Consider the following 55245-nt stretch of genomic DNA (forward strand, 5'->3'; position numbering starts at 1 on the left):
AGGGTGCAACCGCGCGCTGGGCTAGCTGCACCCGCTATGGCCACTATTGGGGCTTGGTATCGGATACTGCCGTCAAAGCCTCTGCAACAGCCTGCATGTAGTCGCCTTCCTCAACGCCATGCGCGAGGGTTGGAAAGACGATGTTCGCAAGGCCCAAATCCGCCGCGATAGCAAACGCCTCTGGGGGTGGTGCTGCTTCCCATATCAGCACCTTGGCACCTGTCTGCGCGACAAGCGCTACAAGCTCTGCCCGTTCTTCATCGGTCGGCATGGCGCCGGCTTCCCATTCCAGTGACGACAGCGACAGGTCATAGCGCCGTGCAAGGTATTGATAGCGTGGGTGTGTTGCGATCATCGCGATGCTCTGCATGCCATCAAATGCGCCGGTAGCCTGCCTGTCCAACTCCTCAAGGTCGGCCCGCAATGCGTCGAGCCGCGTTGCAACCGCATCATCAGGTGCGATCCCGCGTGCAGTGATGGCCGCAGCGACGGCTTCGGCCTGCGCGATCGCCAGCATCGGGTCAAGCCAGGTGTAGGAGGCGAGCCCTTCATGCGAATGTTCATCACCGTCACCATGGCTATGTGTGATGCTCTCGGTGCGAATAAACTGGTCTTCGATTGCGGTGGTCGTATTCACGACCTTGGCGCGCGGCAACGAAACCCGATCAACCCAGGTGGCAAATCCCGCACCGTTCAACAGGATCAGATCGGCAGACTGGATCGTGCTGATATCGGCAATGGACGGACGCCAGAAAGAAGGGTCAACCTCCGCCGGAACCGGAAAAATAACCTCTGCAGCGTCCTCTACAAGGCGTTCGGCAAAATACTGCAAAGGATAATTCACAGCAACAATGCGCGCACGATCCTGTGCCGCGACAGGGTTGGCGGCAAGAAGTGTCATCATAACGGCGAGGAACGGTCTTAGCAGGGGCATGGTCATCAACTCTGGCAGCTGCGTGCAATGTCGTCGGGTGTCACGATCCAGTAATTGTCGTGGCTGCCGGTGTCGACTTCGATCACAAGACCGCCGGAATGGTCCACGCTTTCAAGCGGTATGGCGGCAGTTCCATCCTCATTGATCGGCAAAGTCAGCAGCAAGGTGTTGTTTCCGTCAAGCACGCGTACATCGGCAAGCATGACGGGATTTCCGTTCGAAAACTTGGCTTCGACGGTCACCATTTCGCAATCGGTTGCGGCGAATACCGTCAACTGATGCGCCGCCGCCCCCATGGGGGCGACAGCACAAATGCTAGCCAAGGCAATAGCCCGGATCATTGTCCGGTCCATTCTTCGAAGTGAACCCAGATCACGGCGCCAAGTTCGACGGCCTTCTCTTCGCCCGACGTTTCTTCGACCAAAGTATAATCAGCGGTGTTCAGAGCGGCGAAACCCCACCAGCCATCAGATGGCGGCGCATAGGTGAAGACACCATTCGCATCGGCCTTGACCGTCTGCGTGATCATCAACTCGTCCGGGACGGTCGCGCCTGCGCCATCATTGAAGAATTCGACTTCAACCTCTGCATAGGGCACGGCTTCGCCATCCATCTTGACGATACCCTGAAAGACATTGTGCTCCCATAGGCCGAAGGGCTTGGACAGCGGGACAATCTCGGTTTTCAGGCCCAGTTCGCTATCCCAGCCCTCGTCGTCGCCATAGGCGGTCACATAGGTCTTGGTGTAGTGAATGATAAAGGCATCTTCCGCAGGTTCCCAATAGGGCTGCGGTTCCATCGCGAAGATGTAGGTGCCAGGACGGTCCAGCGGATAATCAAGCGTGTAGCCCTGATCATCCATCACGGTCGCACTTTCTAGATCGCCGAGCAGGTCCGTGGTGGTACCCTCGTGCGTGACCGAGAATGCCACAGGTGTATCGAGCATCATGCCGTCCATTTCGAACGGATGCGAGAACGACATCGTCAGCGCAACACTGCGCCCGTCTTCCTGACTGATCATCGGATCATTGGGAATAATCATGCCGTAATGGGCCAGCGCAGGCGTCGCAGCGATAATGCTGGCGAGTGATGCAGTGATAAAATGACGTTTCATGGAGCCTCCTAATGATCATGAACCGAGCGCGAGTAGCCAACCCACCCAAGCTTCTGAATTGCGCGACACGATGGCTGCGCCTGTTGCAGCAATAAGTGCTGAAAGCGATAGTAATGTGATTGTTTCGGCCGACAAGAGACGCAAAACCATGCCGCGTCGCGCCCCCAGTTTGACGGCCGTTGCGATTTCGCGGGCCCGCAGGCGGTAGCTGAGGAACACGGCAAGCCCGATTGCCGCCAACGCCGCAATGGCAATGATCAGCGTGACCGCGTCCAGCAGCGATTTGATCCTGAAAATACGGTCCACAAGGCTCTGGATTACGCCAGCCGGTTCGATCAGTTGGGCGGGGTTTTCACTATCCAGATAACGGCCTTTCAGGATTGTGCCGGACCGCGCGTCATTGGGCACCACGATCACGGCAGAGGTCGGGAAACCGTCCTGACTGCCATGAAAATGAAAGCTGTCGATATTCTCGTCGGTGATCCGCTGATACTGCACAACGGCCGCATTCGACAGTGCCGCGGTGCCTGCCGCGACCTCGGCCGCCGTCACCACATCTTCATGGCCGTGCCCGATACCCTGAATGACCCAAGCGGTTTTGATATCCACAAAAATTGCCTGATCATCGGGTGAGTTGGTGGGAGCCAGAACGCCCACAATTGGCATCTCGAGCGGATAGACACCATCCAGATCAAACAGGTTTTCAGGCGAGGACACCAGCGTGTCACCAACGCCTTTGCCAAGTGTTTGCGCAACATCCGCGCCAATCACCGCATCACCAAGAATGGAAAGGCCACGGCCGTCCGACACGGTCAGGCCGCGAAAGTCGAAATAGTCCAGCGTCGTCCCCACAATGCGGAACCCTGCGGACGAAAAGGCGGAATGCACAGGGATCGGCACCGCCAGCCCGCTGTCCCAGACCGCTTCAACCTCGCGCATTGTGACAGGATCGGGCCGTTCGTCCGAAAAATAGAGTGCGGCCATTGTCAGGTCCAATTGCGATCCCCGACTGCCCAACAACAGCGGTGTCGCATCGCCCCGCGCGACCAGCGCACGTTCGCTGGTGGACAATAGGATCTGCGTTGCAATCGGAACAAACATGATCAGTGCGGCCACCAGTGTCAGCACAAGGCTGCGCCCCCAGTGATACCGCAGATAGGCAAAAGCAAGGTAAAGCGCGTTCATGCGTCAGCCCCCTGTCTGAACTGCGCGAAATCCAGCACACGCTCGAACCGGGGCAACAGTTCATGGTCATGGGTCACGGCCAGAACGGCGGCACCCGCTTCGCTGGCCTGTTCAAACAGCAGATCAAGGATGCGGGCTTTGCTTTCAGGGTCAAGATTGCCTGTGGCCTCATCCGAAAGGATCAGCTTGGGCTGGGTCACCAAGGCGCGACAAATGGCGACGCGCTGTTGTTCACCCTGGCTCAGTGCGGTCGGATGACGGTCCAGTTTGTCGCCGATCCCGCAGGCTGCCGCCAAGGCTTCGGCCCTTTCGCGGGCGGCAGCGTTCAACGTCAGTGCGGGCGTGATCCGGTAAGGGTAGAGGATGTTCTGCCGCGCCGACAGATAATCCAGCAGCGCAAAATCCTGAAACACAAACCCGATCGTGCTGGCGCGAAAGCGGCGGCGTTCCACCTCTGAGAGGGTGGCAACATCGGTGCCTGCAACGTCGATCCGGCCCGCCTCTGGTGTCAGGATGCCCGCGATCAGGTTCAGGAGCGTGGTCTTGCCGCTGCCGCTTGGGCCCACGATGGCCACGCGTTCGCGGTCTTGTAGATGAAACGCAGGGACGCGCAGACCAAAGCTGGTCGCGCTATAGCGGAAAGAAAGGTTTTCGACGGTAATCATCAGTTGATCTGCGGGGCCAGAAAGGTTTCTCCGGCCGCATCCCGATTGACTTCCAACAGTTCGAAATCGGTGATCCGCCAGGCGCCCTCGACAGGGGATACCAGAAGATCGGCACTATAGGTGTTGCCGCGCACATGCAGGTGTTCGGCATGTCCGACCGTGCCGATGACCTGCCATGAGGCGTCAATGGCTAATGCGGCACCATCGCGCGAGACGCGTGTGTTCAGCAGCTTGATTTCATGGATTGTCTGATCAGCCTCTTCAAGGCCACCGCCAGCCATCGCGCCCACGCGCTCCAGATAAAGGTATTCGAGGGCGTCGCCATGTGTGACACTGGCAAGGGTGTCATAGATCGCATCTTCTTGGGTCTGGCCGAATGCATCATAAACCACCAACAACAAGGCAGGCGTCAGGCGCCAGAACTCTGTGCGTGCTTCTTCGATGGTCATCGGGTCAAGGCCGGGTGCGGTAAATGCATCGGTTTCCGACACCGCATCACGCATCGGCATCATGAGGAACGCACCAACAGCTGCGGCACCAAGGACTGCAAGACCTGAAAAAAGAGGAATTCGGTTCATCGTCCGCGCGTGTCCATGTGAAAATTCAGCGTTGCCAATAAATTGTCGCATCGTGCCAAGGACTGCAAGCAGGCAACATCACAATGTCGGTATTCGTCGTGCGGCAAGAACGCCTCTCATCCTTCAAATGCCTTTGCGCAGGTCCGTGCGGGTCCATTGGATGCTTAGCTCAATCACGAAATGGCGCTGCATGTCACACGATGCGCCGCGCAAGTTGCGGATATAGGTGGCTTTGACCTTTCCGCCTTCGTTGATGCAGCCTTTGTCATTCACCCAGTCAATCAAAGCGGCTTTCAATGTGCGCCAATCAAGATCCTTCTGGCCGATCCAGTGTCTTTTCGCACAACTTATTCACAGCAGTGTGCAGCAGGATCGTCAGGACAGCGAGCACAATTAGGGCGGCAAACATCAGATCGGTTTTTGCGCGCCCATTGGCCAAAAGCATGAGATATCCAAGGCCTTTTGACGCCCCAACCCATTCGCCGATGATCGCACCGATGGGCGCATAAACCGCGGCCAAGCGCAGCCCGGAAGCAAAGCCCGGCAGGGCAGCGGGCACCCGGATATGCCACATAATGCGGGCGGGACTTGCGCCCATCACCTTGGCCAAGCCGATCCAGTCGCGGTTTGTACGCATCAGGGCGTCAAAAAACGATGATGTCACAGGGAAATAGATGATGATCAGAGCCATCGTGATCTTGGACCAGAGGCCGAAGCCCAGCCACAGGGTCAGGATAGGTGCCAGTGCAAACACCGGCACCGCTTGGCTGAACAGCAGAATGGGTCGCACCAGTGTACGCGCGGTCGGCGATGCGACCAGCCCGATGGCCGACACGAACCCGAGTGCGGCGCCCAGCACGAGGCCGATAAGCACTTCGGCGATCGTGATCAACGCATGCTCTGCCAAAAGTGCGCGGCTTTCCCAAATTGTTTGCCCCACCAGTGCAGGGGGCGGCAGGATGAACCGGGCGACACCTGTGGTCCAGATCACTGTTTGCCAGAGCAGCAATATAAGACATGTCGCTGCCATGCCTGCCCGCCAACCGGTCATCGTAAGACCGCAAAGCCAACCCAGGAGGCGTCAAAGAAAGCGCGTTCCAACCGTACCGCTTGCGTGAAGGTCGCAGTAACGTCTTTGCGGGCGTCTTCGTCCAGCCTGTCCCAAACCGTATCCAGTTGATCGCGCAAATAGGCGACGACCTGTGCAAATCCATCGCCTGCGTGCAGGGTTATCCACTCACCCAGCCAAAACGGCAGATCGTTAGCTTTGTCTTCAAACGGAGTGGCCCAATCGAGGTAAACCCATTCGGCAACCACGAGAACCGAGAGCATGATTTCGTAGCGCCCTGAGCGGCGGGCTTGGTCCATCAGCTGTTGGAGCGCGAGTGTCTCGGGCGCTGCTGGCGCGGTTGGTGGCACCTCAAGCGCGTGGAGCGCACGCAGGAAATAAGTATTTTCGGGGCCGCAGACCGAACCCAGAAATCGCGCGCCTGGCACGGCATCAGCCAATGTTGGGGCATGGGCCAAGGCGGATGCTAAAAGCCGTACAAACCCGTCAATGAACTGGTAGTCCTGTTGCAAGTATCCCGCCATCTTGTCCCGGCTTAAGGTCCCATCGGCTAAGGCATTGGTGAACGCGTGATGTGTCGCGGCGTGCCAGTCATCAGCGACAAGCGATTGCAAGTGTTGTGTGGCGCTCATGTCGGTCTCCGCAGTCGCTCAAACAGGTCTTTTTGCGTGCGCAACACATCTGGTGCGTTGATGTCGCGCGGAATGGGGGTGCGCGGGGCGGCAACCTCGACAAGCCCTGACGGGGTCATGATCACGATGGTCTGGCCCAGTCTCGCAGCCTCGTTCGGATCATGGGTGACCAGCAGCACCGTGCGCCCGGTCAGCAGTTTTGTCGTCAGGTCCTGCATTTGTGCGCGGGTCAGCGCATCGAGCGCTGAGAACGGTTCATCCAGCAACACAACGGCGCGGTCTTCCATCAAAGTGCGCGCCAAGGCGACGCGTTGGCGTTGGCCACCCGACAGGGCGCGGGGCAATTTGTCTGCGTGCTCGGCCAAGCCCACTTGCGCCAGCCTGTCGCGGGCAAGTCCCCGGTCGCGGCGTTCGCCGCGCAGCCGCGCGCCAAGCATGACATTGTCCAAAACGCTGAGCCACGGCATCAACAAGTCTTGCTGCGCCATCATGGCAACACGACCGGGATCGCTGAGGGTCCCGTCGAAGGTAACGCCTTCGGCGAGACCCGCAAAGAGGCGCAGTACCGTGGACTTGCCGACGCCACTTGCCCCCAACAGACATGTCCAGCTGTGCGGTGTCAGAACCAAATCGAGCTGCGAAAAGATCGGTGTCCCGTTGATTGCTGCCGATCCTGTCATGCGCAGGGGCTGGTTCACGGATCGAGCCCCATATCCCAAAACCCGACCTCAAGCTGTGTCGCCACCCTGAACCGCGCCAGAAGACTGATCCAGCGGGGGCTGGCCGATGCGTTATCGCCCATGCGTCGCGCCACTGCCTCATCAATCAGCAAGCCCACATCGCGGCAGACCTGCTGGTACTCGGTGCTGGCATAGGTGTTGATCCATTCGGCGTAGGTGTCCGAAGTCTTGGTGGCTGCCAGCGTGTTGCCGATTTCACCGTATCCCATGACACAGGGGGCCAAAGCGGCCAGCAAATCCAACAGGTCACCGGAATGGCCAGCATCCAAGACATAGCGGGTGTAGGCCAGGTTTTCTTGCCGTTCCTGCGTCGCAAATAGCGTTGCCTCATCAATCCCGGCCTCAGCGCAGGTTTTGATATGCAGGGCGATCTCCTCATTGATCAGCCCGTTCACCGTCCCAGCGGCCAGGCGCATTTCCGCGACCGTATCCGCCTTGGTGATGGCCAAAGCCCAAGCGCGGGAAAAGTGGATCAGAAAGACGTAATCCTGTTTCAGATAGTGCAGGAAGGCGGCGCGCGGCAGCGTGCCGTCGCCCAAACCCGCTACAAACTTATGACGGGTATAGGCGCGCCAGGCGGGGGTGTTATCCCGCCAAGCCGCGAAAGTTTTGCCGTAGGTCATTCCGCCCCCAGATCGACCGCAAGAGCCGAGACAGGGCGGGTGCCCTCGACCAAGCCGCTCTCGGCCAGAAAGGCTTCGAACCGTGTGTAGCGACCTTCATCCAGCGCTTCGGGGCGCAGGGCAAAACGGGGCAGGGTATCAACCCAGGCCTTTGCGTTCAGTTCGTCGTCCAGCTCGGGCGCGTAGCCCTTGAACAACTCCCATGAGGCTTCTGGATTGTTGACAATGTACTGCGTCGCCAGTTCTGTTGCGCGCAAGAACCGGCGAACCTGACCCACATCCATCCGGTCGGGGTTCGCCACATAGATCAATTCGTCGTAGGTCGGCACGCCCTCTTCCTCGACATAAAAACAGCGGCCCTCAACGCCTTCGATCTCCATCTGGTTCAGCTCAAAATTCCGGTAGGCCCCGATGACTGCGTCCACCTGACCCGACATCAACGCGGGGCTGAGCGAGAAATTCACATTCACCATCTCGACATCATCCAGCCTGACGCCGTGGCGTCCGAGCATCGCGCTTAATACCGCCTCTTCCACACCCGCAACAGAGAAACCGATCGTGCCACCCTTGAGCTGGCTGATCTCCTGAATGGGGCCGTCTTTCAGGACCAGAAGGCAGTTGAGCGGTGTTGCCACCAATGTGCCCACACGCAACAGCGGCAAACCTTCGGCCACATGCAAATGCTGGCTTGGTTGATAGCTGACGGCAATGTCGCCTTGGCCAGCCGCTACGAGTTTCGGCGGGGCGGACGGATCGGCGGGCGGGATGATCTCGACCTCCAGTCCCTGATCGGCGAAATAGCCCAGCTCTTCGGCCACAATGATCGGCCCGTGATCGGGGTTGATGAACCAGTCCAAAAGCAAGGTCATCTTGTCTTGCGCCAAGGCTGGTGTCGCGAACAGTAGTGCCGCAGCAGTGATGAGGTGTTTCATGTGGGTCTCCTTACCCTCCGAGCGCGAGAAGTTTGATCTCGCCCTGCCAGTGTCGTGAAAGCCGATCCGCCGCCTGCCAGGCGCGCAGGCCTGATCGACAGGCCAGAACGGCGCGTTGGTTTTCGTGTGGTGTGGGGCCATCTGGTCCAAAATCGGAAACGGCATGGCGTCTTGCGTGTGGCAGGTCTGGTCCCGGCTCATCGCGCGCGCGCAGGTCAATCAGAAAATCGGATCCGTCGATATCACGCGGCGCGATAAAAGCGGGGTTGGGCACCGGATCGGTCGCCGTGTCAAATCGGAACCCGCCGAACCGTAGCGTCGCGGTATCATAGGTCACAAGCTGGCCGAGGCCTTGTGCATCGCCCGTCAGGATCGCCATCGCCATTTGTGCCTGAAGGCTGCCAATGACGCCGACACTGGGCCCCAACACACCATCTGTGTCACATGACCCCAGCTGATCCGGCAGATCCGGGAAAACCGCACGCAGCCCCGGTTTGCCGCCACAAAAGCCACCAACATAGCCGTCGCGACCCACCACGCTGGCGCTGACAAGCGATTGGCCTGTGGCAAGGCAATGATCGGACGCGATATAGCTGAGCGCGAAACTGTCAGCACAATCGAGGATCAAAGCCATGCCCGCGCAAAGCGCTGCAATATTGGCCGGATCGACGCGCTGGCGAACAGGTTCAATCGTGGTGCCGGTGTTCAATGCAGTCATCGCGCGCGCGATCACATCGACCTTCGGCAAGCCGATGTCGGCCTCGCGAAACAGCGTTTGGCGGTGCAGGTTGGACAGACTTATGACATCTTCATCCGCAATTCGGATATGGCCCACACCTGCGCCGACGAGGTATTGCATCACAGGGGCGGCCAACCCTCCGGCACCGATCACAAGGACAGATGCCCCCGCCAAGTGATCCTGCGCGGCTGTTCCCAGCACCGCAGTTTGACGCGCATAGCGGCTCATCCGCAAACCTCGAGCCATTCTCTGGCGCGACCCTCTGGATCGTCGTGCAGCGTGATGTCCGTAACGGCCGAGACAACGTCCGCCCCGGCCTCAAATGCCCCCTGTGCACGGTCCGTCCTCATCCCGCCAATGGCGACAAGAGGGATATTACCTACACGGTCTTTCCACACGCGCAGCTTTTCAACGCCCTGCTGATGCCATTTCATCTTTTTCAGGATGGTCGGATAGATTGGACCGAGGGCGACATAGTCAGGTTTCAACGCCAACGCGCGCGCCAGTTCCGCCTGGTCATGGGTCGAGACACCAAGCTTGAGACCGGCAGAACGGATCGCGGCCACATCCGCCTCATCAAGGTCCTCTTGGCCCAGATGGACCCAGTCGCAACCCAGCTCGATTGCAAGTTGCCAGTGATCATTGACCACCAGCAATGCACCGTGGGCACGACACAAATCACGGCCTGCGCTCAGTTGAGCGCGCAGCACCTCTTGTGGCTGGTCCTTGATGCGCAGTTGCACCAGCTTTACCCCTAACGGCAGCATGCGGGGCAGCCATGCCACATCGTCAAAAATGGGGTAAAAACGCGGGAGCGTCATAGCATGGCCTTTCCAAAGACGGGCGTGGAGGGGGTCGCCATATCGCGGGGGTCCATAGGATCGGCGCCGGCGGCCAACGCGCCCGCCTCTACCGCTAGAGCAAACGCATGGGCCATCGCGGCAGGGTCGCCCGCCTTTGCAACGGCGGTGTTCAATAAGACCGCGTCATAGCCCAGCTCCATCGCCTGGGACGCATGCGACGGCAGCCCCAGCCCCGCATCAACGACCAGAGGAATGTCCGGAAAATGCGCACGCAGGCTGCGCAAACCGTAGATATTGTTCAGCCCCAGTCCTGTGCCGATGGGTGCCCCCCATGGCATCAGAACCTTGCAGCCAACTTCAACCAGCCGCTCGCACAGCACCAGATCTTCGGTGCAATAGGGAAAAACCTCGAACCCGTCCTCAGTCAGTTGCGCCGCCGCTTCGACCAGACCGAAAGGATCAGGTTGCAGCGTATCGGCGTGGCCAATGACCTCAAGCTTGATCCAGTTGGTGTCAAACAGCTCGCGGGCCATCTGGGCCGTGGTCACGGCTTCGCGCACCGAATAACAGCTTGCCGTGTTGGGAAGCACGGCGACCCCGAGGTCGCGGATCAACGTCCAGAAATCCTGCCCTGCTTCATCGCCGCCTGCCTCGCGCCGCACAGAGACCGTGGCAATCCCCGCGCCCGAACGGCGAAACGCCTCCGCCAGAATCGCAGGCGAAGGGTATTGTGCGGTGCCCAACATCAGCCGGGATAGGACTTCGGTTCCGTAAAACGTAGGCATTCTATCCTCCTTGTCGGGGAGCAACGACTTCGACGCGATCCCCTTCATGCAAGACGTGGTCTGCGCGCTGATGTTTTGGGACAAACACCTCGTTGACCGAAGTGGCCACTTTCGCCTCGCTTTTTCCAAGCTCACCAAGCAGCGCCGCTAGCGTGGGCGCACGGGTCTCTTGCGCCTCACCGTTCACGATGATCTTCATACCAAACCTCCGGTATCTTGCCGTCCAGCACCAGATCCGCCGTCATTTGCGCCAATGCAGGTGCGAGCAGAAAACCGTGCCGAAACAAGCCATTTACGTAAATTGTATCCCCGATCCGCCGAATGCGCGGTTGGTTGTCTGGAAAGGCCGGGCGTGCATCAACGCCAATTTCCAGCAATTCCGCCTCGCCAAAAGCGGGGTGCAGGGCATAGGCGGCATTCATCAATTCCATGACAGACCGCAGCGTCGCGCGCCCGCGTTCGCCTGCTTCGATCTGGGTGGCACCCAGCATGAAAATACCATCACCGCGCGGCACGATATACAGTGGGAACCGCGGATGAAGCAGCCGGACGGGGCGTGAAAGTGTCACGTCAGGGCAGCGCACCACAAGCATCTCGCCTTTCACGCCGCGCAAATCCGTGAGCGTGTCGCGCGCAGCAAGGCCCCGACAATCAATCACCTGACCATTGATATCCGCGTCAAAACGCACGCCCCTTTCTCTGAGCCGGGCATGCAGAGAGGTCAGCGTCGCGCGCGGATCAAGATGCCCCTCATCTGCCAAAAACAGTGCCTTGGAATAGCGGTCTGCCAGATGCGGCTCGTGGTCAGCGATCTGCGTTCTGGACAGCGGTGTTGCCCTCGGCGCACGGCGTGCAAAGGTTGCCAGATCGCTTTGATCGCGATGCAGCGCGACAACAAGTGTGCCTTCGTGATGCACTGCCCCGCCTTGGTGTTCCCACCACTTTGCAGCTTTGCGGCCTTGGCGTACGATCTCGGGCTCTGCACTTACCCCTTCGCAATCGGGCGCAAGCATGCCGCCGGCCCACCAAGAGCAGGCATGATCGCCAGGCGCGCCTTTGGGATCAATAACCGTGACCTGCGCTGCGCGTGACGACAGTTCTGCCGCCATGGCAAGGCCGCACACGCCGCCGCCCAGAATGGTAAAGGGGCCGCTCATGTCCAAAGCGCGTGAAAGTGATGAATTGGCCCATGACCATGCCCGACGTGCAATTCATCGGCATGCAAAATCGCTTTATGTAGCCAAGCGTGCGCACGCGAGACCGCATCGCTCAACCCCATACCCTGCGCCAAGCCCGCGGCGATGGCCGAGGAATAGGAACATCCTGTGCCGTGGGTGTTGCGGGTGTTGACACGAGGGGCCGAAAACGCCTGCGTGCCTGTTTGTGAGACGAGATGGTCGGTGCAGGTCTCTCCGTCTGCATGCCCGCCCTTCATCAAAACTGCACCGACACCAAGGTCCAGAAGGGCGTTCGCCTGCGCCTGCGTGCTGTCCTCGCCGACCAGCTTTACTGCTTCAGGCAGGTTGGGTGTCAGCAGGGTCGCGCGTGCGAAAAGTGAGGATTTCAACGCATCTATCGCGCTATCTGCCAGCAGCGTATCACCTGATTTGGCAACCATTACGGGATCAAGCACAACCGGCCCGTCATAGCCCGCCAGCGCATCCGCCACCGCAGCAATCAACGATGGTGTCCCCAGCATCCCGATCTTGACCACGTCAATATGGATATCATCCAGAACGGTTTTGATTTGTGCGACAACGACGTCATCGGGGATCGGATGAATGGCGGTCACAGCTTTGGTGTTTTGTGCGGTGACCGCAGTCACAACAGAGGCGCCATAAACACCCATTGCCGAAAAGGCCTTGAGATCAGCCTGAATACCAGCCCCGCCACCAGAGTCGGATCCGGCAATCGTTAACGCCCTCGCTGCCATGTCGTCGTCCCTTGGCTCAGGGGTCAGGATGGCAGAGAGCGTAGCCCAAAACGGATGCATCGTTCGCAAGCTGTTCCCTCCGCCGGTCCTAACCGGTTCAGGTTCAATGGGTTTGCAGCATGTGCATCTCAGCCCGGATAGGGGCACCCCAACAGATATGGCTTTGACGGTACCTTGATCGCTCAGACGCGTCAAATGGATAAATGATCTCAGGAAGCCTGTTTGGAAGGTTCACGACCATGGGATTCGAAAAGGTAACAGGGCGCGACTATGTGTTTTCTACAACGCGACACCAAACGGCGGCTGATTGCTGATATGAATGACCGCTTGTCGTGCTCTCCCGCAACGCAGATCTGCTGGCTCATGCCGTAATTCTCAGGGCTGCGCGCGCGCAGACCTAAGCGAGTACCTCCAACACTGCGCCAAGCGCGTACCGTCGTAATCGCAAACGGAGACTGCGGGCCAGAATGAGCCAGTTTTGTGCTCACGTTCGCGTTTCTGCCGGAAATCGCTCGCAGGAAGGGCCCAGAAGCACGCCAAAAAACGGCTGCAAGCACGCGGGACTACAAATCAGAGGAAAGGCTGGCTGGGATGGTAGGATTCGAACCTACGGTACACTGTACCAAAAACAGTTGCCTTACCACTTGGCTACATCCCATCAGCGTGGGGCTAGATACTGCGAAGGCGGGATTGGTTCAAGCCCCGTTTGCAAAGAAATGTGCTATTCTTTCAGGCTGTCCTGACGCAGCAAATCTTCGGTGATTTCTTCTTGCCTTTCAGCGTCCACAATCCGGTCCAATGCGGCGTCTTCGCTGGCCTCGACAGTTTCCACTTGCGTGCTTTCCTGAAGCTCTTGTGGGAGCGCTTTGGTCTCTCTCGTCAGTTGAATGGCTTGCGTCGCATCGGGAATCACAATGCCGGCGGCTTGTATGGCAAGCTTTACCTGCCGCAGCGCTTCACCTTTGGCACGCACGATGGATGTCTCGTTCTGGTCAACCCAGCCAGTCACCACGAGCTCGACACCTGACGCGTGCAACGCCTCGATCCAGGTTTGTGCGGCGGGCTCGGCCAGAATGAATGGAAGATCCTGCACCGTCTGTTCCACCATCGCACGCGCCGCTTGCAGGTCGGTATCGCGTTCAACGATGATCGAGAACATGAACCGACGCTCGGCGTTCTGGGTATAATTGATGATCCGGCTTTTGAAGACAGACGAATTCGGAATGCGGATGTGGTTGCCGTCAAAGGACAAAAGAATCGTCGCGCGGCTGGTCAGGCGGATGACCTTGCCGGTATCGCCATTGATCTCGACCGTGTCATTGGGGCGGAAGGGTTGGCGGAATGACAACATAACCGAGGCGATAAAGTTTTCCACCGTGTCACGCACCGCAAAGCCCAATGCCAGACCGATGATCCCAGCAGCCCCCAGAATCGTACTTAGCAGTGCTGTGGCATTGAGGATATCGAGTGCGATGACGATGCCGAAGATCACAAAAGCGATCCGCAAAAGCTGGCGGTAAATCTCGGCGATAAAGGTATTCGGCGCGAGCCGTTCCCACGGTTGGCGCATCCGCGCCAGTGCAAAGCCAAAAAACACCACAAGCGCAAAGACCGCGGCAGCGATCAGCGCGAGCGGCATAAAGGTAATAAACTGGTCCAGACGCGCCCTGAACCGGTCGATTGCGGGGTTCAGCCTGTCGCCGATATCGGTTGTTTCGGTCACTTGGTTACGTACCGCAACGACACCCGCAACACGCGCGGCCAGCGGATCAAGAGCAACCGCCTCAACGGTCGAGGTGGTTGTGCCGCGCAGTGTCACCACACCTTCGCTGACCGTGACGGTCACGTCTTCATAGTTTCCCAATTCGCCAAGGATTTCGCGGATGCGCTGGGCGATGGCCGCGTCCTGCTGGGCAGAGGTCTCGGTGGCAATCGTACCGCTGGCCTCTTGCGCCGCAGCAGGGAGCGCCACAGCAAAAAACAGGACGAAAAGGAGGAAGAGGCGCATGTGATTATTCCGACTAACAATGTGCTCTTATAGCAAGGAAAATCGCCCTGTCACACGCGCAGAGGGTCCGCCTTGGCCAGCGCGTCAAACGCCATCAGGCTTTTGATCACGCTGTCCATTTGATCCAGCGGGATCATGTTTGGTCCATCCGACGGGGCATTGTCAGGGTCCTCGTGCGTTTCGATAAAGACCGCGGCGATCCCCAGAGACACTGCGGCCCGCGCCATCACAGGGGCAAATTCACGTTGGCCGCCGGATGATCCGCCCATGCCACCAGGCTGTTGGACCGAATGGGTCGCATCCATCACAACCGGATAGCCGGTGCGCGCCATGATCGGCAAAGACCGCATATCCGCCACCAGCGTGTTGTAACCAAACGAAGACCCGCGCTCGGTCAACAGGATGCGTTTGTTGCCTGTGCTTTCGATCTTCGAGACGACATTGGGCATATCCCAAGGTGCGAGGAACTGACCCTTCTTGATGTTGATCACCGCACCGGTTTCGCCTGCAGCCAGCAAGAGATCAGTCTGGCGGCACAGGAATGCCGGTATCTGCATCACGTCGCATACCGCGGCAACCGTCGCGCATTGCTCGGGGCTGTGGATGTCGGTCAGAACAGGGCAGCCGATGCTGTCCTTGACAGACTGCATGACCTTCAGGCCTTCATCCATGCCAAGGCCGCGCTTGCCGCTCAGCGAGGTGCGGTTGGCTTTGTCGTAGGAGCCTTTGAAGATAAATTGCGCACCATGGGCGGCACAGATTTCGGCCATCTTTCCTGCGATCATCTGCGCGTGGTCGGTGTTTTCCAGCTGACAGGGGCCGGCAATCACCAATAGCGGGTTATCATTGCTGACCGAAAGGTCACCGATAGTTACGTTATGCATCAAGAACTGACCTGTTCGCGGAGGATCGAAGCGGTAATCGAGATCATCAGGTAGATGCCTGAAAAGATCAAAAACGCCAGGATCGTGTTTTCAAAAGCACGTGGATAGCTGGCCTGATCGGGAATGACCGGCCGCACGCTTTGCGACAGATATCGGACCTGACGGTTCGCTTCAATGCGGGCCGTTTCCATTTGTGTGAGTGCCTGCTGCACCATGGCCGTCTGGAACGCATAGTTTTCTTCAGCGGTGCGCAATTCTGTATTCCGTGCCGCCAAGGAGACCTCTTCGCCAGAGCCGCCGACAAGCTGGTCGCGCAAATCAGCGATCAGATTATCAATATTGGCGATCTGGTCACGCAAGGACTGTACTTGCACTTCACTTGGCCGGTCCACGTTCAGGCGCGATTGCAGGACGAGTTCAAGACGCTGTTTTTCGCTCTCAAGTGAGCTGATTTGCCCCATACGGGCCGTACTCTCGCTTTGCGGGTCGATCTGGCGCACGTCCTCTTGGATCGCGAGCCATGTGGCAAGCGCTTCCGCGCGGCGCTGTTCGGCCTCTTCATAGCTTTGCAGCGCACCGCGCATCTGGTCTTCGCGCAGTCGCCCGGTCAGCTGATCGACCTGTTCTTCGGCGTAACCGATCAGCGCTTGCGAAAACTCATAGCTTTTGACCGGATCAGCGGCGATCACTTCCATGCGGATCAAACCCTCGGTGGGGTCGTAGCTGATCTTCACATGGTTGCTGTAAAGACCAAACGCCTCTTCATTGGTGGCGTTCTCTTCTAGCCGTTGGATGGAATCGATCGACGGGTCCGAAAAGTGTTCCTTGAACCCGAAATCGGCATCCAGCCGCAGCATCGCTTCGCGCGATGCCAAATAGGATTGCACCGCAATACTGTCCTGTTGCGTGGCCATCGACGTGCCCTGAAACAACGTCGCAAGTCCCGTCGGTCCGCCGTTCTGTGGTTGTGCCTGCTGGATGACGATCTCTGAATTCGTGGCATACATGGGAGTCGCGATATTGTAGAAATACCAACCGACAAGGAATGTCGGCAGAAACACAAAGAACGAAAGCCGCGTGAACAAAAGCGCAAGCTTGCGCTTGCGGCGGCGCGCAATATCGCGCTGGATTTGCAGGATTTCGGACGCGTTGCGGTTCATGGCGGCAGCGCTCGCGGTGGAAGGCAGGGAAACGCCGTCCTGTTGGGCAGTGTCCGGCAACTGGATGCGTCCGCTGCGGCCCGGCACCTTGGCGCCATCGGGCTTCACCAGTTCAAGTATGGAACTGCGCTGAAACGGGTCGATCCCGGCCGCACGCAGTTGCCGGACCGCATCATAATCAGACGAGGCCTGAAATCCGTTTTTCACGGCAACGCGCCGCGCCATCCTTAACTGCCGCCCGGTCAGACCTTCTTTGCTGATCGCGGCAATCTGTTCGGCTTGCGAAGGGGTCTTCGCTTCTTCGGCTGCTGTGACGCCCGGCTCTTCGCCTTGTGCATCATCCGTCTTGCGCCGGATCCGGAATTTTTTAACCCTGGGTTTGGTAGTCATAAAGCACGCGCGCCTCTTCCAAGGAGTCAAACATATGCAGTTGCCCGTTTTTGAGCACAGCTGCGGATTTACAAAGCCGTTCCAATGTGGCCGGCTGGTGCGAAACAATAATCACTGTCGCTTTTTCCAATCTTTGCCGCAGGATTTCACCTGCTTTGCGGTTGAATTCCGCATCGGTCGCACCGGGCATCCCTTCGTCGATCAGGTAGATATCAAAGTCCAGCGCCAAAAGCAGCGCAAAAGAGAAACGTTGCTTCATACCTGATGAATAAGTGCCGAGCGGCATGTCAAAATACTCTTCCAGACCGCAAAGCCAACGACAGAATGCTTCGACATAATCCGGATCCAGACCGTAGAGGCGGGCAATGAAGCGGCTGTTTTCCACAGCCGACAGGGTGCTGTCCGTGCCCCCCATAAAACCCAAGGGAAACGAGATCCGGCAACCGCGGCGGATTGTGCCTTCGTCGGGTTTTTCAAGGCCGGACATCATGTTGATCAGGGTTGTCTTGCCGGTTCCGTTGGGCGCGAGAATCCCCAAAGAATTGCCCAGCTCCACGCGGAAAGAGGCGCGATCAAGGATGACCTTGCGCTGCGTCCCTGTCCAAAAGGATTTGCTCACTTCTGCAAATTCAAGCATGTCGTTCCCGCTCTTGCCCGCTGACCGGTGCATATTTTTCATACAGGCAAGATATTAACATGCCTATGCCATTTTCCATACAGCGACTTTATGGCATCAATACAGCGACAATTGCGTGAGCGGTATGCGCACCGCATGATTAGGCCGAGAGCGTACCTTGAGAAGTCTCCAGCACGAAATTTCTGCATGCCGCCTTTGCGCGGATCGTTTTGCGCAAACGAAGACGCGGCACAGCCCGCGCCCCGTCGTCTGGTTTCAGAGCAGCCCCCGTATTCTGATTGCAGGGCAGGCACCCGGATTGCGTGTGCATGAAGCGGGCCGACCGTTTGCCGATCGTTCGGGTGACCGTTTGCGCGATTGGTTGGGCGTGGACAGTGCAAGTTTCTATGACCGTGAAAGGGTTGCGATCGTCCCGATGGCCTTTTGCTTTCCCGGATATGACGCAAAAGGCGCAGATCTGCCGCCACCTGCCATCTGCGGAGCCACATGGCACGATCGTGTGATGGCAGCCCTCGGCAATGTGCCGCTGACGATCCTTGTGGGTGGCTACGCGCATCGCTGGCACCTTGGCCCGCAGAAATCGGTCACTGCGACGGTGGCAGGATGGCGCGGCCTTGCGCCGCGTGTCTTCCCCTTGCCACATCCGTCGTGGCGCAATACCGCTTGGCTCAAGAAAAACGCGTGGTTTGAAACGGACCTGCTGCCGTCATTACGCAAAGCTGTGAAAGATGAATTGCAATGACCGACCTTGATCTGGCCCATGCCGCAATGGAAGCGGCCCCCGACGATGACACCGTGCGCCTGCGGTTTTACGAACGCCTAGCCGATACCGAACTGTTCATGCTGCTGGGGGCCGAGGCGGAAGGTGACCAGATCACGCCCGAGCTTTTCGACATCGAAGACCAGCGTTTCGCGCTTGTTTTCGACCGCGAAGAGCGGCTGTCGCAATTTGTGGGGCGTGCCGCACCCTATGCGGGCATCCCGGGCCGTGCCTTGGCGCAGATGTTGGCAGGGCAGGGGATCGGGCTGGCGCTCAACCTCGAAGTTGCGCCTTCTGCCATGCTGATCCCCGCCGAGGCCATTGATTGGCTGGTGCAAACCCTGTCACACGGGCCCGACGAGACCGAGGCCCGCCTGACCGAAGTGTCGGCCCCCAAAGGCCTGCCCGAGGCGGTCGTTACCGGGCTTGATCGCAAGCTGGCCATTGCCGCAGGGCTGGCGCGTTTCGCCTATCTTGCCGCGGCCACCTACGAAGACGGTGCGCGCGGCCATGTTCTGGCCTTCGTCGATGCGCTGGAAGGGGCGGAAAAGGCGCTGGCCTCCGCCGCAAGCGAGGCGCTGACCTTCTCGGGCATTGAGGCAGGCATGATGGATGTCCTCTTTGTGCGCGCCGCCGATCCGCTGGCCGCACATCTGGCACGCGTCGGATTGCGCTTTGATTTGCCCGTGCTGGAAGCACCGCAAACTCCGGGCAGCGCACCGGGGATGGACCCCGCGAAACCGCCGAAACTGCGCTAGTAGCCGCGCGCGCGATCCACCAGATAGTGAAACGGCTGGCCCGCTTCGCCGCGCACGATGTTGTCTACGATCACTTGGGCTGCGGTCTCGGGGCGTGTGGTGGATGCGATATGCGGCGTCACCGTCACCTGCGGGTGCGCCCAAAACGCATGCTCCGCCGGCAGCGGTTCAATGCGGAACACATCCAGCGTTGCATGGGCAACCTGGCCCGCATCCAAAGCGGCCAGAAGTGCTGCATCATCAATCAGCGGCCCACGGCCCGGGTTGATGACGAAACCGCCCTTCGCCATCAGCGCCAGGGTCTCGGCGTTCAGAATATTCGTCGTTTCCGGCGTTTGCGGCAGCAAAAGCACGACAATCTGCGCGTCGGTCAGCGCCTCGCGCAGCCCGTCATCGCCGTGCAAGCAGCGCAGACCGGTAACATTCTTGGGATTGCGGCTCCACCCTGTCACCGGAAAGCCCAAAGCCGCAAGCGCCTGACCACAGGCCGCCCCCAAGGCACCGATCCCGAGGATCGTCACAGGGCGTTTGGCGGCCACAGGCGGAAAGCTGTCATCGCGCCACACACTGTCCTGCCCAAAGATATGGGTATCCATCCCCAGATGATGGCGCAGCGTATGCCCTGTCACCCATTCCACCATCCCCGCTGTCAGGCTCTCATCCACCAAACGGCAGAGCGGTTGGGTCAGGGTTTCGTTGTTCACGATGGTCTCGACCCCCGCCCAAAGGCCCATCACCGCTTTGGTTTTTGCATAGGGGCGAAAGTCTGTCACGGGGCCGTTTGGGGCAAAGATAATATAGTCCACGTCCTGCGGTGCGTGCGTGCGCGACAGGTTTGCGGATAGGCCAGCCTCGGTCAGGGCCACATTCAGGGGCGCCTCATATTCGTCCCAAGCGGCAGGTTTGGCAGAGAAAAGGATATTCAGCATTAGCGTGGCCTATGGATATGGGCGCTCTGAACAAGGCCGAAAGCCACCAGCAAGACCAGCATGGCGGACCCGCCATAGCTGACCAGCGGCAAAGGCACGCCGACGACAGGAGCAAGGCCCATCACCATCGCCATGTTCACAGCAAAGAAGAGAAAGAAAGTCATTGCGACACCAAGTGTCAGCAAAGAGGCAAAGCGGTCACGGTTGCCCATCGCCGAAATGATGCAGAAAACGACAATCAGCAGATAGAGCACCAGCAAGGTGAAAGCACCGACAAAGCCGAATTCCTCGGCCAAGGTCGTGAAGATAAAATCGGTATGTTTTTCGGGCAGGAAATTCAGCCGCGATTGTGTGCCTTGCATGAAACCCCGTCCGGTCCACCCACCAGAGCCAAGCGCAATCTTGGCCTGCGTGATGTGATAGCCTGCGCCCAAGGGGTCATTTGCAGGGTCCAGAAAGGTATCAATCCGGCGATACTGGTAATCCTGCAAAAGCTGCCACGGCGTGCCGCGGCTTTGCAGGGCGGCGACAACGGCGGCGATCCCGCCGCCGCCCACGGTTGCAAAATAGGCCCAATGCACCCCTGCAAGAAACATGACGGTGGCACCACCTATGAGCAGCAAAAGCGCTGTCCCCAAATCCGGCTGACGCAGAACCAGCAGTGTCGGCACGACAATGATGACCACCGGCACGACCACCCAAAGCGGATGCGAGGTTTTCTTGTTGGGTAGCCAGTCATAATAGGCGGCGAGAAACATCACCAAGGTGATCTTCATCAACTCCGAAGGCTGCAAACGCATGAAACCCAGATCAATCCAGCGTTGGGCGCCCATACGGACCTCGCCGAAAAACTCAACGCCCAGGAGCAAAACCAACGATCCGCCATAGGCGACAAAGGCCATGTTGCGCCAGAACCAGATCGGCACCATCGCCACGATCAGCATCAGGACCATGCCTAGCGCAAAACGCTGCATCTGTGGTTCGACCCAAGGCGTCATCGACCCGCCTGCGACCGAATAAAGCATGAGAAAACCGGCACTTGCGACCGCAATAAGCAACAGAATGATCGCCCAGTTCAGGTGCAGCACCTTGCGAAATCCGGTCGGGACATACTTGGTGTTATACTCAAGATAGCTCATACGCGGCTGCGCCCCGTTGCACCCTGCGGAACACGGGCTTCAATCCGGCGTTGTTGCTCTGCGATGCGGTCACGTGCTGCGGCGGGATAGGCCTCGAGCGGGGGCGGGCCGCCATATTGGGCCTGCAACAGAATATCACGCGCAATTGGTGCCGCAGCCGCCGATCCGCCACCGCCATGTTCCACGACGACCGATACGGCATAGCGCGGGTTGTCATAAGGCGCATAGCCCACAAAAAGCGCGTGGTCGCGGCGTTCCCACGGCAGATCTTCGTTGCGGGTCACACCGGCGGCGCGTTCTTCGGGCGTGATGCGGCGCACCTGACTTGTGCCAGTCTTGCCAGCCATCTTGTGCGCTTCGTCAATAATCCGCGATCCGTAGGCAGTCCCGCGCCGGTGGTTGCACACATCCTCCATCGACGCGCGAATACGGCGCAGGGTGTTTTCATTCAGCCCCAGACTTTCGCCCAAACCAGAGGGTTGCTCGACCCCGTCAATCAGCCGGATCAGGCGCGGTGTCACAACGCGGCCCGTGGCCAGCCGTGCTGTCATCACGGCAAGCTGCAACGGCGAGGACAGCACATAGCCCTGTCCGATCGAGGCGTTCACAGTATCGCCGATCCGCCATTCTTCGCCGCGCACGCGCGCTTTCCATTCCTTATCGGGTGCCAGCCCTTCGGCCACCGCCGAGAGGGGCAGATCATGGCGCACGCCCAAGCCCAGCTTGCGGGCCATTTCCGCCATCTTGTCGATGCCCACGCGCTGGGCGATCTCGTAATAGTAACAGTCGCAGCTTTGCTTGAGGCTTTCGTGCAGGTTGATATTGCCGTGCCCGCCACGTTTCCAGCAGTGGAACCGTATGTTGAAAACATCCGTATAGCCCGGGCAATAAACCGTCTCATCCGGGGTGACGACACCCGCCTCCATCGCGGCCAGAACCGTCACCATCTTGAAGGTTGACCCTGGCGGATAGGTGCCTTGCACCGCTTTTGCGGCCAGCGGGCGGTATTTGTCTTCGTTCAGCGCAGTCCAGTCCGCCACAGAAATACCGCGCACAAAAAGGTTGGGATCAAAGGCAGGCGCCGAGGCGATGGCGCGCAAATCACCATTCTCAAGGTCGATCACCACGGCACCGGCGCTTTCATTGTCCAGCCGCGCCTGCACATAGCTTTGCAGCCGGCTATCCAGCGTCAGTTGCACGTCCTTGCCCGGATCACCCTCTTGGCGGTCAAGTTCGCGCATGATGCGGCCCGCGGCATTCACCTCAATCCGGCGCGTGCCCGCAGTGCCGCGCAGCGTGCGTTCCAGCCGGTTTTCCGCGCCGGTCTTGCCGATCTGGAACTTCGGAATTTGCAGAAGAGGGTCGGGATCATCAATCCGGCTGAGATCATAATCGCTCACAGGGCCCACGTATCCGACAACATGGGCCAGATCAGCCCCCCAGGGGTAAACGCGGCTCAGGCCAACTTCGGCCTGAATGCCGGGCAGGGCAGGGGTATTAAGGTTGATCTGTGCCACATCTTCCCACGACAGACGGTCTGCAATCGTGACCGGCACAAAAGGCGATCGACGGCGCATTTCTTCCATCGCCCGCGCAAGATCACGCGGGTCGATTTCGACAATCTCGGTCAGCTTGGCCAAGACCTCGCCCACGTCGCCCGCATCTTCGCGGACCATGACGACGCGGTAATTCTGCTCATTGGCGGCGATCGGAATACCGTTACGATCAAAGATCAGACCGCGCGACGGGGGAAGCAGGCGAATGTTGATCCGGTTTTCCTCGGCCAAGAGGCGGAACTGGTCGGCCTGTTCGACCTGCAAGGACTGCATCCGCCAGCCCAAGGCCCCCACGATCCCAAGTTGGACGCCGCCCACAACCAGCGCGCGCCGACTGACGGTGCGTGCACCCGCGATCACATCTTTGGGCGCGCGTTTCATAGAACCTGTCCTTTTCTGCCAACTTCGCCGGGTGACGTACGCGACACACCAAACATGAAATGCGCTGCGACAAGGACAAAAGGATAAACCAGAATTGTGGCGACCATTTCAACCAATGTCGGGGCCAGCGGTGCCTGCGGTGCCATGACCACGGCCAGTACGATACGGTTGATGACAGTAATGGCAACTATCCCGAAGGCAATCGTGCCCCATTCGACCAGGAAAGGCATCGTGCGGAATTCGCGATGCTGGCGGCGAATGGTTTCGGTGAGTACGACAACCAAAGCCGCCCAAAGCCCCGGCGGGCGCAGGAACAGAAAGTCTGTCAAAAGCATGATCATCGCAATGATGAAAACAGGCACATAGCTTGGCTTGCGCGCGACCCAGGCAAGGGTTGCCGCCAAGAGCACATCCGGTGCCGCCCAAAGCGAAGGGCGCATGTCCAGTGGCACCAGATCAATGACAACCAGCACAAAGGCCAACGCGATAAAAACAAGCCTGTTGGTCCAGGTTTTGCTATCTGCCCACTCAGCCATCGCCAAACTCCGACGCGCTCAATGCGGCAGGGTTGATCGCTGCGGGTCCAAAGAACTCGGCCTCGGGTGCAAGCAGATTTCCTGGATCATCGATGCGTTCGTGAGGTTGCGAGCGCAGAACACGCAAAAATTCCAGTCTTTGGTAATCGGCCGCCAGACGGACCCGCAGCCGGTTGTCCGTGCCCAAAGCAACCTGACCCACAAGCAGATCAGCCGGAAACACCCCACCATCACCGGACGATACAACCCGATCACCGGGGCGGACGAGGGCTGCATCCTCCAGAAATTCCAGCGGCGGGTTCAGGGAATTGTCTCCGGCAAGAATAGCGCGTTGACCAGAGGGTTGGATGGTGACGGGAATCCGGCTCGAGGTATCTGTCAGCAGCATGACACGGCTGCTGTTTTGCCCGACGCCCGCAATCCGCCCCACCAACCCGATGGCATCCATCGTCGGCCAGCCATCAAGGATGCCGTCGCGCGCGCCAACATTCACCAGAACCGATTGGCGGAACGGCGATCCGCTGTCTGTAATCACAACACCTGTGACAACAGTGAGTTTCGGATCAAGGCTCACGTTATTCAGGTCAAGCAGCTTCGCGTTTTCCTGCTCCAGTTGGAGGGCGGCTTCGCGCCACGCGCGCATCTGCTGCAATTCGCGGCGCAAATCCTGATTTTGGGCGCGGAGTTGTTGATAGCTCTGGAAATCACTGACCAGATTGGCGGCCCCTGTCACCGGGGCCATCGCCCAATCAAAGGACGGAATAACGGCATCAATGGCTGCGGCGCGCAGTCTTTCAACACGCGGGCTGTCGATGCGCCAGACCAGAAACAGCCCGACAAGCGCCAAAACCAACACCCCAACCAGCAATCTGCGGATCGGGCCGATAAAGTCTTCGCTGTTCTTGTCGCGTGCCAAGGGCGGATGTTCCCTCGTTCTTTGTTAGCTGTCGTAGTCTATCACATGCCGCAGCTGTTTTTCATATTCCAGTGCGCGGCCCGTGCCCAAGGCTACACAATTGAGTGACTCGTCGGCGACAGATATTGCCAGCCCCGTCTGTTCACGCAGCGCCAGATCAAGCTGGCCCAGCAACGCACCGCCCCCCGTGAGCATCACGCCACGGTCCACGATGTCGGCTGCAAGATCCGGCGGTGTGGCCTCCAGCGCAGTCATCACAGCTTCGCAAATCTGCTGGACGGGTTCTGCCAAAGCCTCGGCCACCTGTGCCTGCGAAATCTCGGTTTCTTTTGGGACACCATTGAGCAAATCACGGCCACGGATATGCATCGACTGGCCCCGGCCATCGTCAGGCATACGGGCGGTTCCGATAGATGTTTTGATCCGCTCGGCAGTGCTCTCACCGATCAGCAGGTTATGCTGACGGCGCAGATAGTTGATAATCGCCTCATCCATGCGGTCGCCGCCGACGCGGACCGAACGGGCGTAAACGATGTCGCCCAAAGACAGGACCGCCACCTCGGTCGTACCACCACCGATATCAACAACCATGTTCCCGGTCGGATCGGTGATCGGCATGCCGGCCCCGATGGCTGCAGCAATCGGTTCGGCAATCAGACCGGCACGGCGCGCACCAGCCGAAAGCACGGATTGGCGGATCGCGCGTTTTTCAACGGGGGTCGCACCATGCGGGACACAGACAATGATCTTGGGTTTCGAAAAGGTCGAGCGGCGGTGCACCTTGCGGATGAAGTATTTGATCATCTCTTCGGCGGTATCAAAATCCGCGATCACGCCGTCGCGCATCGGGCGGATTGCCTCGATGCTGCCCGGCGTGCGACCGAGCATCAGCTTGGCATCCTCGCCCACCGCGAGGACCTTCTTGACGCCGTCCTTGACGTGGTAGGCGACGACAGACGGTTCAGACAAAACGATGCCCTTGCCTTTGACGTAGACCAGCGTGTTCGCTGTGCCGAGGTCGATCGCCATATCCGATGAAAACAATCCGCCGAAGCCTGCCATTTGAGTGGTTGTCCCGATAATAAAGTGGTTGTCCCGCTCGACTGCGTACTGGCGGGTTTCAAATGGTTATAAAGACACTCTCGAAGGGATAGAAGCCCTCCATTTTCGAAACGCGGCGGCAATCTGCCGCTTGTGATTTATCAATCCATAAAGGTAAATTTCTTCCTGTAGTCGCTTAAGGCTTATACTTTTACAACATCATGTGTGATGGCGCCTCCGCTTGATGGTGCCGCGATTGCCGCCGAATGACAAACGGCGACCCACGTGAATGGATCGCCGTTTGCTCATTGAGTCGGTGCAGGTCGCCTCAGGTGTCTTTGTAACTGACACCCTTTACGTCATATCCGGGCTCGGATTGTTCGCGACGGACAAGCAGCCGGTTCAGCGCATTGATATAGGCTTTGGCACTTGCCACCACGGTATCGGTATCGGCCGATTGTCCCGTCGCGATGCGGCCCTCTTCTTCCATCCGGACCGAGACTGTCGCCTGCGCATCGGTGCCTTCGGTCACGGCGCTGACCTGATACAGTTGCAGGCGCGCGCCATGCGGGAACAACGCCTTGACGGCGTTGAACGTCGCATCCACCGGACCGTCACCTGTGGCCGATGTTTCAACATCGGCGCCGTCAATCTCCATCACCATGTCTGCCGTCTGGGGGCCTTGTGTGCCGCAGACAACGCGCAGGGATTTCAGCTTCAGCCGGTCCTCGGCGCTATCGTTTTGATAGACCAGTGCCATCAGGTCATCGTCAAAGACTTCCTTCTTGCGGTCTGCCAGATCCTTGAAGCGCACAAAGATATCGTTCAGCTGGTTGTCCGCCAGATCGAACCCCAATTCGGCCAGTTTCGCACGCAGTGCTGCACGGCCTGAATGTTTGCCCAAGGGCAGGGATGTCCCTGCCAGACCCACATCCTCGGGTTTCATCACCTCGAACGTTTCGCGGTTCTTCAGCATGCCGTCCTGGTGAATGCCGCTCTCATGGGCGAAGGCGTTCTTGCCGACGATGGCTTTGTTGAACTGCACCGCAAACCCCGACACAGTCGCCACACGGCGCGAGATATTCATGATCTTCCGTGTGTCGATTTTGGTGGTGTAGGGCATGATGTCGTTGCGTACTTTCAGCGCCATCACGACTTCTTCCAGCGCGGTATTGCCCGCGCGTTCGCCCAGACCGTTGATTGTGCATTCGATCTGGCGCGCGCCCCCCTCGACAGCCGCCAAAGAGTTGGCGGTCGCCATGCCAAGGTCGTTATGACAGTGGGTGGCGAAAATCACGTCATCCGCACCGGGCACATTTGCGATCAGGCGGCGGATCAAATCGGCGCTTTCGACAGGTGCTGTATAACCCACCGTGTCAGGAATATTGATCGTGGTGGCGCCCGCCTTGATCGCAATCTCGACCACACGGCACAGGTAATCCCATTCGGTCCGTGTCGCGTCCATCGGCGACCATTGCACATTGTCACATAGGTTGCGGGCATGGGTGACCGTGTCATGAATACGCTCGGCCATCTCGTCCATGGTCAGGTTGGGTATCGCACGGTGCAGGGGGGATGTGCCGATAAACGTGTGGATGCGCGGAGATTTGGCATGCTTCACCGCCTCCCAGCAGCGGTCGATATCTTTGTAGTTGGCGCGCGACAGACCGCAAATAGTGGCGGACTTCGACAGTTTCGCAATCTCGCTCACCGCCTGAAAATCACCCTCCGAGGCGATGGGGAAACCGGCTTCGATGATATCAACGCCCATCTCGTCCAGCAGCTCGGCGATTTCGAGCTTTTCGTTATGGGTCATGGTCGCGCCCGGGGATTGTTCGCCGTCGCGCAGGGTGGTGTCGAAAATCAACACTTCGTTCGATTTGGTCATTTGGGTATTCCTTTAGTCCTTAGCATATCTTGGCGCGTTTCACCCTCTGAGCGGTCGCGCCGACAGGCACGCTCAGAGGCAGCTAAGGAGTAGGATGTCGCGCGAAAGCAGCCCCTTGGAGGCTACAGCTGTGATATGCGCACGGTTCATCATGCGCGCGACTATAGACACCATTTCCGTGATGAAAACCCCGAAATGTGATCCTAAGCGCGGAAATTACGCCCTAAAACATCAGGCAATCGGATTCCGGCGGCAGCGGCGGGGCACCGGCGGGCAGGGTGGGTTGATAATCAAAGGCCGCAATGCTGGCCCCGCTGTCAAAGGCGATAAAGACCTGGTTTGAACCGGGGCGGATCGCTATTCCTTCCGGGTCCCGCCCATACGGCAGCAGGGATGTTGTGCCCAACAGCTCACCATCGGCGTTGAATTCATAAAGGCTATTGGTGCCTTCCATATCATCCACGATCAACAAATGCCCTGTGCGCGTGTCTCGTGCGATGCCTTGCGCCTCGGACAGAGGCGGATTCAAGGACATCGTGTTGATCTGCCGCTCCACTTGGCCTGTGGGCGACAGCCACGTCATGCGCTCGGGATCATCCTCGACCGTGATGATCATGCCATCGGCATCAATCACCATGCCTTCCGTATCGGCCCAGCCCTGACTTGATGCGAAAGGTGCTTCCAACGCGACACCATCTTTGCTGATCCGCTGGAAATTCCCAAAGCCGTCCGCGACCAGCAGATGGTTGTCCTCAACAGTCACCGCCTTGATCCGGTTAAGATCACTTTGAAAGCGGCGCAATTCATCGCCCTGCAAGGTCACCAGCAGCACCTCGCGGCTTTCATTCGCAATCCACAGGCCGCAGAACGTGGGGTCGTAATCAAGGCTCGAGGGCCGCGCGAGGTCGTAGCTGGTCTGGAACGTCAGCTCCAGCGCAGCTGCGGGGGTGGCCAGAAAGGCCAGCAGTGGAATTACCTGACGCATGGGTCTTCCTCCTTGTCTGCTAGAAAGGTGGCGCTAAGTCGCGGCAAGTCAAAGGAGAAGAACATGCGCGCATTGGTGATCGGGGCAACAGGTGGCATAGGGGCGGCGATCACAGCCCAACTACAGGGCGATGGCTGGGACGTCACCGGCCTGTCACGGTCGGTTGATGGCTTCGATGTTGGCAACCCGGCCTCGGTAGAACGCTGCATGGCGGCGCAAGAAGGCCCGTTCGATCTGATCTTTGTTGCGCTTGGCATCCTTGCCCCGCTTCAGAGCGCGCCGGAGAAATCACTCTCGGCCATCAAGGCCGAGGACATGGCCGCCGTCTATGCGGTCAACGCCATCGGTCCTGCGCTGATCCTGCGCCATGCCGCGCGCCTTTTGCCCAAAGACAACCGCGGGGTCATCGCTACGCTTTCGGCACGGGTCGGCTCGATCGGGGATAACAAGATCGGCGGCTGGTATTCCTACCGCGCATCCAAGGCGGCGCTGAACCAGATCGTGCATGGCGCTGCAATCGAGCTGGGGCGCTCGCATAAGCAATCCATCTGCGTAGCCCTCCATCCCGGCACCGTCGCAACATCCTTTACAGCGGACTATGCAGGCCGCCACAAAACCGTGGAACCGCAGGACGCCGCGAAAAACCTGTTGACCGTCATCGCGAACCTGACCCCTGACAACACCGGCGGCTTTTTTGATTACGCAGGTCAGGAGATTGTCTGGTGAGGCTGCTTCTTGTTCTAGGAGATCAGCTCTCGCCCAACCTGTCGGTGCTGCAAAAAGGCGATAAGGCCCAAGACGTCGTGGTCATGGCCGAGGTCGCGGACGAGGCGTCCTATGTGCCCCATCACCCCAAGAAAATCGCCTTCACTTTTGCTGCCATGCGCAAATTCGCGCAAACCCTGCGCGATGATGGCTGGACCGTGGCCTACACCCCGCTTGATGATCCTCACAACAGCGGCTCCATCACTGGCGAGCTGATCCGCCGCGCGTCCGAACATGACGCTGCCGGTGTCGTCTACACCGAACCGGGTGAATGGCGGCTGATCGCGGCCTTGGGGGACATGCCGCTGAAAACCCACTGCTTGCCGGACACCCGCTTTATCGCGTCCCATCAGGATTTCGATGATTGGGCCGAGGGGCGTAAACAGTTGCGGATGGAGTATTTCTACCGCGAGATGCGCCGCAAAACCGGCCTCCTGATGGACGGCGATCAGCCAGAGGGCGGCAAGTGGAACTATGACCACGACAACCGCAAACCGGCCCCCGATCAGGTCACCTATGGCGGGCCGATGCAATTTACGCCGGACGACACCATCAAAGAGGTGCTGGCGCTGGTCGCGGACCGCTTTGGTGACAACTTCGGTGATCTGGAACCCTTCTGGTTCGCCACCGACACCGGACAGGCGCGCCAGCATCTGACCCAGTGGATCAAGGGCGGTTTGCCCAAGTTTGGCGATTTTCAGGATGCCATGCTCGACGATAACCGTTTTCTCTATCACGCGGTGATCGGGCTTTATATCAACGCGGGCCTGCTTGATCCGTTGGAGGTCTGCCAAAAGGTCGCGCAGGCCTACCGCGACGGTGACGCGCCACTGAACGCCGTCGAAGGGTTCATCCGGCAGATCATCGGCTGGCGCGAATATGTGCGCGGCATCTATTTCCGCGAAGGGCCGGAGTACACCACCCGCAACGCATTGGGCCATGACCGTGCGCTGCCCGCGATGTACTGGGGTGCGGAGACCAAGATGAACTGCATGTCCAAGGCGATCGGCCAAACCAAGGCCGAGGCCTACGCCCACCACATCCAGCGTCTCATGGTGACCGGGAATTTTGCCCTGCTTGCCGGCATTGATCCCGCGCAGGTCCATGAATGGTATCTTGCGGTCTATGCCGACGCCTACGAATGGGTCGAGGCCCCCAATGTGATCGGCATGAGCCAATTCGCCGATGACGGGATCATCGCATCAAAACCCTATATTTCGTCAGGCAACTACATCCACAAAATGTCCGACCACTGTGGTGCCTGCGCCTACCGCGTGCAGGACAAAACAGGCGAAAAGGCCTGTCCTTTCAACCTGCTCTACTGGCACTTCCTAGACCGCCACCGCGAAAGGTTTGAGGGAAACCCCCGCATGGGCAACATGTACCGCGTCTGGGACCGGATGGATGACGCGCGCCGCGAAACAGTCCTGTCCGAAGCCGACGGGTTCCTCAAAAAGCTGGAAGCGGGTGAAAAGGTCTAGGGGCAGGGATAATCAAACGCGGCAACGGGTGCATGTGTTTCAAAAAAGTCTTGCGCCAAGCGAGCGTCTGGTTTGAGCCCAGAGTGTTGAATGCTGCAAACTGCGCAAGTAAGTGAAACGGGGCGGAAAGCGGTCGTTTGCTGCGCTTGGCATAGAGGTCCGCCCTGCGGACACAGCACCAATTCATGCTTCTTGTCTCGATGGCAGAATTTAAACGAGGGCTTTGGCACTCTATTAATGAGCTTGGGGGGTATCATGGTTTCCTGTCGGTTGATGCTACATCAAATTTAGCCGCTTTGATTTACCCCTGATGTATATTTAGCTAATGCAGTACCAGCAGCGAACTAGTGCGTTGGCATGATCAAAATATCAGGAGACACGACAATGAACGCATTCCAGAAAACCCTTGCTGCCGCCACTCTTGGCCTCAGCGTAATCGCAACCAGTGCCGCAGCCGATGATTTGGCCGCCGTGCAAACTTTCTACGACATCTTCACCAACCCAAGCCCTGAAACTCACGCGGCCTTCCTTGCTGCAGCTTCCGAGGATTGGAAAAGCTTTGCAGACTATTCAGGCGAATACCAAGTTCGTGAAGAATACCTGCCCATCTCTGAAGGCATCGCCGCATTCATGCCTGATCTGGAATTCACCATTGAAGCCATGCATCAGGACGGTAACTTTGTGACTGTTCGCAGCCGTTCAAAAGCGACACCCGCAGGCGAGTTTATGGGGATTGACCCTGAAGGCCGCGGCTTTGACATCATGAACATCGATATCCACGAAGTTCGTGATGGCAAGCTTGTGAATCTCTGGCACATCGAAGACTGGGCAACCGCCATGCAGCAAATGTCTGGCCAGTAAGAGCCGCACGACTAAAACGGCGATATTTAAACCCCGAGTTGGCTACATTATTTCAGGCCAGCTCGGGGGCATTTAGTTAGACGTCCCGTTAAGCAGGCAGATTCTGCAGTGCAGCAAGAGGGAAAAGGGCTCACAGTTGCCGTTCGCTGCAAGATGCATCAACGGCAGCGTTGGGCCGACAGCAGACAGTCTCAGCTATTCGCTCAACAACCGCTTTGGGCCTTCCGTTCTGACCTGAACAAAAAAAGGGCCAGAGAAACCTCTGGCCCTTCGCAATTCGTTGTCTGACGTCTTTAGTTTCCGGTCGTTTCCGACACCAAAGCACCGTCGGACCAGATGCCGATGCTTTCCTGCCCTGTGGCATAACGCATCTTGCCTTCGCCTTCGCGGCGGCCACGCACGAAGCCACCTTCATAGACGTCGCCATTGGCATAGGTCGCAACACCGGTGCCGTTGATCACACCGTCCTGCCATTGGCCCACATAGGTAAAGCCATCGGGCAGGGTGATTTCTCCGTCGCCGTTGCGCTGGCCGTTCAGGAACTCACCCACGTAAACCGCGCCATCGGCGTACACCGCCCGGCCCAAACCGTTGCGCTGGCCTTCGGACCACTGGCCTTCATAAACATAGCCGTCAGCATAGGTCATCTTGCCCTGGCCATGGTTGCGGGCATTCAGGAACTCGCCCTCATAGACCAGACCGTTGCCAAGCGTCGCAACACCAACGCCGTTGATCACGCCAGCGTCCCATTCGCCTTCATAGGTTGACCCGTCCGTATAGGTGATTTTGCCGGTGCCATCGGCAAGGCTGTTCACAAAGGTGCCGACGTAAACAGAGCCGTCCGGATAGGTCACCTCGCCTTGGCCTTCAATACGGCCTTCAACCCACTCACCCACATAAACATACCCATCTGTACCGCGGAAAGCGCCTGTGCCATGCCGCAGATCGTTCACAAAGGTCCCTTCATAGACGTCGCCGTTGGCATAGGTGGCCACCCCTTCGCCTTCACGCTTGCCATCGACGAAATTTGCCACATAGACATCGCCATTGGGCTGCGTGAGTGTGCCAGCGCCCTGAATGCGCCCATCGACCCATTCGCCGGTGTAGACCAGACCATCCGCCATGGTCATGGTGCCGGTGCCGTCGCGTTCGCCGGCTCTGAGCGTCCCTTCATAGACTGCACCATCCGGATAGGTGATCTTGCCTTCACCTTCCTTTTCGCCATTCACCCACGCGCCTTCATAGATATAGCCGCCGGGGCTGGTCATGGTGCCGATGCCGTTGTGCATCGCGTTGCGGAATTCGCCCTCGTAGACAACACCGTTGGCATATTCGGCAATGCCTTGCCCGGTAATGTTGCCGTCGACCCATTCGCCTTCAAATGTACCGCCATCCGCAAATGTGATTCGACCCTGGCCTTCGGGCTTGCCTGCGACAAAAGCCCCCTCATAGACTGACCCGTTCGGGAATATCGCTCTGCCTTGGCCGCGAATTTCACCCGCAACCCACTGGCCGGTGTATTCATACCCGTTCGGAAGCCGGTAGGTGCCGGTGCCATCCTGCTTGCCGTCGACGAAGGTTCCTTCATAGACACCGCCGTCATCGTATTGTTTTGTCTGGACATCCTGGGCGAACCCGCTGGAGGCGATGGTTGCGGCCAATATCGCAATAGTCGCAGTCTTTGGTAGTACAAACATCGTCATCCGTCTCTCCGTTCACTTCCGTGTATTTGCAGCTTATGAGAGGAGTTGCCGCCTGACAACGGCCTTGGGCCGAAGTTGTCTAACGGCTTTCCCCCGCGCTTCTTTCTGCTACATGCATGCCAAGGCTTTTGGACAAAACTATGACAAAATTATTTCGCCTTACAATGGCGCAGCTCAACCCGACCGTGGGCGACATCGCGGGCAACGCCGATCAGGCGCGTGCAGCGTGGTCGGCGGGCAAAGCCGCTTGCGCCGATCTTGTCGTGCTACCCGAGATGTTTTTGGTCGGCTACCAGACCCAGGATCTGATCATGAAACCGGCTTTTGTTGCCGATGCCATGGCGCATCTGACGCAGCTTGCCAATGACTGTGCCGACGGTCCCGCCCTGTCGATTGGTGGTCCTGTGCTGGAAGACGGCCGGCTTTATAATGCCTATTTCACGCTGCGCGGTGGTGAGATCGTCGCCCGTGCCCGCAAACACTTCCTGCCCAACTTCAACGTCTTTGATGAGGTACGCCTGTTCAAGAGCGCCGATATCGCGGGGCCCTTTGCGCTCCCAGACGGGCCGCGCATCGGCCACCCCATTTGCGAAGATGCGTGGTACCCCGATGTCTGTGAGGCCATGGTCGAAAGCGGTGCCGAGATTTTGGTGGTCCCCAATGGCTCGCCCTATTTCCGCGATAAGTTCAACATCCGCATGCAGACAATGCTCAACCGCGTGATCGAAAACGATGTGCCGCTTGTCTACCTCAATATGGTCGGCGGACAGGACGACCAGATGTTTGATGGCGGCTCCTTCGTGCTCAATCGTGGCGGCAAATTGGCGGTGCAACTGCCTGTGATGGATGCCACCATCACACACGTCGATTTCGAACGCACCGATGACGGGTGGGTGGCGAAAGAGGGCGAGAAAGCCTCGCTGCCGGATACGCTCGAGCAGGACTACCGCGTGATGGTCGAAGCCTTGCGCGACTACATGCGCAAGACCGGTTTCAAGAAGGTCCTTCTGGGCCTGTCGGGCGGAATCGACAGCGCCATCGTCGCTGCCATTGCCGTCGATGCGCTGGGCGCTGAAAACGTCCGCTGCGTGATGTTGCCTTCCGAATACACGTCCCAAGGCTCGCTCAATGATGCCGCCGCTGCCGCCAAGGCTTTGGGTTGTACCTACGACACAATCAGCATTGCAGGCCCGCGCGCCGCGGTGACCGAGGCCCTCGCGCCACTTTTCGCGGGGCTTACGCCCGACCTGACCGAAGAAAACATCCAGTCGCGTATCCGGGGCCTTTTGCTCATGGCGCAATCGAACAAATTCGGGGAAATGCTGCTGACCACCGGCAACAAATCCGAGGTCGCCGTTGGTTATGCCACGATCTACGGCGACATGGCGGGCGGCTATAACCCGATCAAGGACATGTATAAAACGCGCGTCTTTGCCGCCTGCCGCTGGCGCAATGCCAATCACCGCGACTGGATGTGTGGCCCCGCAGGCATGGTGATCCCCGAAGCCATTATCGACAAACCCCCTTCGGCGGAACTGCGGCCTGACCAGAAAGACGAAGACAGCCTGCCGCCCTATGATGTGCTGGACGGGATATTGGCAATGCTGGTTGATCAAGAGGCCTCGGTCGCCGATTGCGTGGCGGCCGGTTACGCGCGCGAAACTGTCAAACGGGTCGAACACCTGATCTACATCAGCGAATACAAGCGCTTCCAATCGGCCCCGGGGCCACGGTTGTCGGCGCGCGCCTTCTGGCTTGACCGGCGCTATCCGATCGTGAACCGTTGGCGTGATGACAACTGAGACACGGATCAGCGATAGCTTTCGCATCAGGCGCGTGGCAGGCGGTGCTCTGCTGTTTATCAGCCTTCCCTTAAATCTCATCCTTGCACGGTTTGCATGGCCTTCGGTTGAGGATCCGTCCGATGCGCTCTTTTTGCTCGCCGCGCTCCTGCCGGTCGCCTTGGGGCTTTGGGCGGCCTTCCCAAGGCGCAAACCTGCCTTGCGCATGACGATCAGCGATCAGGCCGTGATGCTCCACAACCCACCCAAGACGATCCACCTCGCAGCCCTTCAGAGCATCCGCCTGCGCCGGCCTGCTTTGGCCAACCACGACCAGATCATCTTCAAGGCAGACGAAGATCTCATCGCTTTCAACGTCATCCACCTGACACATGAGGCACCCGATATCATTTCTCTCATCGGGATCCGCCTTGAAAACCAAGGGCGCTACCTGCGCGAAAGACGCTCTGACGTGCTGGGCGCGCGCACAGGTCTGTGGGAGGTGCAGATTGGTGCCGCCTTTGAAAGCAGGCCGTGACCCACGCGAAACCCAAAAGCCGCACCACCAAATCTTCTTCTGTCCGAGCCTCTTTCCATGTGCATTCAAACTTCGGGGTGAGGCGCAGCCGAGGGGCAGCGCCCCTCAACCACCCCTCAACTGGACATCACGCGCATCTCATGGTCAAAGCCCCCCAACAGGAGATGCACCCATGACCACAACCAGATTCGCCCCATCACCCACCGGTTGGATCCATATCGGCAACCTGCGCGCCGCACTTTTCAACTATGCGATTGCCCGCCAGAACGGGGGCACCTTCATCCTGCGCATTGACGACACCGATGGCGAACGCTCCAAGCCCGAATATGTGGAGGGCCTGAAAGAAGACCTGACATGGCTCGGTTTCACCTGGGACCGCGTGGAACATCAATCCGCGCGCATGGAAAACTATCTGGCAGCCAAGCAGAAACTGATCGACATGGGGCGGCTCTATGAATGCTTCGAGACGCCGACCGAGCTCGACCTCAAGCGCAAAAAGCAGCTCAACATGGGCAAACCCCCGGTCTATGACCGTGCGGCCTTGGCGCTCTCGGAGGATGAAAAAAACACACTGCGCGCTGAACGCGGCTCGCATTGGCGCTTCAAACTTGATCACAAACGCATCGAATGGACCGACGGTATTATCGGCGACATCTCGATCGACGCGGCCTCGGTCAGCGATCCTGTGCTTTTCAAGAACGACGGCCAGATCCTCTACACGCTGGCTTCGGTGGTCGATGATACCGAAATGGGCATCACCGATATCGTGCGCGGCTCCGACCACGTCACAAACACGGCCACCCAGATCCAGATGATCGAAGCACTGGGCGGCGCGGTGCCGACATTTGCGCACCATTCGCTCCTGACCGGCCCGCAAGGCGAGGCGCTCTCCAAACGCCTTGGTACACTGGCATTGCGTGACCTGCGCAAACAAGGCATCGCGCCACAAGCGATCCTGTCGCTGATGGCGCGTCTCGGCTCGTCCGAGCCTGTGGAGCTGCGCGCCAATATCGATGAGGTCGTGGCGCATTTCGATCTGTCGAAATTCGGCTCTGCCCCCACCAAATTCGACGCAGCAGATCTGATCCCGCTCACCGCGCGGCATCTGGCGACGCTCGGGTCCGGCGATGTGGCCGATGTCTTGACATCGGCTGGCGTGCCTGCCGATCTGGCTGATCCGTTCTGGCTGCTTGTGCGCGACAACATCAACAGTCTGGACGAAGTTGCCGACTGGTGGGCACTGATGCGCGATGGTGCGACGCCGCTGGTTGATGACGAAGACCGCGATTTCGTGGCGCAGGCTTTCGCTATGTTGCCGCCGATGCCCTATACCGCAGAGACATGGGGCACGTGGACCACTGCTGTGAAAGAGGCCACAGGCCGCAAGGGCAAAACCCTTTTCATGCCCCTGCGCAAAGCCGTCACCGGCCGCGCACGCGGTCCTGAAATGGCCGACGTCATGCCGCTTTTGCAAAAAGCCCCGTCGCTGGATAACGCATAGCGTGCAAAGGCCCCTGCGCCTTTCGGCGGGGGGCCGCGCTCGCCCACGCTCTCACGCGGCGTGATCGGCGTTATTCGCGCGCCCGTAGCACTTGCGCCGGTTTCGCTGCAAGTGGGCCCCACGCAAAGGCCAGCCCCGCCAGCAGCGATGCCAGAACGCCACCTCCGATAATCAGCAAGGCATTGGACCAGATCACGGTATAGCTTGTGTCCATGATAAAGGTCGAAACAGCCCAGCCGCCCAGAATACCCGCGCCAAGTGCCACGCTTCCTGCCGCAAACCCGAGCATTGCCGCACGCAAGGCAAAGCTCAGCATGATCCGCCCGCGCGAGGCGCCCAGCGTTTTCAGCACCGCCGCTTCAAAGGTCCGCGCCCGCTCACCGGCCGCCGCAGCCCCGATCAGCACCAGAAACCCTGTGACAAGCGTGATCAACGCGCCATAGCGTGTCGCAGCCGAGATACCGCCGACCAGTTCGATCACCTGATCAATGGCATCACGAATACGGATCGCAGTAATATTGGGATAGGCCGTTGCCAGATCGCGCAGAATCGCGGCCTCGGCATCGGGGGTGGCATAAACGGTCGAAATCCAGCTATGGGGTGCCCCCGCCAGGGCGCCCTGGTTCATTGCGAGCACAAAGCCGATCCCTGCATCTTCCCAACTGACATTGCGAAAACTCGTCACTTCGCCGGTGATGTCACGGCCCAGAATATTTACAGTCATCATGTCGCCCAGTTGCAGGCCGATCTCTGCCGCTTCTTCGGCGGCAAAGCTGATCTGGGGTGGCCCGTCGTAGCCTTCAGGCCACCATTCCCCTGCGGTGATCTCGGTGCCACTGGGCTGCGCGTCAGCATAGGTGATCCCGCGGTCCCCGCGCACGACCCAGTGACCGCCGGCCACTTCTTCCGCGGGGCGGCCATTGATCTGCGTAATAATTCCGCGCAGCATCGGTGCTGTGTCATACCGGCTCACGGCATCATCCGCATCAAGCCGCGCACCAAAACCTTCGATCTGGTCAGGCTGAATATCCACAAAGAAATAGCTGGGTGCCACGGCAGGCAGATCATCCGAAAACGATGTGCGCAGGTTCCCGTCAATCTGGCCGACCGCCGCCAGCACCGTCAGGCCCAGCCCCAGTGACAGGACGACCGATGTCGCCTCACCCCCCCGCGCACCAATCGCACCAAAGGCCAGACGCAGGGCAGGGCGCCCGCGTGTCGGTTTGCGAAACCGCCGCGCAATCCAGCGGATGGCGATAGCGGCAAGCACCAGAATGGCCAGCGCGCCCGCAATTCCGCCAGCGGTCCAGAGCGTCAGGAACACGGTGCCGGAAAACAGGATCGCAGCCCCGATCAATCCGGCCAGTAACACGGCAATTGCCACCAGATAGCGCCGTGCGGGCAGGGTGGCACTGGCAGCAAAGGCATCACGAAACAGGGTTGCAGCCCGAATATCCTCGGTCTTGGCCAGTGGCCAAAGGGTAAAGATCAGTGCGGCCAGCAGGCCGTAGACCGCTGCCTCGAAAAGCGGTGCCGGATAAACGGCAAAGACCGCCGGAATGGGCAATTGTGCCTCAATCACGGGGGCAAGCAGCACCGGTAATCCCGCGCCAATCACCAGCCCCAGAAACACGCCTGCAAGGGTCAACACACCAATCTGTATGAAATAGGTCTGAAAGATCACCTTACGGGTCGCGCCCAACGTTTTCAGCGTGGCAATGACTTGTGTCTTGCCTGCCAGATAGGCCCGCACCGCTGCCGACACACCCACGCCGCCAACTGCCAGACCGGATAGGCCCACAAGGATCAGAAACGCGCCGATCCGGTCCACGAATTGCGCGACACCGCCCGCACCACGGCGGCTATCGCGCCAGCGCAAACCACTGTCGCGAAACTGCGCCTCGGCGCTGTCTTCCAGTGCTTGCAGGTCTGCGCCCTCGGGCAAATCCAGCCGGTATTGCGTGGAAAACAACGTCCCCTCGACGATCAGACCCGAGTTTGCCAGATCGGCAGTCTTTACAATCGTGCGCGGCCCTAGGCCAAAACCACCCGCGGCATTATCCGGATAGCGATCCAGAATGGCTCGTAGGGTAAAATCCTGTTCGCCCAACCTGAAACGATCACCAGGGGCCAGTGCCAGCCTATCGGCCAGCACCCGTTCCATAACCCCGCCATGATCGGCCAGCGCTTCTGCCAGCGGGATCGGCGGATCAAGCGTCACCTGACCAATCAACGGATAGAGATCATCAACCGCACGAATTTGCGTGAGCCCGCGCTCTGCCGCGCCACCGCGTTCCACCACCGCCATCGAGCGGAAATCAACCGTTTCCGACACGCGCGTCGCAATGCTGTTCAGCCAGCCCAGTTCGTCCGCGCGCGCGAACCGATAGGTAAACTCGACTTCGGCATCGCCGCCCAAGAGCGCCGCACCATCCCGCGCCAACCCCGCCTCAATGCCTGCACGCACGGTGCCAACAGCCGCGATTGCCGCGACACCCAGTGCCAGACAGGCCAGAAGCACACGAAAACCGCGCAAGCCGCCGCGCAATTCGCGCGCGGCAAACCGTGATGCAATTGCAAGGCTCATTCCGCAGCCTTTGCGACAGGGCTGTCGATGCGCCCGTCACGCAGACGGATCACACGGTCACAGCGTGCGGCCAGTTCATTGGCGTGTGTCACCAAAATCAAGGTTGCCCCGTGGCGGTCCCGCAGATCAAACAGCAGATTGATAATGGCAGCGCCGTTCGTTTCATCCAGATTGCCCGTCGGCTCATCCGCCAGCAAAATCTTGGGGCGCGGGGCCGAGGCGCGCGCCAGAGCCACCCGCTGCTGCTCACCGCCCGACATCTGGTTGGGGTAGTGATCCATGCGATTGCTAAGCCCGACAGCCTCTAACTCGGCGGCCGCCCGTGCAAATGCGTCCTTCGCGCCGGCCAATTCCAGCGGGGTTGCGACATTTTCAAGCGCCGTCATCGTCGGGATCAGGTGGAAAGATTGGAACACCACCCCCATATGATCCCTACGAAAGAGGGCAAGCTGGTCTTCGTTCATCGCCGTCAGGTCCTGCCCCAAGGCCGTGATGACGCCCGATGACGCCTGTTCCAGCCCGCCCATCAACATAAGGAGCGATGACTTGCCCGACCCACTTGGCCCCACCAAACCCAGCGTCTCGCCGCTGGCCACCTCAAGCGAGATGTCATGCAGAATGTCGACGCGGCCTGCGTTTCCGTCCAGCGACAGGTTCGCATGGGAAATGGAGAGAACAGGATCGGTCATCATGGGCGCCTTATGTCGGATCAATGCCTTTGCATATGGGGCCGTTTCGCGCTGCAGCAACCTTCTCGCGGCGGTTTTGCTGACCACAACGCTGGCACAGGCAGAGACTGTCACAATCGCGGCCTTGGGTGACAGCCTGACACAAGGCTACGGGCTGCCGCAGGCCGAGGGTTTTGTGCCGCAACTGCAGACGTGGCTCACAGAGCAGGGCGCGGATGTGAACGTCATCAACGCAGGCGTATCGGGTGACACCACAGCAGGCGGGCTCAGTCGTGTCGGCTGGACACTCACCCCCGAGGTTGACGCGATGATCGTGGCATTAGGCGGTAATGACTATCTGCGCGGTCTTGATCCGGCGATCAGCCGCGCGAATCTCGATGGTATTCTTGCGGCAGGGCAAGAGGCCGGTGTGGCAATGCTTTTGGTGGGGCTGACGGTCGGGGGCAACTATGGGCAGGACTACAAGCAGGACTTCGAAGGCATGTACGTTGATCTTGCCGCAAAATACGACGTTCCCCTTTACCCCGACTTTCTGGGCGCATTGCGCGCAGAGGCGGGCACGCAAGATGCCGCGCGCGCATATTTGCAAGCTGACGGAATTCACCCCAACCGTGAAGGCGTTTCCCTCATCACGGCCGCCATCGGGCCTTCTGTGCTCGCGCTGGCCAATGCTGCCCCCTAACCGTTCAGTGCAGCGCGATCCGTCACAAACAAAAATGGGCGCCAAACGAAGGCGCCCATCCGAACATAAAAACTGATCAGCCTGCTTTAGTCGGCAAGCGTCAGGTTCACAGCGCTTTCGCGTCCATCGCGGCCTGCTTCGATGTCAAAGTTGACCTTCTGGTCATCCTTGAGACCTGTCAGACCCGACCGCTCGACTGCTGAAATATGGACGAAAACGTCCTTGCTGCCCCCATCGGGCGCGATGAAACCATAACCTTTGGTGGTGTTGAACCATTTGACAGTGCCTGAAGCCATGTCCTTGTTTCCTTTATATTCTCCGCTCGCGGGACTGCAGCGGACCGGCTCGGTCAAACGTGATCGAGAGACTGGGCCGTAAGGGAAACAGTGGTCGATAGGTCAACGTTGCACTAGTATGGTGCCACATTAGACGTATAAAATCAAGAAAACTTGGTGATTGTCCGCGCTTCGCGTACATATCGGTGGCGAGCGCGCGCCAGGGCGCGCGCTACAGCCTTCTTTTCAAAATTCGCTTATGCGAGTGCGAGGTTCACAGCAGATTCGCGGCCATCACGGCCAGCTTCGATGTCAAAAGTTACCTTTTGGTCATCCTGCAAGCCAGTCATGCCCGAACGCTCAACAGCGGAGATGTGAACGAAAACGTCCTTAGATCCACCATCGGGTGCGATAAAGCCGAAGCCTTTAGTTGTGTTGAACCATTTCACGGTGCCAGTAGCCATCGTGTTTTTCCTTTAGTATCAATGCTGTCCGCGAGATTGCGACAGCTTGGCTTAGTCAGTGTCAAGATCGAGAGACTGTAGCCGAAAGGGAAAACAGTGGTCGAGTTGCATAACGTCTGCACCCCCCATGTGAGGGGTGTCGCCTCAAAAAGCAAGTGAATTCTCAAGAAAAACAGGTGTGGGCGGAAAACCGTCGGCATATTGCCGTCTCCGAAAGTGCCGTGCTGTCCGAATGGATTATGTCGACTTACTGGTGCGCCTTCCGCGTGCGACAGCGGTATCGCGTTTGATCGTGTGCCGCAGCCAATGCGGTTTGCGATTCACCTTATGGTCGGAGTGCGCTGCCCAAGCCGCCTGTCATGAAATCACCTTATAGCGCCCTTCTTTTGCGTTAGATGGTTGGCAATCATTGCATAAGGTAATTATAGTTTACGAATTGGCGACAGTATTGTGGCTTTTTTGGGTCTTTTGGCGTCGTCAACTTGCCTTGGCTGCCATTAAGGTGACACATAGAGGGATAAGGGGCGTCTGCGTCTCTTATAGGACCAGTTGGATCTGTTTGATCAAAGGATGACGTTATGACCGTGAAAGAGATTAACCAAGCGTTTGAAAGCTGCCTGACAAGCAAAAGCAACTACGCGGCTCTTGTGTATAACCTCTACGAATTGGAATGTTCTGACAAGTTGATTGAAGCAATCGTTGTTGGCGCATTGGGTGAGACGGTCCGCAGCCGTATCGTACCGCTGCTCACCATGGTGCGTGCCTATGAAAACCTGACGTCGTCCGAGCAAATCGACATGCTCTACGCAATCGTCGACAAGCAGGACACACCTGCACAGGACGATACGCTCGACAAGCGCCTGACAGCATAAACCAATCAAACCGCATCCTGTTTTCCCTCCTTTAAGCGGAACGGGGAAACTCTGGCCCGGTGGCCCGTTCAATATACCATGACATCCCGCGTTTGTTGCCACAGCGCTTGCAGACAAAGTCCTTGGCGACAGTCTCAAGCGGGAGATGTTCGTGAAAGCGCGCATAGATGACATGGGGTGCCACCCGATAGGCCTTGTGGCAGGCTGGGCAGGATACCACCAGTAAATCACGTCCGGTCAGGTGATGCACCCTAACGGCGAACTTCAATCCAAGCGTGACCGGTTCATATGGCATTCCGCAAAGCTACAAGAATGTTCACGCTATGTTCTAGTGCAAATCTCGTATCCTCACGCAAAAAAGATCAGCCATCTGTCAGGTGTTGTCCGCGTGGCCCAAGCGGCACCGTCATCCTGCGTCACTATCCGCATTGACGAGGCGCAAAAACCCCACCATATCCCAGTTATGACAGACCTTTCGCACATCCGTAATTTCTCGATCGTTGCCCATATCGACCACGGGAAATCGACCCTTGCAGACCGCTTGATCCAATCCACCAATACGGTGGCTGAACGGGATATGAAGGCGCAGCTTCTCGATAGCATGGATATCGAGCGCGAGCGCGGTATCACGATCAAGGCAAACACGGTGCGGATCGACTATCTCGCCGATGATGGCAAGAAATATGTCTTGAACCTGATCGACACCCCCGGTCACGTGGACTTCGCCTATGAGGTCTCGCGCTCGATGCGTGCGGTCGAAGGCTCGCTTCTGGTGGTCGACAGCACCCAAGGCGTCGAGGCGCAGACGCTGGCCAACGTGTATCAGGCCATCGACGCGGACCACGAAATCGTACCGGTCCTGAACAAGATCGACCTGCCCGCGTCAGAATGTGACCGTGTCGCCGAACAGATCGAAGACGTGATCGGCATCGATGCATCTGGCGCCATCCGCGTCAGCGCGAAAACCGGCATCGGCATCCACGAAACACTAGAGGCCATCGTCAACCTGCTGCCCGCCCCCACAGGCGACCGCGACGCGCCGCTGAAGGCGATGCTGGTCGATAGCTGGTACGACAGCTATCTGGGCGTCATCGTGCTGGTGCGGATCATCGACGGCGTGATGAAAAAGAACGACCGCGTCAAATTCATGTCCAACGGGGCTGTGCACGGCATCGACAAGATCGGCGTCTTCCGCCCCCAGATGCAGGACGTGGCCGAACTGGGCCCCGGTGAGATCGGCTTTATCACAGGCTCGATCAAACAGGTCCGCGACACCCGCGTCGGCGACACCATCACATCCGAGAAAAAGGGCGTCGAAAAAGCACTCCCTGGCTTTAAACCCGCACAACCGGTGGTGTTCTGCGGCCTCTTCCCCGTCGACAGCTCCGAATTCGAGGACCTGCGCGACGCCATCGACAAGCTCGCCCTGAACGACGCGTCCTTCAGCCACGAGATGGAAACATCCGCCGCCCTCGGCTTCGGCTTCCGCTGCGGCTTCCTCGGGCTGCTGCACCTCGAAGTTATCCGCGACCGGATCGAGCGGGAATATGACATCGAGCTGATCACGACCGCGCCTTCCGTGGTCTACCACGTCTATATGCGCGACGGCGAGATGATCGAACTGCACAACCCCGCCGATATGCCCGACCTGACCCATGTGGGCCATATCGAGGAGCCGCGCATCAAGGCGACGATCCTTGTCCCCGATGATTATCTGGGCGATGTGCTCAAACTCTGCCAGGACCGCCGCGGCGTGCAGCTTGACCTGACCTATGCAGGCTCCCGCGCCATGGTGGTTTACGATCTGCCGTTGAACGAGGTGGTGTTTGATTTCTACGACCGCCTGAAATCCGTGACCAAGGGCTATGCGTCTTTTGATTACCAGATGACAGGCTATCAGCAGGACAATCTGGTGAAAATGTCGGTGCTGGTGAACGACGAACCCGTCGATGCGCTCTCCATGATGGTGCACCGCGACCGCGCCGAGATGCGGGGCCGCGCGATGGTGGAAAAGCTCAAAGACCTGATCCCGCGCCACATGTTCAAAATCCCGATCCAGGCGGCCATCGGCGGCAAGGTCATCGCCCGCGAAACACTCTCTGCACTGCGCAAGGACGTGACGGCCAAATGCTACGGCGGCGACGCGACGCGCAAACGCAAGCTGCTGGACAAGCAGAAGGCCGGTAAGAAAAAGATGCGGCAGTTCGGCAAAGTGGATATCCCGCAGGAAGCGTTTATTTCGGCGTTGAAGATGGATGGGTGATCGTGTGCAGGCATTCGCTCGGCTCGGAGCGGGTGCTACTACGATGGCAGCCTTGGTTTGGCTATTGTGGCCTGAGAATTTGTCTGTCCTTTCGGACCCAGAGCCTTGGTTTGCTTTTGCGACGGCTTGCGTCTTCTGGATTTTCACGGAGTTCAAGACAGTGGAGAAATCCAAGGCGACAGAAAATGATGTTCGTGTTGCTAGAGAGCTTTTGGAGTTGCACGCAGGACAATTTAGGTTCTTGTTGAAAGAAACTGATCTTTGGCAGTTTATCTCTTCAGAATATTATACAAACCTCGGTAACTTCTGCGACCGTTGGGATAGGGAAGTGTTGTTCTTTCATGACCAACAACTCAATCAACAGCTTGAAAAGCTTGTTAAAGAATTATCTGAACTGCATAACAAAATAGCGATGAATACTGTGCCAGTCCTGCTCGGTGGAGAGTTCAAGACGGGATTCAAACAGACTCGCTATGTTTCCGAAGATGAATATGATAAACTTCGCGCAAAATCGAAGGAAGCAAATTCACTAGCTTCTACGGCTTGGCAAACACTGGATGAAATAGTCTCGAAGGTTCGCCGTACCATTCCCGAAGCCACTGTGAAACCATTGTGACGTAGACGGTCTCTTGAAGATATTACCGTAGGGTGGGTGAAACCCATGCGCCTGACAAACAACCCCTCACGCGTGGGTTTCACCCACCCTACGGAAACTTGAATATGGCCAATCTTCGGGGCTGTTGACCAAACCGTGTTTCACGGGGTTCCACCGACAATAATCCAAGTGCGCCTGAAAATCATCGGCATCACGTATCGCGTGTTCCCAAAACCGCCTTTGCCAGATGCCCTTTTCGCCACGCGCAACCTTGCTGGGCGAGGGCGTGCCGGTTGCGCGGCAATGCTGTGAAAACCGCGCCTTGATCTTTTTCCATCTGATCGAGAAATCCGCATCATCCGGCGGCAACGTCCAAACTGCATGAATGTGGTCGGGCAAGATCACCATAGCGTCACAGCCAATGGGATGTTCACGCGTAACGGATGCATAGACGGACCGCAGCAAATCAATCTCGTCCACCAAAGTGGTGGCGGTCCGATCCGCAAGCGTGACCGTAAAGAAATAGGTCCCACCCGGAACATAAAGGCGACGATAGCGCGACATGGTGCCACCATCGGCAAAGATGGTTAACAACTCGTAGGGTGGGTGAAACCCACGCGCATTCGGATGAAGTCACGATGCCTGGGTTTCACCCACCCCGCACCTCCCGCCACGCATCCTCATCTACTGCCTTCAACCGCGCGAGCGCGGCTGCGGCCTCGGCCCGCAGCGCCGCTTTCGCGTCAGCTTTCGCTGCTTCCACCTGTTCTACCAACGCGTCGATTTCGGGCAGGGGCGTGTCTGTGGCGGCCGAGAGAGCCTGCAGGGCCTCGAGCACTTTGCCGAGTTGTTTGCCGTAGCTCGCGACCTCGCGCACGACCTTTTCCTCGATCGCAGGGCTGCCTTTGATATCAGGGGACAGAAAGCGCGGCGTGATCTCTTGGGTCACGTCACCGGAAAAGGGTGCGCGGAAAATCGGGGACCAGATGTCAAACGGGGTCGGCATAGCAATACTCCTGATAAAAATACCAGAAGTATCGCTGCAGTGCAGAAATTCTGTCAAGTGGGCAGGCGGGCTGCCCTTGCCCCGCCCTTAGAGCGAGCGGTCGATGGCCGCGCCCGCGTTGGTGATATCACGCCCAACCCCTTGGACGGTTTCACAAGCGGCAAGACCAAGGATGGCGATGATCAGGGCGATACGGGTCATGGAAGGCTCCTTCGAGAGTGATGTTTTGGCAATCCTAGCACCGCCCCCCGCCGTGGCAAGAGAGTGCATCGCGGATGTACAGGCTGTGTACGCGTTGTGTACAGGATGTTCATTCCAGAAATGCGCTGACCGCCGCTGCGAACTCGCGCGGTTTTTCAGCATGCAGCCAGTGCCCCGCGCCGGGAATTTTGGCAAAGATCGCACCCGGGAAAAGCGCCTTGATCTGCGGCCGTGCCTCGCGCTGGACATAGGGCGAATTGGCCCCCGACAGGAAAAGCGTCGGTCCGTCGAATTGACCTGAGACATCCGGAAATCCGATGATCTTGTCCATCTCGGCGGCCAGTACATCCAGATTAAGCCGCCAGCGTTTCTCTTTCATATCAAGGCTTTGGAGCAGAAATTCCGCCACCCCTGGTTCCAGCCCCGTCAGTTGCGCCTTGGCGTCCCCGCGGCTTTCGATACCTGCCAGATCAACACCCCGCATCGCTGCAATCGGCCCCATCTGGCTATGGGTATAGGTCACAGGCGCGATATCGGCGACGACCAGCCGGTTCACCAGCGCCGGCTGCGTCAGCGCCAGCACCATCGCCGCCTTGCCGCCCATGGAATGCCCCATGACATCAGTGGGTTGGGTGATAACCCCGGCCAGATCGGCCGCCATATCAGGATAGCTGTGGCTGTCATACCACGCGCTGCCCGCATGATTGCGCATATCAACGGTGATCACGGGCCGCGTGGCCGCCAACCGCTTGGCAATCACCCCCCAGTTCCGCGCGGACCCGAACAGCCCATGCGCGATCAGCAAAGGTGTGCCCGCAGGCCCGTCATATGTCACCGTGTTCAACATGCATCGGACGCTACCTGTCTGCGCCATCAGGTGCCAGAGGGATTGAGCAAATTTCCGACACGCACTAACGGTTGCCCCATGGCAGAAACGATGCGTCAAATGGTGGATGAGGTGCGTGCCGCGTTGCAGGACAAGCTGCGCGTGCGTGGGGGCACATTGGAAAAACAGATCCGCAGGGCAGGGCGCCAATTGCCCCGCCACGTCCGCAATGATGCCACCTATCTGGCGCAGGCCGTGGCGCTGAGTGACAACCCCAAACTTGCGCGTATGATCGATATGGCCAAGGCCCAAAAAGCCCATCGCAATATACTGGCCCATCTGGAGACGGTCGATATTGGCGCGCAAAGACGCAATGCCGCGCTGAATATGCTGGCATCGGTCATGTTTGCATTGCTGATGACGGGGGTTTTGCTGCTTGGCGTGCTGTGGGTGCGCGGGTTTATCTAGGCAGCGGGGGTGCTGCCCGGCGTTGCCGCCGGGCTGCTTGATCTTTTACAGGTTCGGATAAATCGGGAAGCGGTCACAGAGCGCTTCGACTTCGGCGCGCACTTTGGCTTCGACGTCGCCGTTGCCGTCCTCACCATTGGCGGCCAGACCTTCGGTCACTTCCACGATCCAGTCCGCGATCTGGCGGAATTCAGGTTCGCCAAAGCCGCGTGTCGTACCGGCGGGTGACCCCAGACGGATACCGGATGTGACCATCGGGCTTTCCGGATCAAAGGGGATGCCGTTTTTGTTGCAGGTGATATGGGCGCGCTCCAATGCCTTTTCGGTCGCGTTGCCTTTGACGCCTTTGGGGCGCAAATCAACCAGCATCAGGTGCGTGTCGGTGCCGCCGGTGACGATATCGAGGCCACCTTTCATCAACTGGTCGGCCAGCGCCTGCGCGTTTTTGACAACCTGTTCCTGATAGGTCTTGAATTCAGGGCGCAGTGCCTCGCCAAAGGCGACAGCCTTGCCTGCGATCACATGCATCAGAGGGCCGCCCTGAATGCCCGGGAATATGGCCGAGTTGAACTTCTTCGCCAGTGCCTCGTCATTGGTCAGGATCATACCGCCGCGAGGGCCGCGCAGGGTTTTGTGCGTTGTCGTTGTCGCGACATGTGCGTGCGGGAAAGGCGAGGGGTAGAGGCCAGCGGCCACAAGACCTGCGAAATGCGCCATATCCACCAGAAGATAGGCCCCGACGCTGTCCGCGATTTCGCGCATTTTTGCAAAGTCGATGATGCGCGGAATGGCCGAGCCACCGGCGATGATCAGCTTGGGCTGATGTTCGGTTGCCAGTTCCTGTACCTGATCATAATCCAGCAGGCTGTCCTGCTGACGCACGCCGTACTGGATGGCGTTATAAATCTTGCCTGACTGGTTGGGTTTGGCACCATGTGTCAGGTGGCCACCCGCATCAAGCGACATGCCGAGGATGGTGTCGCCCGGCTTGATCAGCGCCTGAAAGACACCCTGGTTAGCCTGAGAGCCGGAATTGGGCTGCACATTAGCAAAACTGCAACCGAAGAGCTCGCAAGCGCGCTCAATGGCGAGGTTCTCGGCCACATCCACGTGCTCGCAGCCGCCGTAATAGCGCCGGCCAGGGTAGCCTTCGGCGTATTTATTCGTCATCACGCCGCCTTGCGCTTCCATCACGGCGGCGCTGACGATGTTTTCAGACGCGATCAGTTCGATCTCTTTGCGCTGGCGTTTCAACTCTGCTTGCATCGCGGCGTGCAGCGCCGGATCGCGCGTTTCCAGTGTTTCGGTGAAAAATCCGTTGTCGCGGACAGTGACGTTCATGGGTGCATCCCCCCTAAAGGTGCCAAAAAATAACAGACTTGCGCCCTCTTACCCTAGGTCGTGCCGCGCCAAAAGCATCAAAACGACCAAGATGTTTATGAGCGCGCCAATAAGGGTTTCGTATCGGCGGCTTGCGTTTCGGGTCCGATCACCGCACAACTTATCGGAACTGAAAGGTTTTTACGTCATGCCGCGCCCCAAGATCGCCTTTGTCGCCAGTCCCGTGCCGATTGCACAAAACGCCTTGCGCGCTTTGGCCGCAAAGCATGGGGACGTGCCGCAGGATGAAGCGGATGTGATCGTTGCCCTCGGGGGGGATGGTTTCATGCTCCAGACCCTGCATGCCACGCAGGGATTGGATGTGCCTGTCTACGGGATGAACCGCGGCACTGTCGGGTTCTTGATGAATGAATATCATGCAGATGATCTGCAGACGCGGCTGGATGAGGCCGAAGAAGAGGTGATCAACCCGCTCACCATGACAGCGCTGACCGTTGATGGCGCAATGCATGAGGCGCTGGCAATCAACGAGGTCAGCCTGCTGCGCGCGGGTCCGCAGGCGGCAAAGCTGCGGATCACGGTGGATGGCAAGCTGCGCATGAATGAACTTGTCTGCGACGGCGCGCTGGTGGCAACCCCTGCGGGGTCGACCGCCTATAACTACTCCGCCCACGGGCCGATTCTGCCCATCGGGTCGGACGTTCTGGCGCTCACCGCCATGGCCGCCTTCCGCCCCCGCCGCTGGCGCGGGGCGCTGTTGCCGAAACGGGCTGTCGTGCGGTTCGATGTGATTGATCCGGGCAAACGCCCCGTGATGGCCGATGCCGACGGGAAATCGGTGCGCGATGTGGTGAGTGTGGAAATCCACTCGGAACCGTCGATCCGCCACCGGATCCTGTTCGATCCGGGGCACGGGCTGGAAGAGCGGCTGATCAGGGAACAGTTTGCTTGAGGGCGTCGAATGACTACGATGCGAGATTGAGAACCGTTTAGAATAGTATCAGCATCGGCATTAGAGGACGGATGACGATTTTGCATTTGGTCAAACGCTTTTTTCCCATCTCATTGTCCAGAAATGGGTGAACTGGTTGCTCTTCTCGTCCTGCTCGCTGTCGGTGGGATTATTCGCCTCTTGATGGGGCCAACTCCGGGCGAGCAGCTTATCGACACAAACAAGGGCGATGTTATCTCATTAAATGATCTTACGAATATCTCGACACTTGGAAACAACGCTGTGCATGCAGTCTTGGTCCGACAAAGCGGAAACATCTATCGCGATTTGGGAACTTTCGTTTCAGCCGAAGCGGCGCTTGCCGAAATTGCGAAGTCCTTTCGAAGGGCGAAAGTTGACGAGGTCCGCGTGACACACGCTGACGAAAATGCAATTGCAGTATATCGTTGTGTTTATAGCGATATAGGGCGTGCCGAGGGAAAGAAACTCGGTGGAGCGCGGATTGTTAGGGTGGGTGAAGATCGGGAGCGGTGGCTAACGGTTTGATATGACTGATGTCGGTTGTATCCGCCTACACCAACGAGCGTACCTGCTAAGAAACGGTCCCATCCACCATTTGCGACCTAGCCCCCAGCATACCCCAGCGGCTTCAATGCCTCTTTGATCTCGTCCAGAATCGCCGGATCATCAATGGTCGCGGGCATTTTGAAGTCTGCGCCATCTGCAATCTTGACCATTGTCGCGCGCAGGATCTTGCCCGACCGTGTTTTTGGCAGGCGGTCTACCACGGCGACCAGTTTGAACGCAGCCACGGGGCCGATCGTATCGCGCACCCGTTTGACGCAGTCTTTCACGATCTGTTCGGGCGTCGTTTCACAGCCTTTGTTGAGGCAGACAAACCCCATGGGCAGCTGTCCCTTGAGCTCATCCGTCACACCGATCACCGCGCATTCGCCAACGTCGGGATGCCCCGCCAGCACCTCTTCCATCGCGCCGGTCGAAAGCCTGTGGCCCGCTACGTTGATCACATCATCGGTGCGCGCCATGATGTAGAGATAGCCGTCCTCATCAATCATGCCCGCATCGCCGGTTTCATAGTAACCCGGGAAGGTGGTCAGGTAGGATTTCACGAACCGCTCTTCGGCGTTCCAGAGTGTCGGCAACGTGCCCGGGGGCAGGGGCAGTTTGACAGCAATGGCACCCAATTCGCCGGGTTTCATCGGGTGGCCCGCTTCGTCCAGAATTTGCACGTCGTAGCCAGGCATCGCGACAGTGGGCGAACCGATCTTGACGGGCAGCGCCTCGATCCCTGCAGGGTTGCCTGCAATGGTATAGCCCGTTTCGGTCTGCCACCAGTGATCATAGACCGGCACGTTCATGACGCGCTGGGCCCATTCAATCGTGTCAGGGTCCGCCCGTTCACCTGCCAGATAAAGTGCGCGCAGGCATGAGATATCGTAGTTCTTGATCAACTCGCCCTTGGGGTCTTCGCGTTTGATCGCGCGGAAGGCGGTGGGGGCGGTGAAGAAGGATTTGACGTTGTACTCTTCAATGACGCGCCAGAAGGTGCCTGCGTCGGGCGTGCCAACGGGCTTGCCCTCGAAAACGACCGTAGTGTTGCCGTGGATCAAGGGCGCGTAGCAGATATAGGAATGGCCCACGACCCAGCCCACATCTGACGCAGCCCAGAAGACATCGCCGGGATCGACGTTGTAGATGGCCTTCATTGTCCAGTTCAGCGCCACAAGGTGGCCCGCGGTAGGGCGCACAACCCCTTTGGGCGCGCCGGTCGTGCCCGAGGTGTAGAGGATATAGGCGGGGTGATCGCCTTTGACGGGCACACATTCCGCAGGTTCAACACCGGCCTGAAACCCGTGCCAGTCGTAGTCACGCCCCTCGATCAGGGCGGCAACTTCCTGTTCGCGCTGAAAGATGACGCAGAAATCGGGCTTGTGCGTCGCCATTTCGATGGCTCCGTCCAGCAGAGGCTTGTAATGCACGACGCGCCCGGGCTCGATCCCGCAGGACCCTGCGATGATCGCCTTGGGGGTAGCGTCATCAATGCGCACTGCCAGTTCGTTTGCCGCAAAGCCCCCAAATACAACCGAGTGGATCGCGCCCAAACGCGCAGAAGCCAGCATCGCCTCGAGCGCTTCGGGGATCATCGGCATGTAGATGATGACGCGGTCACCTTTCTCGACGCCTTTGGCGCGCAAGGCCCCGGCAAGCGAAGCGACGCGTGTCTGCAATTCCGCATAGGTGATGGTGTGCTTGGTCTGGGTGACGGGGCTGTCGTAGATAATAGCCGTCTGTGCGCCGCGCCCGTTTTCTACATGGCGGTCAACGGCGTTGTAGCAGGTGTTTACCTCGGCGTCGGTAAACCAGCGGTAGAGCGGGGCCTTGCTGTCATCAAGTGCCTTTGTAGGCGGGGTGACCCAGTCAATCGATTTGGCCTGCTCCATCCAGAAACCTTCCGGATCGTTCTGCCACGCGCCATAAACCTCAGCATATCCCATGTCGTCCTCCCAAACGTATTGGCAGGATTGTTACGGTTCGGGTCAAGCCTCTGCAAGCATCGCTGCGGCGCAAATGACCGATCTAGTCAAAAACTTGACTAGCCGTAATGCGCCACGGGTGTCCCTGCGATGGCGGACATGTTCAAAAGGCCGCGCGCGGTGATGGATGGTGTCACAATATGACAGCGGTTGCCCATCCCCATCAGGATCGGCCCGACCTCGAGCCCGCCCCCCTTCATCTTCAGGATATTGCGCACGCCAGAGGCGGCATCTGTGTTGGCAAACACAAGCGTGTTTGCAGCGCCCGGCAGGTGCGCCGCAGGGAAGACGCGGTTGCGCAGTTCCACATCCAACGCGGCATCGACATGCATTTCGCCCTCATAGGCAAAATCACGTGGCGCGCTGTCGAGGATTTCCATCGCCGCGCGCATCCGGCGTCCGCTGTCGCTTTCAAGGTTGCCGAACTGGCTGTGCGAACACAGTGCGATTTTCGGATCAACACCAAAGCGGCGCACGTGCCGTGCCGCCCCGATCACCGTCTCGGCGATTTGTGCGGGCGTGGGTTCGGGATGCACTTGGGTGTCGGCAATAAAGAGCGGGCCATCCTCAAGGATCATCAGCGACAGACCCGCAATGGGGTGATAGCCGTCAGTGCCCAGCACCTGACTGACGTAGTTGAGGTGCCAGAGATACTGGCCAAAGGTGCCGCAGATCATGCTGTCGGCTTCGCCACGGTGCACCATGACGGCGGCAATCGCGGTGCTGTTGGTGCGCATCACGGCCTTGGCCAGATCAGGGGTCACCCCCCTGCGAGCCATCAGATCGTGATATGTGCCCCAATAATCCCGATAGCGCGGGTCGTCCTGAGGGTTCACGATACTGAAATCCACACCCGGTCTGATTTTCAGGCCCGCGCGTTCGCAGCGCGCCGCGATCACCTCGGGGCGGCCGATCAGGATTGGTGTGTCGGTGGTTTCTTCCATAATCGCCTGAGACGCACGCAGTACGCGCTCGTCCTCGCCTTCGGCAAAGACGATCTGGCGGGTGACTGTGCGCGCGGCCTCGAACACGGGGCGCATGATCATGGCAGACTTGAAGACGGAACCGTCAAGCGCAGCCTTGTAGGCCTTCATATCGTCGACAGGGCGGGTGGCGACACCGGTTTCGATTGCTGCTCCGGCGACGGCGCTGGCGACAACACCCATCAGGCGCGGATCAAAGGGTTTCGGGATCAGATAATCGGCCCCGAAAGTGAGCTTCTCGCCTTGATAGGCGGCGGCGGCTTCGGCGCTTGTCGTGGCGCGGGCAAGTGCTGCGATGCCTTCAACGCAGGCGATTTTCATCTCGTCGTTGATCTCGGTCGCGCCGACGTCCAGCGCCCCGCGGAAGATGAACGGAAAGCACAAGACGTTGTTGACCTGGTTCGGGAAATCACTGCGTCCCGTGGCGATGATCGCGTCGGGATTGACCGCACGCGCCGCTTCGGGATCAATTTCAGGGTTGGGGTTGGCCAATGCAAAAATAATTGGCCGCTCGGCCATTTTAGCAACCATCTCGGGCTTGAGAACGCCGGGGCCGGAGAGGCCAAGAAACAGGTCAGCATCCGCGATCACGTCGTCCAGTGTCTTGGCCGTTGCGCCTTGGGCGTATTCGGCCTTTTGTGGCGTCATGTCTTTTTCGCGGCCTGCGTAGACAAGGCCCTCGATATCGCAAAGATAAACGTTCTCGCGCTTCACGCCCAGTTTCAGCAGCATATTCAGGCAGGCGATGCCGGCCGCGCCGCCGCCTGTGCTGACGATTTTGATGTCTTCGAATTTCTTGCCAGCGATCCGTAGCGCGTTGGTGGCCGCAGCACCCACAACAATCGCCGTGCCGTGCTGGTCATCGTGGAAGACGGGGATATTCATCCGCTCGCGGCAGATTTTCTCGACGATAAAGCAATCAGGGGCCTTGATGTCTTCAAGGTTGATCGCGCCGAATGTGGGCTCGAGCGCGCAAACGATATCGGCAAGCTTTTCCGGGTCGGGTTCGTTCAGTTCGATATCAAAGCAATCGATATTGGCGAATTTCTTGAACAGAACCGCCTTGCCTTCCATCACCGGCTTGGATGCCAGCGCGCCGATATTGCCAAGGCCCAAGACGGCCGTGCCATTGGTGACAACCGCCACCAGATTGCCG

The 55245-nt window shown here is 58.7% G+C and carries 58 protein-coding genes, 1 tRNA gene and 1 riboswitch (1 of these 60 cut by a window edge); of the genes, 15 read left to right on the top strand and 44 right to left on the bottom strand.

From position 1 onward, the window contains the following. Positions 1–43: 43 nt before the first annotated feature. The 23 genes from B0B09_RS00265 to B0B09_RS00370 form a co-directional block, all read right to left on the bottom strand. Positions 44–934: a metal ABC transporter substrate-binding protein gene (locus B0B09_RS00265; RefSeq protein WP_076659706.1), complete on the bottom strand. Its 891-nt coding sequence runs from the start codon at positions 932–934 to the stop codon at positions 44–46. 5 nt (positions 935–939) lie between these two features. Continuing rightward, complete coding sequence (locus B0B09_RS00270) at positions 940–1275, bottom strand: hypothetical protein (RefSeq protein WP_076657875.1); 336 nt, start codon at positions 1273–1275, stop codon at positions 940–942. Further along, on the bottom strand, positions 1272–2048 hold the full coding sequence (locus tag B0B09_RS00275) for a DUF4198 domain-containing protein (protein WP_076657876.1): 777 nt from the start codon (positions 2046–2048) through the stop codon (positions 1272–1274). Before B0B09_RS00275 ends, B0B09_RS00270 begins: the two co-directional genes overlap by 4 nt. A 15-nt stretch (positions 2049–2063) precedes the next feature. Next, positions 2064–3233 carry an ABC transporter permease gene (locus tag B0B09_RS00280; protein WP_076657877.1) on the bottom strand — a complete coding sequence of 390 codons (1170 nt, stop codon included), beginning with the start codon at positions 3231–3233 and terminating at the stop codon, positions 2064–2066. Next, positions 3230–3898 (bottom strand): ABC transporter ATP-binding protein, encoded by a 669-nt coding sequence (locus B0B09_RS00285; protein ID WP_076657878.1) that lies wholly within the window; start codon positions 3896–3898, stop codon positions 3230–3232. Before B0B09_RS00285 ends, B0B09_RS00280 begins: the two co-directional genes overlap by 4 nt. After that, a complete protein-coding gene (locus B0B09_RS00290; RefSeq protein ID WP_076657879.1) occupies positions 3898–4476 on the bottom strand; it encodes a hypothetical protein in 579 nt (192 codons plus the stop codon). The genes B0B09_RS00285 and B0B09_RS00290 overlap by 1 nt, the downstream gene beginning before the upstream one ends. A gap of 123 nt (positions 4477–4599) precedes the next feature. Beyond that, on the bottom strand, positions 4600–4773 hold the full coding sequence (locus tag B0B09_RS17815; RefSeq protein ID WP_165689270.1) for a hypothetical protein: 174 nt from the start codon (positions 4771–4773) through the stop codon (positions 4600–4602). 10 nt (positions 4774–4783) lie between these two features. Beyond that, positions 4784–5527: an ABC transporter permease gene (locus tag B0B09_RS00295; protein ID WP_076657880.1), complete on the bottom strand. Its 744-nt coding sequence runs from the start codon at positions 5525–5527 to the stop codon at positions 4784–4786. Beyond that, a complete protein-coding gene (locus B0B09_RS00300; RefSeq protein WP_076657881.1) occupies positions 5524–6177 on the bottom strand; it encodes a TenA family protein in 654 nt (217 codons plus the stop codon). The genes B0B09_RS00295 and B0B09_RS00300 overlap by 4 nt, the downstream gene beginning before the upstream one ends. Further along, on the bottom strand, positions 6174–6875 hold the full coding sequence (locus B0B09_RS00305) for an ABC transporter ATP-binding protein (protein WP_242654309.1): 702 nt from the start codon (positions 6873–6875) through the stop codon (positions 6174–6176). The genes B0B09_RS00300 and B0B09_RS00305 overlap by 4 nt, the downstream gene beginning before the upstream one ends. After that, positions 6872–7540: a TenA family protein gene (locus B0B09_RS00310; RefSeq protein ID WP_076657883.1), complete on the bottom strand. Its 669-nt coding sequence runs from the start codon at positions 7538–7540 to the stop codon at positions 6872–6874. The genes B0B09_RS00305 and B0B09_RS00310 overlap by 4 nt, the downstream gene beginning before the upstream one ends. Further along, a complete protein-coding gene (locus B0B09_RS00315; protein WP_076657884.1) occupies positions 7537–8472 on the bottom strand; it encodes an ABC transporter substrate-binding protein in 936 nt (311 codons plus the stop codon). Before B0B09_RS00315 ends, B0B09_RS00310 begins: the two co-directional genes overlap by 4 nt. A 10-nt stretch (positions 8473–8482) precedes the next feature. Then, positions 8483–9439, bottom strand: coding sequence for a HesA/MoeB/ThiF family protein (locus B0B09_RS00320; protein WP_076657885.1), 957 nt, complete (start codon positions 9437–9439; stop codon positions 8483–8485). After that, positions 9436–10032, bottom strand: a complete 597-nt coding sequence (locus B0B09_RS00325; protein ID WP_076657886.1) for a thiamine phosphate synthase — start codon at positions 10030–10032, stop codon at positions 9436–9438. Before B0B09_RS00325 ends, B0B09_RS00320 begins: the two co-directional genes overlap by 4 nt. Continuing rightward, entirely contained in the window at positions 10029–10799 is a 771-nt protein-coding gene (locus tag B0B09_RS00330) for a thiazole synthase (RefSeq protein WP_076657887.1), read from the bottom strand. Before B0B09_RS00330 ends, B0B09_RS00325 begins: the two co-directional genes overlap by 4 nt. A gap of 1 nt (position 10800) precedes the next feature. Next, positions 10801–10998: a sulfur carrier protein ThiS gene (gene thiS / locus B0B09_RS00335; RefSeq protein ID WP_076657888.1), complete on the bottom strand. Its 198-nt coding sequence runs from the start codon at positions 10996–10998 to the stop codon at positions 10801–10803. Continuing rightward, positions 10976–11956 carry an FAD-dependent oxidoreductase gene (locus B0B09_RS00340; RefSeq protein ID WP_076657889.1) on the bottom strand — a complete coding sequence of 327 codons (981 nt, stop codon included), beginning with the start codon at positions 11954–11956 and terminating at the stop codon, positions 10976–10978. The genes thiS and B0B09_RS00340 overlap by 23 nt, the downstream gene beginning before the upstream one ends. Beyond that, positions 11953–12732, bottom strand: a complete 780-nt coding sequence (gene thiD, locus B0B09_RS00345) for a bifunctional hydroxymethylpyrimidine kinase/phosphomethylpyrimidine kinase (protein ID WP_076657890.1) — start codon at positions 12730–12732, stop codon at positions 11953–11955. The genes B0B09_RS00340 and thiD overlap by 4 nt, the downstream gene beginning before the upstream one ends. Positions 12733–12789: 57 nt before the next feature. Beyond that, positions 12790–12893: riboswitch (TPP riboswitch) on the bottom strand. A gap of 422 nt (positions 12894–13315) precedes the next feature. Then, positions 13316–13390 (bottom strand) — tRNA-Gln (locus tag B0B09_RS00350). A 63-nt stretch (positions 13391–13453) separates the two neighbouring features. Further along, a complete protein-coding gene (locus tag B0B09_RS00355) occupies positions 13454–14740 on the bottom strand; it encodes a mechanosensitive ion channel family protein (protein ID WP_055291876.1) in 1287 nt (428 codons plus the stop codon). Positions 14741–14790: 50 nt separating this feature from the next. Continuing rightward, entirely contained in the window at positions 14791–15624 is an 834-nt protein-coding gene (gene kdsA, locus B0B09_RS00360; protein WP_076657891.1) for a 3-deoxy-8-phosphooctulonate synthase, read from the bottom strand. Beyond that, entirely contained in the window at positions 15624–17174 is a 1551-nt protein-coding gene (locus B0B09_RS00365) for a KpsE/RkpR family capsule polysaccharide export protein (RefSeq protein WP_076657892.1), read from the bottom strand. The genes kdsA and B0B09_RS00365 overlap by 1 nt, the downstream gene beginning before the upstream one ends. Then, entirely contained in the window at positions 17152–17811 is a 660-nt protein-coding gene (locus B0B09_RS00370; RefSeq protein ID WP_055293280.1) for an ABC transporter ATP-binding protein, read from the bottom strand. Before B0B09_RS00370 ends, B0B09_RS00365 begins: the two co-directional genes overlap by 23 nt. Before the next feature lie 157 nt (positions 17812–17968). On the opposite strand from B0B09_RS00370, the gene B0B09_RS00375 reads away from it, so the two are divergent. Next, positions 17969–18553, top strand: a complete 585-nt coding sequence (locus B0B09_RS00375) for a uracil-DNA glycosylase family protein (RefSeq protein WP_055291882.1) — start codon at positions 17969–17971, stop codon at positions 18551–18553. Next, positions 18550–19329 (top strand): SseB family protein, encoded by a 780-nt coding sequence (locus B0B09_RS00380; RefSeq protein WP_076657893.1) that lies wholly within the window; start codon positions 18550–18552, stop codon positions 19327–19329. The genes B0B09_RS00375 and B0B09_RS00380 overlap by 4 nt, the downstream gene beginning before the upstream one ends. Here the strand turns inward: B0B09_RS00380 and B0B09_RS00385 are convergent. The 8 genes from B0B09_RS00385 to B0B09_RS00420 form a co-directional block, all read right to left on the bottom strand. Then, entirely contained in the window at positions 19326–20258 is a 933-nt protein-coding gene (locus B0B09_RS00385) for a 2-hydroxyacid dehydrogenase (protein ID WP_076657894.1), read from the bottom strand. The genes B0B09_RS00380 and B0B09_RS00385 overlap by 4 nt on opposite strands. Next, positions 20258–21397: a rod shape-determining protein RodA gene (gene rodA / locus B0B09_RS00390; RefSeq protein ID WP_076657895.1), complete on the bottom strand. Its 1140-nt coding sequence runs from the start codon at positions 21395–21397 to the stop codon at positions 20258–20260. Before rodA ends, B0B09_RS00385 begins: the two co-directional genes overlap by 1 nt. Next, complete coding sequence (mrdA, locus tag B0B09_RS00395; RefSeq protein WP_076657896.1) at positions 21394–23334, bottom strand: penicillin-binding protein 2; 1941 nt, start codon at positions 23332–23334, stop codon at positions 21394–21396. The genes rodA and mrdA overlap by 4 nt, the downstream gene beginning before the upstream one ends. Further along, a complete protein-coding gene (locus tag B0B09_RS00400) occupies positions 23331–23870 on the bottom strand; it encodes a rod shape-determining protein MreD (protein WP_076657897.1) in 540 nt (179 codons plus the stop codon). The genes mrdA and B0B09_RS00400 overlap by 4 nt, the downstream gene beginning before the upstream one ends. After that, a complete protein-coding gene (gene mreC, locus B0B09_RS00405; RefSeq protein WP_055291894.1) occupies positions 23863–24786 on the bottom strand; it encodes a rod shape-determining protein MreC in 924 nt (307 codons plus the stop codon). The genes B0B09_RS00400 and mreC overlap by 8 nt, the downstream gene beginning before the upstream one ends. A gap of 24 nt (positions 24787–24810) precedes the next feature. After that, positions 24811–25848 carry a rod shape-determining protein gene (locus B0B09_RS00410; RefSeq protein WP_055291896.1) on the bottom strand — a complete coding sequence of 346 codons (1038 nt, stop codon included), beginning with the start codon at positions 25846–25848 and terminating at the stop codon, positions 24811–24813. Positions 25849–26155: 307 nt separating this feature from the next. Beyond that, the gene (locus B0B09_RS00415) at positions 26156–27715 is read right to left on the bottom strand and encodes a 2-isopropylmalate synthase (protein WP_076657898.1); all 1560 of its coding nucleotides are present in this window, start codon (positions 27713–27715) and stop codon (positions 26156–26158) included. Between the two features lie 223 nt (positions 27716–27938). After that, complete coding sequence (locus tag B0B09_RS00420) at positions 27939–28700, bottom strand: SdiA-regulated/phytase-like domain-containing protein (RefSeq protein ID WP_076657899.1); 762 nt, start codon at positions 28698–28700, stop codon at positions 27939–27941. A gap of 63 nt (positions 28701–28763) precedes the next feature. Between B0B09_RS00420 and B0B09_RS00425 the strand changes: the two genes are divergently transcribed. The 3 genes from B0B09_RS00425 to B0B09_RS00435 all read left to right on the top strand — a co-directional run bounded on the left by B0B09_RS00425 (position 28764) and on the right by B0B09_RS00435 (position 31807). Then, entirely contained in the window at positions 28764–29426 is a 663-nt protein-coding gene (locus B0B09_RS00425; protein ID WP_076657900.1) for an SDR family NAD(P)-dependent oxidoreductase, read from the top strand. Continuing rightward, on the top strand, positions 29423–30946 hold the full coding sequence (locus B0B09_RS00430; RefSeq protein WP_084190692.1) for a cryptochrome/photolyase family protein: 1524 nt from the start codon (positions 29423–29425) through the stop codon (positions 30944–30946). Before B0B09_RS00425 ends, B0B09_RS00430 begins: the two co-directional genes overlap by 4 nt. A 357-nt stretch (positions 30947–31303) precedes the next feature. Continuing rightward, entirely contained in the window at positions 31304–31807 is a 504-nt protein-coding gene (locus B0B09_RS00435) for an ester cyclase (RefSeq protein WP_242654310.1), read from the top strand. Positions 31808–32100: 293 nt separating this feature from the next. Here B0B09_RS00435 and B0B09_RS00440 read toward each other — a convergent pair whose 3' ends face one another. After that, positions 32101–33510 carry an MORN repeat-containing protein gene (locus tag B0B09_RS00440; RefSeq protein WP_076657903.1) on the bottom strand — a complete coding sequence of 470 codons (1410 nt, stop codon included), beginning with the start codon at positions 33508–33510 and terminating at the stop codon, positions 32101–32103. A 140-nt stretch (positions 33511–33650) separates the two neighbouring features. Here B0B09_RS00440 and B0B09_RS00445 point away from each other — a divergent pair, with 140 nt between their 5' ends. The 3 genes from B0B09_RS00445 (at position 33651) to gltX (ending at position 37330) form a co-directional block, all read left to right on the top strand. Continuing rightward, complete coding sequence (locus B0B09_RS00445) at positions 33651–35312, top strand: NAD+ synthase (RefSeq protein WP_076657904.1); 1662 nt, start codon at positions 33651–33653, stop codon at positions 35310–35312. Next, the gene (locus B0B09_RS00450; RefSeq protein ID WP_076657905.1) at positions 35302–35829 is read left to right on the top strand and encodes a hypothetical protein; all 528 of its coding nucleotides are present in this window, start codon (positions 35302–35304) and stop codon (positions 35827–35829) included. Before B0B09_RS00445 ends, B0B09_RS00450 begins: the two co-directional genes overlap by 11 nt. Before the next feature lie 172 nt (positions 35830–36001). After that, positions 36002–37330, top strand: a complete 1329-nt coding sequence (gene gltX / locus B0B09_RS00455; protein WP_076657906.1) for a glutamate--tRNA ligase — start codon at positions 36002–36004, stop codon at positions 37328–37330. Positions 37331–37400: 70 nt separating this feature from the next. Here the strand turns inward: gltX and B0B09_RS00460 are convergent, their stop codons facing one another. Together B0B09_RS00460 and B0B09_RS00465 are read right to left on the bottom strand one after the other, a co-directional pair. Continuing rightward, positions 37401–39917, bottom strand: coding sequence for an ABC transporter permease (locus B0B09_RS00460; protein WP_076657907.1), 2517 nt, complete (start codon positions 39915–39917; stop codon positions 37401–37403). Next, the gene (locus tag B0B09_RS00465) at positions 39914–40606 is read right to left on the bottom strand and encodes an ABC transporter ATP-binding protein (protein ID WP_076659708.1); all 693 of its coding nucleotides are present in this window, start codon (positions 40604–40606) and stop codon (positions 39914–39916) included. Before B0B09_RS00465 ends, B0B09_RS00460 begins: the two co-directional genes overlap by 4 nt. A gap of 1 nt (position 40607) precedes the next feature. Between B0B09_RS00465 and B0B09_RS00470 the strand changes: the two genes are divergently transcribed. Next, the gene (locus B0B09_RS00470) at positions 40608–41288 is read left to right on the top strand and encodes an arylesterase (RefSeq protein WP_082436202.1); all 681 of its coding nucleotides are present in this window, start codon (positions 40608–40610) and stop codon (positions 41286–41288) included. An 86-nt stretch (positions 41289–41374) separates the two neighbouring features. On the opposite strand, the gene B0B09_RS00475 is transcribed toward B0B09_RS00470, so the two are convergent. Together B0B09_RS00475 and B0B09_RS00480 are read right to left on the bottom strand one after the other, a co-directional pair. After that, on the bottom strand, positions 41375–41584 hold the full coding sequence (locus B0B09_RS00475; protein WP_055291916.1) for a cold-shock protein: 210 nt from the start codon (positions 41582–41584) through the stop codon (positions 41375–41377). Between the two features lie 236 nt (positions 41585–41820). Then, on the bottom strand, positions 41821–42027 hold the full coding sequence (locus B0B09_RS00480; RefSeq protein ID WP_055291918.1) for a cold-shock protein: 207 nt from the start codon (positions 42025–42027) through the stop codon (positions 41821–41823). Between the two features lie 578 nt (positions 42028–42605). On the opposite strand from B0B09_RS00480, the gene B0B09_RS00485 reads away from it, so the two are divergent. Then, a complete protein-coding gene (locus B0B09_RS00485) occupies positions 42606–42899 on the top strand; it encodes a hypothetical protein (RefSeq protein WP_076657908.1) in 294 nt (97 codons plus the stop codon). Positions 42900–42930: 31 nt separating this feature from the next. Here B0B09_RS00485 and B0B09_RS17820 read toward each other — a convergent pair whose 3' ends face one another. Further along, positions 42931–43167, bottom strand: coding sequence for a hypothetical protein (locus B0B09_RS17820; protein ID WP_165689271.1), 237 nt, complete (start codon positions 43165–43167; stop codon positions 42931–42933). Between the two features lie 195 nt (positions 43168–43362). On the opposite strand from B0B09_RS17820, the gene lepA reads away from it, so the two are divergent. Next, positions 43363–45162, top strand: coding sequence for a translation elongation factor 4 (lepA, locus tag B0B09_RS00490; protein ID WP_076659709.1), 1800 nt, complete (start codon positions 43363–43365; stop codon positions 45160–45162). Then, positions 45155–45778, top strand: a complete 624-nt coding sequence (locus B0B09_RS00495) for a hypothetical protein (RefSeq protein WP_076657909.1) — start codon at positions 45155–45157, stop codon at positions 45776–45778. Before lepA ends, B0B09_RS00495 begins: the two co-directional genes overlap by 8 nt. 66 nt (positions 45779–45844) lie before the next feature. On the opposite strand, the gene B0B09_RS00500 is transcribed toward B0B09_RS00495, so the two are convergent. The 4 genes from B0B09_RS00500 to B0B09_RS00515 all read right to left on the bottom strand — a co-directional run bounded on the left by B0B09_RS00500 (position 45845) and on the right by B0B09_RS00515 (position 47811). After that, positions 45845–46321 carry an REP-associated tyrosine transposase gene (locus tag B0B09_RS00500; protein WP_076659711.1) on the bottom strand — a complete coding sequence of 159 codons (477 nt, stop codon included), beginning with the start codon at positions 46319–46321 and terminating at the stop codon, positions 45845–45847. Between the two features lie 85 nt (positions 46322–46406). Further along, positions 46407–46763, bottom strand: a complete 357-nt coding sequence (locus B0B09_RS00505; RefSeq protein WP_076657910.1) for a hypothetical protein — start codon at positions 46761–46763, stop codon at positions 46407–46409. Between the two features lie 87 nt (positions 46764–46850). Then, the gene (locus B0B09_RS00510; protein ID WP_055291933.1) at positions 46851–46964 is read right to left on the bottom strand and encodes an entericidin A/B family lipoprotein; all 114 of its coding nucleotides are present in this window, start codon (positions 46962–46964) and stop codon (positions 46851–46853) included. A 109-nt stretch (positions 46965–47073) separates the two neighbouring features. Continuing rightward, on the bottom strand, positions 47074–47811 hold the full coding sequence (locus B0B09_RS00515) for an alpha/beta fold hydrolase (RefSeq protein ID WP_076657911.1): 738 nt from the start codon (positions 47809–47811) through the stop codon (positions 47074–47076). 78 nt (positions 47812–47889) lie between these two features. Between B0B09_RS00515 and B0B09_RS00520 the strand changes: the two genes are divergently transcribed. Beyond that, positions 47890–48258 (top strand): hypothetical protein, encoded by a 369-nt coding sequence (locus tag B0B09_RS00520; RefSeq protein ID WP_076657912.1) that lies wholly within the window; start codon positions 47890–47892, stop codon positions 48256–48258. A 45-nt stretch (positions 48259–48303) separates the two neighbouring features. Here B0B09_RS00520 and glyA read toward each other — a convergent pair whose 3' ends face one another. Next, positions 48304–49599, bottom strand: coding sequence for a serine hydroxymethyltransferase (gene glyA / locus B0B09_RS00525; RefSeq protein ID WP_055291937.1), 1296 nt, complete (start codon positions 49597–49599; stop codon positions 48304–48306). A 187-nt stretch (positions 49600–49786) separates the two neighbouring features. Here glyA and B0B09_RS00530 point away from each other — a divergent pair, with 187 nt between their 5' ends. After that, positions 49787–50551 (top strand): NAD kinase, encoded by a 765-nt coding sequence (locus B0B09_RS00530; RefSeq protein ID WP_055291939.1) that lies wholly within the window; start codon positions 49787–49789, stop codon positions 50549–50551. 123 nt (positions 50552–50674) lie between these two features. Next, positions 50675–51097: a hypothetical protein gene (locus tag B0B09_RS00535; RefSeq protein ID WP_076657913.1), complete on the top strand. Its 423-nt coding sequence runs from the start codon at positions 50675–50677 to the stop codon at positions 51095–51097. 77 nt (positions 51098–51174) lie between these two features. Here B0B09_RS00535 and prpE read toward each other — a convergent pair whose 3' ends face one another. Together prpE and B0B09_RS00545 are read right to left on the bottom strand one after the other, a co-directional pair. Continuing rightward, positions 51175–53067, bottom strand: a complete 1893-nt coding sequence (prpE, locus tag B0B09_RS00540) for a propionate-CoA ligase PrpE (protein WP_076657914.1) — start codon at positions 53065–53067, stop codon at positions 51175–51177. Positions 53068–53165: 98 nt separating this feature from the next. Continuing rightward, positions 53166–55245 carry the 3' portion of an NADP-dependent malic enzyme gene (locus B0B09_RS00545; protein ID WP_076657915.1) on the bottom strand. The gene runs 200 nt beyond the window's last position, so the window shows 2080 of its 2280 coding nt (coding positions 201–2280); the start codon falls outside the window, past its right edge; its stop codon occupies positions 53166–53168.

Source organism: Yoonia rosea (genome assembly GCF_900156505.1).
GTDB lineage: Bacteria > Pseudomonadota > Alphaproteobacteria > Rhodobacterales > Rhodobacteraceae > Yoonia > Yoonia rosea.

What these genes read in the sequence shown, in the direction of transcription:
- B0B09_RS00265 (WP_076659706.1), bottom strand. Translation starts at nt 934, where the DNA reads ATGCCCCTGCTAAGACCGTTCCTCGCCGTTATGATGACACTTCTTGCC.
- B0B09_RS00270 (WP_076657875.1), bottom strand. Translation starts at nt 1,275, where the DNA reads ATGATCCGGGCTATTGCCTTGGCTAGCATTTGTGCTGTCGCCCCCATG.
- B0B09_RS00275 (WP_076657876.1), bottom strand. Translation starts at nt 2,048, where the DNA reads ATGAAACGTCATTTTATCACTGCATCACTCGCCAGCATTATCGCTGCG.
- B0B09_RS00280 (WP_076657877.1), bottom strand. Translation starts at nt 3,233, where the DNA reads ATGAACGCGCTTTACCTTGCTTTTGCCTATCTGCGGTATCACTGGGGG.
- B0B09_RS00285 (WP_076657878.1), bottom strand. Translation starts at nt 3,898, where the DNA reads ATGATTACCGTCGAAAACCTTTCTTTCCGCTATAGCGCGACCAGCTTT.
- B0B09_RS00290 (WP_076657879.1), bottom strand. Translation starts at nt 4,476, where the DNA reads ATGAACCGAATTCCTCTTTTTTCAGGTCTTGCAGTCCTTGGTGCCGCA.
- B0B09_RS00295 (WP_076657880.1), bottom strand. Translation starts at nt 5,527, where the DNA reads ATGACCGGTTGGCGGGCAGGCATGGCAGCGACATGTCTTATATTGCTG.
- B0B09_RS00300 (WP_076657881.1), bottom strand. Translation starts at nt 6,177, where the DNA reads ATGAGCGCCACACAACACTTGCAATCGCTTGTCGCTGATGACTGGCAC.
- B0B09_RS00310 (WP_076657883.1), bottom strand. Translation starts at nt 7,540, where the DNA reads ATGACCTACGGCAAAACTTTCGCGGCTTGGCGGGATAACACCCCCGCC.
- B0B09_RS00315 (WP_076657884.1), bottom strand. Translation starts at nt 8,472, where the DNA reads ATGAAACACCTCATCACTGCTGCGGCACTACTGTTCGCGACACCAGCC.
- B0B09_RS00320 (WP_076657885.1), bottom strand. Translation starts at nt 9,439, where the DNA reads ATGAGCCGCTATGCGCGTCAAACTGCGGTGCTGGGAACAGCCGCGCAG.
- B0B09_RS00325 (WP_076657886.1), bottom strand. Translation starts at nt 10,032, where the DNA reads ATGACGCTCCCGCGTTTTTACCCCATTTTTGACGATGTGGCATGGCTG.
- B0B09_RS00330 (WP_076657887.1), bottom strand. Translation starts at nt 10,799, where the DNA reads ATGCCTACGTTTTACGGAACCGAAGTCCTATCCCGGCTGATGTTGGGC.
- thiS (WP_076657888.1), bottom strand. Translation starts at nt 10,998, where the DNA reads ATGAAGATCATCGTGAACGGTGAGGCGCAAGAGACCCGTGCGCCCACG.
- B0B09_RS00340 (WP_076657889.1), bottom strand. Translation starts at nt 11,956, where the DNA reads ATGAGCGGCCCCTTTACCATTCTGGGCGGCGGCGTGTGCGGCCTTGCC.
- thiD (WP_076657890.1), bottom strand. Translation starts at nt 12,732, where the DNA reads ATGGCAGCGAGGGCGTTAACGATTGCCGGATCCGACTCTGGTGGCGGG.
- B0B09_RS00355 (WP_055291876.1), bottom strand. Translation starts at nt 14,740, where the DNA reads ATGCGCCTCTTCCTCCTTTTCGTCCTGTTTTTTGCTGTGGCGCTCCCT.
- kdsA (WP_076657891.1), bottom strand. Translation starts at nt 15,624, where the DNA reads ATGCATAACGTAACTATCGGTGACCTTTCGGTCAGCAATGATAACCCG.
- B0B09_RS00365 (WP_076657892.1), bottom strand. Translation starts at nt 17,174, where the DNA reads ATGACTACCAAACCCAGGGTTAAAAAATTCCGGATCCGGCGCAAGACG.
- B0B09_RS00370 (WP_055293280.1), bottom strand. Translation starts at nt 17,811, where the DNA reads ATGCTTGAATTTGCAGAAGTGAGCAAATCCTTTTGGACAGGGACGCAG.
- B0B09_RS00380 (WP_076657893.1), top strand. Translation starts at nt 18,550, where the DNA reads ATGACCGACCTTGATCTGGCCCATGCCGCAATGGAAGCGGCCCCCGAC.
- B0B09_RS00385 (WP_076657894.1), bottom strand. Translation starts at nt 20,258, where the DNA reads ATGCTGAATATCCTTTTCTCTGCCAAACCTGCCGCTTGGGACGAATAT.
- rodA (WP_076657895.1), bottom strand. Translation starts at nt 21,397, where the DNA reads ATGAGCTATCTTGAGTATAACACCAAGTATGTCCCGACCGGATTTCGC.
- mrdA (WP_076657896.1), bottom strand. Translation starts at nt 23,334, where the DNA reads ATGAAACGCGCGCCCAAAGATGTGATCGCGGGTGCACGCACCGTCAGT.
- B0B09_RS00400 (WP_076657897.1), bottom strand. Translation starts at nt 23,870, where the DNA reads ATGGCTGAGTGGGCAGATAGCAAAACCTGGACCAACAGGCTTGTTTTT.
- B0B09_RS00410 (WP_055291896.1), bottom strand. Translation starts at nt 25,848, where the DNA reads ATGGCAGGCTTCGGCGGATTGTTTTCATCGGATATGGCGATCGACCTC.
- B0B09_RS00415 (WP_076657898.1), bottom strand. Translation starts at nt 27,715, where the DNA reads ATGACCAAATCGAACGAAGTGTTGATTTTCGACACCACCCTGCGCGAC.
- B0B09_RS00420 (WP_076657899.1), bottom strand. Translation starts at nt 28,700, where the DNA reads ATGCGTCAGGTAATTCCACTGCTGGCCTTTCTGGCCACCCCCGCAGCT.
- B0B09_RS00425 (WP_076657900.1), top strand. Translation starts at nt 28,764, where the DNA reads ATGCGCGCATTGGTGATCGGGGCAACAGGTGGCATAGGGGCGGCGATC.
- B0B09_RS00435 (WP_242654310.1), top strand. Translation starts at nt 31,304, where the DNA reads ATGATCAAAATATCAGGAGACACGACAATGAACGCATTCCAGAAAACC.
- B0B09_RS00440 (WP_076657903.1), bottom strand. Translation starts at nt 33,510, where the DNA reads ATGACGATGTTTGTACTACCAAAGACTGCGACTATTGCGATATTGGCC.
- B0B09_RS00445 (WP_076657904.1), top strand. Translation starts at nt 33,651, where the DNA reads ATGACAAAATTATTTCGCCTTACAATGGCGCAGCTCAACCCGACCGTG.
- B0B09_RS00450 (WP_076657905.1), top strand. Translation starts at nt 35,302, where the DNA reads ATGACAACTGAGACACGGATCAGCGATAGCTTTCGCATCAGGCGCGTG.
- gltX (WP_076657906.1), top strand. Translation starts at nt 36,002, where the DNA reads ATGACCACAACCAGATTCGCCCCATCACCCACCGGTTGGATCCATATC.
- B0B09_RS00460 (WP_076657907.1), bottom strand. Translation starts at nt 39,917, where the DNA reads ATGAGCCTTGCAATTGCATCACGGTTTGCCGCGCGCGAATTGCGCGGC.
- B0B09_RS00465 (WP_076659708.1), bottom strand. Translation starts at nt 40,606, where the DNA reads ATGACCGATCCTGTTCTCTCCATTTCCCATGCGAACCTGTCGCTGGAC.
- B0B09_RS00470 (WP_082436202.1), top strand. Translation starts at nt 40,608, where the DNA reads ATGGGCGCCTTATGTCGGATCAATGCCTTTGCATATGGGGCCGTTTCG.
- B0B09_RS00475 (WP_055291916.1), bottom strand. Translation starts at nt 41,584, where the DNA reads ATGGCTTCAGGCACTGTCAAATGGTTCAACACCACCAAAGGTTATGGT.
- B0B09_RS00480 (WP_055291918.1), bottom strand. Translation starts at nt 42,027, where the DNA reads ATGGCTACTGGCACCGTGAAATGGTTCAACACAACTAAAGGCTTCGGC.
- B0B09_RS00485 (WP_076657908.1), top strand. Translation starts at nt 42,606, where the DNA reads ATGACCGTGAAAGAGATTAACCAAGCGTTTGAAAGCTGCCTGACAAGC.
- lepA (WP_076659709.1), top strand. Translation starts at nt 43,363, where the DNA reads ATGACAGACCTTTCGCACATCCGTAATTTCTCGATCGTTGCCCATATC.
- B0B09_RS00495 (WP_076657909.1), top strand. Translation starts at nt 45,155, where the DNA reads ATGGGTGATCGTGTGCAGGCATTCGCTCGGCTCGGAGCGGGTGCTACT.
- B0B09_RS00500 (WP_076659711.1), bottom strand. Translation starts at nt 46,321, where the DNA reads ATGTCGCGCTATCGTCGCCTTTATGTTCCGGGTGGGACCTATTTCTTT.
- B0B09_RS00505 (WP_076657910.1), bottom strand. Translation starts at nt 46,763, where the DNA reads ATGCCGACCCCGTTTGACATCTGGTCCCCGATTTTCCGCGCACCCTTT.
- B0B09_RS00510 (WP_055291933.1), bottom strand. Translation starts at nt 46,964, where the DNA reads ATGACCCGTATCGCCCTGATCATCGCCATCCTTGGTCTTGCCGCTTGT.
- B0B09_RS00515 (WP_076657911.1), bottom strand. Translation starts at nt 47,811, where the DNA reads ATGTTGAACACGGTGACATATGACGGGCCTGCGGGCACACCTTTGCTG.
- B0B09_RS00520 (WP_076657912.1), top strand. Translation starts at nt 47,890, where the DNA reads ATGGCAGAAACGATGCGTCAAATGGTGGATGAGGTGCGTGCCGCGTTG.
- glyA (WP_055291937.1), bottom strand. Translation starts at nt 49,599, where the DNA reads ATGAACGTCACTGTCCGCGACAACGGATTTTTCACCGAAACACTGGAA.
- B0B09_RS00530 (WP_055291939.1), top strand. Translation starts at nt 49,787, where the DNA reads ATGCCGCGCCCCAAGATCGCCTTTGTCGCCAGTCCCGTGCCGATTGCA.
- B0B09_RS00535 (WP_076657913.1), top strand. Translation starts at nt 50,675, where the DNA reads ATGGGTGAACTGGTTGCTCTTCTCGTCCTGCTCGCTGTCGGTGGGATT.
- prpE (WP_076657914.1), bottom strand. Translation starts at nt 53,067, where the DNA reads ATGGGATATGCTGAGGTTTATGGCGCGTGGCAGAACGATCCGGAAGGT.